Source organism: Paraburkholderia sp., from assembly GCF_035656215.1.
In the GTDB taxonomy this organism is placed as follows: Bacteria; Pseudomonadota; Gammaproteobacteria; order Burkholderiales; family Burkholderiaceae; genus Paraburkholderia.
In genome coordinates this window covers 1-41,681 of sequence record NZ_DASRSY010000355.1, presented here as the reverse complement: position 1 = coordinate 41,681, position 41,681 = coordinate 1, and the positions used below count along the sequence as shown (strand labels likewise).

43 protein-coding genes and 1 pseudogene are annotated in these 41,681 nt (G+C 62.4%); 22 read left to right on the top strand and 22 right to left on the bottom strand.

The window, feature by feature from the left end:
• The 4 genes from VFE81_RS20940 to VFE81_RS20925 form a co-directional block, all read left to right on the top strand.
• Positions 1-504, top strand: a 504-nt coding sequence (locus VFE81_RS20940; protein ID WP_325046427.1) for a methionine ABC transporter permease, incomplete at its 5' end; no start/stop codon positions are given.
• Between the two features lie 41 nt (positions 505-545).
• On the top strand, positions 546-695 hold the full coding sequence (locus tag VFE81_RS20935) for a hypothetical protein (RefSeq protein WP_325046426.1): 150 nt from the start codon (positions 546-548) through the stop codon (positions 693-695).
• Positions 696-1,898, top strand: coding sequence for an acyl-CoA dehydrogenase family protein (locus VFE81_RS20930; protein ID WP_325046425.1), 1,203 nt, complete (start codon positions 696-698; stop codon positions 1,896-1,898).
• Between the two features lie 60 nt (positions 1,899-1,958).
• Positions 1,959-3,287: an Nramp family divalent metal transporter gene (locus VFE81_RS20925; protein WP_325046424.1), complete on the top strand. Its 1,329-nt coding sequence runs from the start codon at positions 1,959-1,961 to the stop codon at positions 3,285-3,287.
• A gap of 196 nt (positions 3,288-3,483) precedes the next feature.
• Here the strand turns inward: VFE81_RS20925 and flhC are convergent, their stop codons facing one another.
• The 7 genes from flhC to VFE81_RS20890 all read right to left on the bottom strand — a co-directional run bounded on the left by flhC (position 3,484) and on the right by VFE81_RS20890 (position 8,636).
• Positions 3,484-4,053, bottom strand: coding sequence for a flagellar transcriptional regulator FlhC (flhC, locus tag VFE81_RS20920; protein WP_325046423.1), 570 nt, complete (start codon positions 4,051-4,053; stop codon positions 3,484-3,486).
• 14 nt (positions 4,054-4,067) lie between these two features.
• Positions 4,068-4,388, bottom strand: coding sequence for a flagellar transcriptional regulator FlhD (flhD, locus tag VFE81_RS20915; RefSeq protein ID WP_325046422.1), 321 nt, complete (start codon positions 4,386-4,388; stop codon positions 4,068-4,070).
• Between the two features lie 520 nt (positions 4,389-4,908).
• On the bottom strand, positions 4,909-6,132 hold the full coding sequence (locus tag VFE81_RS20910; RefSeq protein WP_325046421.1) for a YeeE/YedE family protein: 1,224 nt from the start codon (positions 6,130-6,132) through the stop codon (positions 4,909-4,911).
• A gap of 150 nt (positions 6,133-6,282) precedes the next feature.
• A complete protein-coding gene (locus tag VFE81_RS20905) occupies positions 6,283-6,813 on the bottom strand; it encodes a GNAT family protein (RefSeq protein WP_325046420.1) in 531 nt (176 codons plus the stop codon).
• Between the two features lie 104 nt (positions 6,814-6,917).
• Positions 6,918-7,799, bottom strand: coding sequence for a helix-turn-helix transcriptional regulator (locus VFE81_RS20900; RefSeq protein ID WP_325046419.1), 882 nt, complete (start codon positions 7,797-7,799; stop codon positions 6,918-6,920).
• Positions 7,800-7,965: 166 nt separating this feature from the next.
• On the bottom strand, positions 7,966-8,268 hold the full coding sequence (locus tag VFE81_RS20895) for an addiction module antidote protein (RefSeq protein ID WP_325046418.1): 303 nt from the start codon (positions 8,266-8,268) through the stop codon (positions 7,966-7,968).
• The gene (locus VFE81_RS20890; protein WP_325046417.1) at positions 8,265-8,636 is read right to left on the bottom strand and encodes a type II toxin-antitoxin system RelE/ParE family toxin; all 372 of its coding nucleotides are present in this window, start codon (positions 8,634-8,636) and stop codon (positions 8,265-8,267) included. The genes VFE81_RS20895 and VFE81_RS20890 overlap by 4 nt, the downstream gene beginning before the upstream one ends.
• A 292-nt stretch (positions 8,637-8,928) precedes the next feature.
• On the opposite strand from VFE81_RS20890, the gene VFE81_RS20885 reads away from it, so the two are divergent.
• From VFE81_RS20885 to VFE81_RS20860, 6 genes are all read left to right on the top strand, one after another.
• Complete coding sequence (locus VFE81_RS20885) at positions 8,929-9,297, top strand: nuclear transport factor 2 family protein (protein WP_325046416.1); 369 nt, start codon at positions 8,929-8,931, stop codon at positions 9,295-9,297.
• Positions 9,298-9,327: 30 nt separating this feature from the next.
• Positions 9,328-9,717 (top strand): hypothetical protein, encoded by a 390-nt coding sequence (locus tag VFE81_RS20880; protein WP_325046415.1) that lies wholly within the window; start codon positions 9,328-9,330, stop codon positions 9,715-9,717.
• A complete protein-coding gene (locus VFE81_RS20875) occupies positions 9,711-10,175 on the top strand; it encodes an RbsD/FucU family protein (RefSeq protein ID WP_325046414.1) in 465 nt (154 codons plus the stop codon). The genes VFE81_RS20880 and VFE81_RS20875 overlap by 7 nt, the downstream gene beginning before the upstream one ends.
• A 23-nt stretch (positions 10,176-10,198) precedes the next feature.
• Positions 10,199-10,606, top strand: a complete 408-nt coding sequence (locus VFE81_RS20870) for a VOC family protein (protein ID WP_325046413.1) — start codon at positions 10,199-10,201, stop codon at positions 10,604-10,606.
• Positions 10,607-10,815: 209 nt separating this feature from the next.
• A complete protein-coding gene (locus tag VFE81_RS20865; protein ID WP_325046412.1) occupies positions 10,816-11,247 on the top strand; it encodes a DoxX family protein in 432 nt (143 codons plus the stop codon).
• Positions 11,248-11,311: 64 nt separating this feature from the next.
• A complete protein-coding gene (locus VFE81_RS20860; RefSeq protein ID WP_325046411.1) occupies positions 11,312-11,584 on the top strand; it encodes a hypothetical protein in 273 nt (90 codons plus the stop codon).
• A gap of 124 nt (positions 11,585-11,708) precedes the next feature.
• Here VFE81_RS20860 and VFE81_RS20855 read toward each other — a convergent pair whose 3' ends face one another.
• Together VFE81_RS20855 and VFE81_RS20850 are read right to left on the bottom strand one after the other, a co-directional pair.
• Positions 11,709-13,283, bottom strand: a complete 1,575-nt coding sequence (locus VFE81_RS20855) for an MFS transporter (RefSeq protein ID WP_325046410.1) — start codon at positions 13,281-13,283, stop codon at positions 11,709-11,711.
• A 143-nt stretch (positions 13,284-13,426) separates the two neighbouring features.
• Positions 13,427-14,728 (bottom strand): MFS transporter, encoded by a 1,302-nt coding sequence (locus VFE81_RS20850; protein ID WP_325046409.1) that lies wholly within the window; start codon positions 14,726-14,728, stop codon positions 13,427-13,429.
• Positions 14,729-15,136: 408 nt separating this feature from the next.
• On the opposite strand from VFE81_RS20850, the gene VFE81_RS20845 reads away from it, so the two are divergent.
• Positions 15,137-15,856 (top strand): response regulator transcription factor, encoded by a 720-nt coding sequence (locus VFE81_RS20845; protein ID WP_325046429.1) that lies wholly within the window; start codon positions 15,137-15,139, stop codon positions 15,854-15,856.
• A gap of 12 nt (positions 15,857-15,868) precedes the next feature.
• On the opposite strand, the gene VFE81_RS20840 is transcribed toward VFE81_RS20845, so the two are convergent.
• Entirely contained in the window at positions 15,869-16,774 is a 906-nt protein-coding gene (locus VFE81_RS20840) for a dihydrodipicolinate synthase family protein (protein WP_325046408.1), read from the bottom strand.
• A 346-nt stretch (positions 16,775-17,120) separates the two neighbouring features.
• On the opposite strand from VFE81_RS20840, the gene VFE81_RS20835 reads away from it, so the two are divergent.
• The 6 genes and pseudogenes from VFE81_RS20835 to VFE81_RS20810 all read left to right on the top strand — a co-directional run bounded on the left by VFE81_RS20835 (position 17,121) and on the right by VFE81_RS20810 (position 22,192).
• Positions 17,121-18,077, top strand: coding sequence for a 4-hydroxyproline epimerase (locus VFE81_RS20835; RefSeq protein ID WP_325046407.1), 957 nt, complete (start codon positions 17,121-17,123; stop codon positions 18,075-18,077).
• Entirely contained in the window at positions 18,074-19,201 is a 1,128-nt protein-coding gene (locus tag VFE81_RS20830) for an FAD-binding oxidoreductase (RefSeq protein WP_325046406.1), read from the top strand. Before VFE81_RS20835 ends, VFE81_RS20830 begins: the two co-directional genes overlap by 4 nt.
• Positions 19,194-19,445 (top strand): annotated as a pseudogene (locus VFE81_RS20825) ((2Fe-2S)-binding protein); the annotation flags it as partial. The gene VFE81_RS20830 and the pseudogene VFE81_RS20825, both read left to right, overlap by 8 nt.
• Positions 19,446-19,558: 113 nt before the next feature.
• Complete coding sequence (locus VFE81_RS20820) at positions 19,559-20,851, top strand: FAD-dependent oxidoreductase (protein WP_325046405.1); 1,293 nt, start codon at positions 19,559-19,561, stop codon at positions 20,849-20,851.
• Between the two features lie 230 nt (positions 20,852-21,081).
• Complete coding sequence (locus tag VFE81_RS20815; protein ID WP_325046404.1) at positions 21,082-21,849, top strand: AraC family transcriptional regulator; 768 nt, start codon at positions 21,082-21,084, stop codon at positions 21,847-21,849.
• A 13-nt stretch (positions 21,850-21,862) separates the two neighbouring features.
• Entirely contained in the window at positions 21,863-22,192 is a 330-nt protein-coding gene (locus tag VFE81_RS20810) for a hypothetical protein (RefSeq protein WP_007177862.1), read from the top strand.
• Positions 22,193-22,211: 19 nt separating this feature from the next.
• Here VFE81_RS20810 and VFE81_RS20805 read toward each other — a convergent pair whose 3' ends face one another.
• From VFE81_RS20805 to VFE81_RS20795, 3 genes are all read right to left on the bottom strand, one after another.
• Complete coding sequence (locus tag VFE81_RS20805) at positions 22,212-22,472, bottom strand: hypothetical protein (RefSeq protein ID WP_325046403.1); 261 nt, start codon at positions 22,470-22,472, stop codon at positions 22,212-22,214.
• Between the two features lie 155 nt (positions 22,473-22,627).
• Complete coding sequence (locus VFE81_RS20800; RefSeq protein ID WP_325046402.1) at positions 22,628-22,960, bottom strand: hypothetical protein; 333 nt, start codon at positions 22,958-22,960, stop codon at positions 22,628-22,630.
• A gap of 198 nt (positions 22,961-23,158) precedes the next feature.
• The gene (locus tag VFE81_RS20795; protein WP_325046401.1) at positions 23,159-25,042 is read right to left on the bottom strand and encodes a bifunctional sugar phosphate isomerase/epimerase/4-hydroxyphenylpyruvate dioxygenase family protein; all 1,884 of its coding nucleotides are present in this window, start codon (positions 25,040-25,042) and stop codon (positions 23,159-23,161) included.
• 320 nt (positions 25,043-25,362) lie between these two features.
• On the opposite strand from VFE81_RS20795, the gene aroQ reads away from it, so the two are divergent.
• The 3 genes from aroQ to VFE81_RS20780 are packed head-to-tail and all read left to right on the top strand — an operon-like array spanning position 25,363 to position 28,168.
• Positions 25,363-25,818 carry a type II 3-dehydroquinate dehydratase gene (aroQ, locus tag VFE81_RS20790; protein ID WP_325046400.1) on the top strand — a complete coding sequence of 152 codons (456 nt, stop codon included), beginning with the start codon at positions 25,363-25,365 and terminating at the stop codon, positions 25,816-25,818.
• Entirely contained in the window at positions 25,815-26,741 is a 927-nt protein-coding gene (locus VFE81_RS20785; protein WP_325046399.1) for a shikimate dehydrogenase, read from the top strand. Before aroQ ends, VFE81_RS20785 begins: the two co-directional genes overlap by 4 nt.
• 47 nt (positions 26,742-26,788) lie before the next feature.
• On the top strand, positions 26,789-28,168 hold the full coding sequence (locus VFE81_RS20780) for an MFS transporter (protein WP_325046398.1): 1,380 nt from the start codon (positions 26,789-26,791) through the stop codon (positions 28,166-28,168).
• Between the two features lie 86 nt (positions 28,169-28,254).
• On the opposite strand, the gene VFE81_RS20775 is transcribed toward VFE81_RS20780, so the two are convergent.
• The 5 genes from VFE81_RS20775 to VFE81_RS20755 form a co-directional block, all read right to left on the bottom strand.
• Positions 28,255-28,950, bottom strand: a complete 696-nt coding sequence (locus tag VFE81_RS20775) for a TetR family transcriptional regulator (protein ID WP_325046397.1) — start codon at positions 28,948-28,950, stop codon at positions 28,255-28,257.
• Positions 28,951-29,071: 121 nt separating this feature from the next.
• Positions 29,072-30,403 carry an FAD-binding oxidoreductase gene (locus VFE81_RS20770; RefSeq protein WP_325046396.1) on the bottom strand — a complete coding sequence of 444 codons (1,332 nt, stop codon included), beginning with the start codon at positions 30,401-30,403 and terminating at the stop codon, positions 29,072-29,074.
• Between the two features lie 131 nt (positions 30,404-30,534).
• A complete protein-coding gene (locus VFE81_RS20765; RefSeq protein WP_325046395.1) occupies positions 30,535-31,317 on the bottom strand; it encodes an anti-sigma factor in 783 nt (260 codons plus the stop codon).
• A complete protein-coding gene (locus VFE81_RS20760) occupies positions 31,317-31,886 on the bottom strand; it encodes an RNA polymerase sigma factor (protein ID WP_325046394.1) in 570 nt (189 codons plus the stop codon). The genes VFE81_RS20765 and VFE81_RS20760 overlap by 1 nt, the downstream gene beginning before the upstream one ends.
• A gap of 497 nt (positions 31,887-32,383) precedes the next feature.
• Positions 32,384-33,316: a dihydrodipicolinate synthase family protein gene (locus VFE81_RS20755; protein WP_325046393.1), complete on the bottom strand. Its 933-nt coding sequence runs from the start codon at positions 33,314-33,316 to the stop codon at positions 32,384-32,386.
• Positions 33,317-33,463: 147 nt separating this feature from the next.
• Here VFE81_RS20755 and VFE81_RS20750 point away from each other — a divergent pair, with 147 nt between their 5' ends.
• Both VFE81_RS20750 and VFE81_RS20745 read left to right on the top strand, forming a co-directional pair.
• Positions 33,464-34,456: a LysR family transcriptional regulator gene (locus VFE81_RS20750; RefSeq protein ID WP_325046392.1), complete on the top strand. Its 993-nt coding sequence runs from the start codon at positions 33,464-33,466 to the stop codon at positions 34,454-34,456.
• Positions 34,457-34,652: 196 nt separating this feature from the next.
• Entirely contained in the window at positions 34,653-37,733 is a 3,081-nt protein-coding gene (locus tag VFE81_RS20745) for a transglycosylase domain-containing protein (protein WP_325046391.1), read from the top strand.
• A 124-nt stretch (positions 37,734-37,857) separates the two neighbouring features.
• Here the strand turns inward: VFE81_RS20745 and VFE81_RS20740 are convergent, their stop codons facing one another.
• From VFE81_RS20740 to VFE81_RS20725, 4 genes are all read right to left on the bottom strand, one after another.
• Positions 37,858-39,084, bottom strand: a complete 1,227-nt coding sequence (locus VFE81_RS20740) for an ROK family transcriptional regulator (RefSeq protein ID WP_325046428.1) — start codon at positions 39,082-39,084, stop codon at positions 37,858-37,860.
• Positions 39,085-39,114: 30 nt separating this feature from the next.
• Positions 39,115-39,912 carry an ATP-binding cassette domain-containing protein gene (locus VFE81_RS20735; RefSeq protein ID WP_325046390.1) on the bottom strand — a complete coding sequence of 266 codons (798 nt, stop codon included), beginning with the start codon at positions 39,910-39,912 and terminating at the stop codon, positions 39,115-39,117.
• Positions 39,913-39,947: 35 nt separating this feature from the next.
• Positions 39,948-40,934: an ABC transporter permease gene (locus tag VFE81_RS20730; protein ID WP_325046389.1), complete on the bottom strand. Its 987-nt coding sequence runs from the start codon at positions 40,932-40,934 to the stop codon at positions 39,948-39,950.
• A gap of 195 nt (positions 40,935-41,129) precedes the next feature.
• A partial coding sequence (locus VFE81_RS20725) for a substrate-binding domain-containing protein (RefSeq protein WP_325046388.1) occupies positions 41,130-41,681 on the bottom strand: 552 nt, incomplete at its 5' end.

The window sequence follows — 41,681 nt, the reverse complement described above, 5'->3', positions numbered from 1 at the left end:
GTGAACAGCACGCTCGGCGCGCTCGTCAATGCGTTCCGCTCCACGCCGTTCATCATTTTGCTAGTCGCGCTGCTGCCGCTCACGCGTTTGCTGATCGGCACGACGATCGGTGTATGGGCGGCGATCGTGCCGCTCAGTATCGCGGCGATTCCCTTTTTTGCACGCGTGGCCGAAGTGAGCTTGCGCGAAGTGGACCGCGGTTTGATCGAAGCCGCTCAGGCAATGGGCGCGCAGCGCCGGCATATCATCTGGCATGTGCTTTTACCTGAGGCGCTGCCGGGCATTCTTGGCGGCTTCACGATTACCGTAGTGGCGATGATCGGCTCCTCGGCAATGGCGGGCGCGGTCGGCGCCGGCGGGCTCGGCGATCTGGCGATTCGCTACGGCTATCAGCGTTTCGATACCACCGTGATGGTGACGGTGATCGTGTTGCTGATCGTGATCGTGACGGTGGTGCAGTTCGTCGGCGACCGTTTCGTGAGACGGCTTGCGCAACGTGCATGATCGTCGCCATTCGAGCGCTATTTGCATGACGAATACGGCATATGTCCCACGTTTTCAGCGCTGATATCACCGTCTATCATGCTATTTACGACGCTGGACGCAGCGCGACTCCCACTCACCTGATCGAACGCGAGCTGGCCGCGCTGACAAGCCGCGTGCCGCTCGCCAAACCTCTTCACGTGGGACATTGAATGAACGAACCTCGTCATCCCGAGGCACTGCAACCGCTGCAAACCGGCGTTGCGCCTGTGGTGCGCGATCTGACCGGCTTGCTCGATGCGTTGCGTGCCAGCGCGGCTCAACGCGATCGCGACGGCGGCCACGCCGCACAGGAAAAACAATGGATCGCCGACGCGGGTCTGCTTACGCTCGCCGTGCCGCGTGAATTCGGCGGTCTCGGCGCGCGCTGGCCTGAGATCTACGATACGATCCGCAAGATCGCGCGAGTCGACAGTGCGCTCGCGCATCTGCTGGGCTTCACGTGTCTGCAGGTGGTCAGCGTCAATGTGTGGGGCAACCCGCAACAACGTGCCCTCTATCTGAGCGGCACAGTGGAAGGGCGTTGGTGGTGGGGTAATGCGGTCAATCCGCTCGATACGCGACTCGTTGCGAGCGCGACCAGCGACGGCGGCTATCGTCTCGATGGGCAGAAAGGATTTTGTTCGGGCACGCGCGGCTCGCACATGATGACGGTGTCTGGGCACGATCCGTCCACCGGCAAAGCGGTGTTTGCCGTGGTGCCGACCACGCGCGAGGGCATTACCGTTCACGAAGACTGGAATCCGATCGGTCAGCGGCAAACCGACAGCGGCAGCGTCTCCTTCGTGCGAGTCCTGGTCGAGCCGCATGAGGTGCTGGAGCGGGCCGACACGTCATATGCGAGTTTGCGCACGCTGATTTCGCAGCAGGTGCTGACTAACCTGTTCGTCGGCATCGCGCAGGGCGCGCTCGAAGAAGCACGCGCGTACGTCACACAGCACGGCAAACCGTGGATCTCTTCCGGCGTCGATAAAGCCACTGACGATCCCTACCTGATCCAGCGTTTTGGCGAGATGCGTCTGCAGGCGGTGAGCGCGGAAGCGCTGGCAACGCGTGCCGCGTACGCACTCGAAGACGCGTGGCAACGGGGCACGGCTTTGGACGCCGAAACCCGTGCGCACGTGGCGCTCGCCACCTCGGAGGCGAAAATCGTCGCGCATCGCGCCGCGCTCGACGTCAGCGAAAAACTGTTCGACGCCTGCGGTGCGCGCGCCACGCATGCGCCGCTCGCACTCGACCGCTTCTGGCGCAATGCTCGCGTGCATACGCTGCACGATCCGCTCGACTATCGCGTGCGCGACGTCGGCCGTTACGCGTTGAGCGGAACATTGCCGGAGGTTTCTTTGTACACTTGAGGCGGTTCGCGGCGGCCTGCACGAGGCGTCGCTGTTTATCCCCTTCAAGAGACCACCGGATTGCAGTTCAAATTACCGACCACCGCAACTGCGCCGTTTTGCCCATCCGAGGTGCAAGGCACGGTCGCCATCACGCAAGGCGCGCCGTTCTGGAAAAAAATCCTGCAATTCGCAGGACCTGGCCTGCTGATTTCGATCGGCTACATGGACCCTGGCAACTGGGCCACCGATATCGAAGCGGGTTCGCGTTACGGCTACAGCCTGCTGTTCGTCGTGATGCTGTCGAGTCTTGCCGCGATGGCGCTGCAATGCCTGAGCATGCGCCTCGGCATCGCCACCGGGCGGGACCTCGCTGAATTGTCGCGACTGCGTTATTCACCGGGTGTCGCGCGCTTTCAGTGGTTGCTCGCCGAGTTGTCGATCGTGGCCTGCGATCTGGCCGAAGTGCTCGGCGGCGCGCTGGCCTTCCATCTGCTCTTCAAATGCTCGTTGACCACTGGCGTGTTGTTGACCGCGTTCGACACGCTGATCGTGCTCGGCCTGAAGGGCAAGAATTTCCGCGATCTCGAAGCGATCATGCTCGGGTTGATCGTGACCATCGGCGTCGGTTACATCATCGAGTTGGCGCTGGTGAAGCCGCATTGGCCGTCAGTCGCGCAAGGGCTGATTCCGTCATGGCAGGCACTGAGCAGCCGCGAGCCGATGTATCTGGCGATCGGCATTCTCGGTGCGACCGTGATGCCGCATAACCTCTATCTGCATTCCTCGATCGTGCAGACGCGCGCGGTCAAGCGCGATCCGGCCAGCATCAGGTCGGCGATCGGCATGTCGCGTATCGATACGATCGTCGCGCTGATCATCGCGCTGCTGATCAATATGGCGATCCTGATTCTCGCGGCCGCCGCGTTTCATGCGACCGGCCACAATCAGGTCACCGAAATCGAAGACGCTTACAAGTTGCTGGCGCCGATTGTCGGCACGGGTTTCGCGGCGGTGCTGTTCGCGATCACGCTACTGGCGTCGGGGCAAAGCTCAACCTTCACCGGCACGGTGGCGGGGCAGGTCATCATGGAAGGCTTCCTGAAGCTGAAAATTCCGTGCTGGCAGCGGCGCTTCATTACGCGGGCACTCGCCTTGATTCCGGCGCTGATCGGCGTGCAGATGATGGGTAACGGCGCAGTCGGCAAACTGCTGGTCGCAAGCCAGGTCGTGCTGAGCCTGCAGCTGCCGTTCGCGCTTTATCCGCTGATCCGCATGACCGACGATCGTTCGTTGATGGGTGAATTCGCCAACAGGCTGCCGACACGGCTCCTCGCCTGGTCGCTGTTCGTGGTGATCAGTGCGGCGAACCTCTGGCTGGTGGTGCAGACGGTGGGGCTGGTGGATTGAAGAGGCGGCAGGAGGTGGCGGGGTAGCGCCGGGTGCCGTGTTCCCGTGACCCATGCTGCGTGCCAAGTTCCCAGTTTTCAGGGCGAGGACGAGGGCGAGAGCGAAAGCCATAAAAAAGGTCCGCGCGATGACGGACCTTTTAATGGGCGCTTCGGTTCGAATCAGGCTGGACCGGCCTTCATCGAGTCAACTCAACTCAGGCGGCTTGTGCAATTTGCGCTGCTTCGAGCGCTTCCTGGCGAGCGGCGGCCGCCTTCTTGGTCTTGCCGGCACGCGACGGCGGCTGGCAGGCGCCACACACTACGTTATGTTGCAGGTCGTGCTTGTGCGCGACGAACTTACCGGTGCAACGGCAGCATTTGGTCTGTTGCAGGATGTTGGCGTCGAAGAACCGCACCAGCGTCCACGCACGCGTCAAATCCAGCACCGGTTCGGTTTCGCTGTGCTGGCAATGTTCCAGATACAGCCGATACCCTTTGGTCAGCGCATCCAGATGCGAGCAACGCGCTTCATTCTTCAGGAACAGATACGTGTTGTAGAACAACGACGCGTGAATGTTCGCCAGCCACGTCATGTACCAGTCCGCCGAGAACGGCAGCATGCCCTTGGGCGGCGACACACCTTTGACCTCGCGGTACAGGCGGATCATGCGGTCGCGCGAAAGCGCCAACTCACTTTCGAGCACCTGCATGCGCGCGCCGAGTTCGATCAGCGCGATGGCACGGAATACTTCTTGTGCGTCTTCCGTCAGGCTACGCTTGAGCATCGCGGTCACCTCAATTAAGCAAACTGCTCAGCAGGCTGGCCTGCAAGCAGGATCGCCGCGTGAGTCGGTGCAACTGTTGCGTGCTTCGTCGTTTGCGTCAACGCCGACAACATCGAGTGGTCGTTGAAGCGGAAGAAGCATAAAAGCTGATCGGAAGCGGCCAGCTTGACGATCTGCGCGAGCGACAGCCCGGCAAGCAAATCAGCCAGTTCCGACGACAGTCCCAGTCGGAACTGGCCGACCGGTTTGTCCTCACGCAACATACGTTGTGCGAGCATGATGTAAGACAAGTTGATCTCGCGGATTGAATCCAGCGTCTCGCTGCTACGGTCCATTTTCTGTGTTTCCGAAGCCCCGAATTACTATGTCGGCATTTTTTGCCGTTATGTCTTTTGTGCCTCGCCGGAAACGATACCTCCGGCTACATGTCACCACCTGATACAGATAGCGACCTTTTGATACATCGCGTTACATTTCGTAACAGCTTGTGACGAATTGTATGAAGGGTAAAATAAGAAAGCAATCCCTTCTCGAAAAAATATCTCAAAAAGATGCATCAAATTTCGGTAACTATTTCACCGTCCTGTAATAGACGACGCTTTGCAGGTTTTTGACGAGTCAGGAATTTGCTCTGATCCATTAAAACCCTTGCGTGGTGGGCTTCTTTGTTATTTGTCTGAGCAAAGCCACGCGCCCGGTCGAGAACCGGAAAATCAGGTCTGAATCGGAAAGGAAATAGAAAGCGAAGCCATTTAAAAGTAATAAATACCGTTCATTGGCGTTGCTATGGGGACAAATCAGAGGCGTAACAAATTGGTGCGGCCCCAGTTACAAATGAGGCCGCATTTGTAACTTCTAGCAACCGTTTGCGCGGATCCGTTCGACTTCGAGGCCGAACGCCGGGCGCAGGCGGGTGCCCAGCACGTTGCCGGCGAAGGCGGCGACCAGCCACAGCCAGCCGTGCAAGCTGCCTGACACGATGCCGCTGAAATAGGCGCCGATATTACAGCCATAGGCCAGACGGGCTCCGTAGCCAAGCATCAGGCCGCCGACCACCGCCGCGATCAGTGAGCGGGCCGGCACCTTCCAGACCGGCGCGTAACGGCCGGCGAGCGCGGCGGCCGTCATGGCGCCGAGGATGATCCCGATGTCCATCACCGTGGTGACGTCATGTGTAACAGGGGCGGCCAGCGCGCCAGCGTTGGCATGAGCGGCCCAATACGGCCAATTGGCCACATCGATACCCAACGCGGCAAATAGCTTGGCGCCCCACAGCGCGAACGCCGACGTCACACCCCATGGGCGGCCGGACAGCGCTAGCGTCGCGAAATTGAGCAAGGCCAGAGCGATGGCGCCGACGAACAGCGGCCACGGGCCATGCAGCCACGGCGACGCGTGCTGCGCGCGCAACGGCTCGTCGACCAGCCGGCCATGGCGGTGCCGCTCGACCAGGACGGTGAGCGCCGCGATCGCAGCGAAAATGACCAGGTTCAGCGCGATGGCCCAGCCCGCACCGAACGTGGTCACCATCGAAAGCGGTTTAAGAGACGGCAGTGCGGTCCAGAACGGCATGTGCGCGGTGGCGACAACCGATCCGATGACGAACGCCATCAGCGTGACGATCATGCGTGTGCTGCCGCCTCCCACGGTGTATAGCGTGCCAGAGGCGCAGCCGCCGCCCAGCTGCATGCCGACGCCGAACATGAAGGCCCCGACCAGCACGGACGTGCCTGCCGGCGCGACCAGGCCGACCACGGGCCGGCCGAACAGCGTGCCGGCGGCGAGCACCGGAAAGAACAACAAGACGCCGAGCGCCAGCATCAGCATTTGTGCGCGCAGACCGGCGCCGCGGCCATCGGCGATAAAGACCCGCCACGCGGAGGTAAAGCCGAATGCCGCGTGATAGAGCGACATTCCCAGCAGTGCCCCGACCATGTAGAGCGCCGCCTGACGGCCGCTGACGGTCTGCGTCAGATAGACGGTGCCCAGCGCGATTAGGACAAGCGCGGCACCTAGCGGTTTCGGATTGATGTCGAAACGGCGTGGCACGCGTGGAAGCGAAGTAGAGAGATCTGACATGGTGTTTGACTGACGAACGGCAAATCGAAGCTAGCCCGAGGGGCGGATGAGCCGTTTCGGGGTTGGTGCAGCGGAAAGGTGATTGAAAAAGATAGCACGGATCGCGTGCTGAAGCAGGGCGGCCGAAGGTGATGCGGTGCCCGACAGCTGTTACATGAAGCGCGCCATCAGATCGGCGTCGTGAAATACCCCGCCGACGTTCAGTGCTCCGACCTCGCAGCCATATTTGCGAAAGCCAAGCGATTCATAGAGTCTGCGCGCGGCCTCGTTCTGGCTACTCACCATCAACTGGATTTGCCGTAGCCCTTCTATCTGTGCCGCTCGCGCCAGCAATTCACTAAGCAACGCACGCCCGACTCCGCGGCCTGCAGCTTCCGGCGCGACATACATACCGATGACGGCGGCCTTGTGCTGTTCCTTGTCTCGCTGGCTGCGCAGTAATCCGACCACGCCGATCAACGGAGTATCGGCCGATGCGTAAGCACCGAGCAAAAAGTCGCCTTCGGCCGCGCGCGCGCCCTGCAACATCGTGTCATGTTGCGGCGCGCCCTTGGCCACTGCTTCCTCGTAGCTTTGACCGAACGACTCCGGATGTGCCTTCAGTCCACGCAGGCGAAGCTGAAAGTAGGCGTCGCGGTCGGCCGGCCCGAGTTGGCGGACCAGCGGGGCGTTGTTGATCAAGTGCGTCTCTCCGTGTGGTTTGAATGGTGCGGCAGCGGTAACAACCCAGTGTTCGACGCGGCTCGGTTTCTGCAGTTCTGCAATTCTTCGGGCCTGCTATGGCTTCACGGCGTCAGCCCCTTGGTTTTCGCCGCGTTGGCTTTCGGCAAACTTTCGGCAAACTCGCGCAATGCCGCTGCGGTTTGTTGATCGGCAGGAAAGAACGCTTCAATGGCAAGTTCCGACAGTGTCACGTCCACCGGCGTGCCGAATACCGTAGTCGTGCTGAAGAACGACAGCTCGCCAATCGGTGTGCGCAACCGCAGCGGCACGGCAACCTGATGACTCGCGGTGTCGTCGTGGTCGGTCACTTCCGCGCCGGGCGGAGCAGGATACGCGGCTAGCTCGTCGCGCAATGCGCTCAGTGTGTCGTCACCGCTCACGTCGATTTGCCGCTGGAGGCGGGACAGCGCGTGCGCACGCCACGCATGCCAATTGACGATCGACGCTGCGATGCCTTCCGGATGCAAGCTCAGTCGCATTGCATTGACCGGCGGTTTCAGCAGTTCCGGGCTTGCGCCTGCCAGCAGCGGCGCAAGCGCATTGTTCGCTGCAACGATGGTCCAGTGACGGTCGATCGCGAGTGCTGGATACGGCTCGTGGCCTTTGAGCACCAACTCGACTGCCTCGCGCGCGGCGGCCAGCTGCGGGTCCGTCAAAGGACGTTCGCGGAACAGCGGCGCATAACCCGCCGCGATCAGCAGCGCATTGCGCGCACGCAGTGGCACGTCGAGCCGCTCGGCGAGGTGCATGACCATTTCCCGGCTGGGCACGGCACGACCTGATTCGACGAAGCTCAGATGCCGCGTGGAAATATCGGCTTCGGCGGCGAGCAGCAATTGGCTCATTCTTCGCCGCTGCCGCCATTCGCGCAGCAGATCGCCGACCGTGCGGCATGCCGTCGGTATGTTCGACGGGATGGTTTGCGCAAGAGAGAGTGTGTTCATGCTGCCGATGATAGCCAAAGCGCGTTAGCGATCCATTACCTGGCAGGTAATGGAATACCCGGGAATACCCGTGAATATCCCGGAATACCCGAGAAAGCGTAGGAGCAGCTGCGAATACGCAGCGCATTCAGGGCGTTGCCTCAAGCGACAACACGACAGGCGCAAATCAGGCGGCCGCCACACCTTCCGGCACGGCGTTGAGCTTGACGCCCAGCGCGCGCAGCAGTTTGAACACCGTATCCATGCGCGGTTTGGAGCCGGGGGCGAGGGTTTTGTAGAGGCTTTCACGCCCGAGTCCGGCGTCGGCCGCTACCTTTGCGATGCCGCGTGCTTTTGCGATGTCGGCGATTGCGGCGAGGAGGAGGTCGGCGTCGCCTTCTTCCAGCGCTGCGTTGAGATATTCAGCGATCATCTCCTCGCTATCGAGGTAGTGCGATGCGTCGAACCGCGCGGTTTTGACTTTGCTCATGACAGTTCCTTTCTGATTGCTGCCCACATTGATTTGGCATGCCTGATGTCGGCCGGCTGCGTGGATTTATCGCCACCGCAGAGCAGCAGATACACCACACACCCTTCGCGCGCGAAGTAGACCCGATAGCCGGGACCGCAATCGATGCGCATCTCGGACACACCGTCTTCCAGCAGCTTTACGTCGCCGAAATGACCTCGCTCTGCACGCCGGACCCGCACCAGGATTTTTGCCCTTGCTTTTAAGTCCGCAAGGCCGGCAAGCCAGTTGTCGAATGTTTCGGTGCGGTTGACCGTGTACACAGGTGGTGAACCGATTTGCTGATGATTGTATCCTTGTGGATACGGTCTTGCAAGTGAAAAAACCATATTAAAAAAGCGGCTCGTGTCCGCACCCGTTCAGTCCGTCACATACCGCGTGCCAACGCTGCGCGGCCCCATTTGCGCCATGAGGTTAGCGGCTGACGCAGCTCGTGACGATTCAGCCGAATGGCCAATCCGGCGGGCAAAAAGGCACGCTTCTGTACTGCAGTGCATCCGGATGCTTACCTCCCACGTAATCGACGCGCGGCGCTCAAGCCGCCAATCTTCACTCCGAGCCCGCCGCATACAACGTGTCTGCCACGCGTAGTGCTCAGTCATGCCAATCAAGGAGTTCGAGATGAATGCACATACCGATCTGATCGACCGTTATTTCGATGCATGGAATGAAACCGATGCAGCGCGCCGCGGCGACCTGATCGCCGCGACGTGGGCCACCGACGCCGACTATCGCGATCCGCTGCTGGCAGGCGCGGGCCATGACGGCATCGACGCGATGATCCGCGCTGTGCATGAACGCTTCCCGCATCACACGTTTCACCGCACGACGGAGGTCGACGGCTTCGCGAACCGGCTGCGTTTTTCGTGGGAACTCACCACGCCGGCCGGCGAGGCGATCGTCAAGGGATCCGACTTTGGCGTGCTCGACCCACACGGTCGCCTGCAGGCGGTGACGGGCTTCCTCGACCAGGTGCCTGCCGCCGCCTGACCCCCCCATAGGTTTTTCACGGAGACGATCATGCACGAGTCCGTTGCCGCCACGGCTCCTGGTACTGTCCTCACGTTCGCGCGCCTGTCGGGTGCCGTCGACGCGCTCTCCAGCGCGATCGCCGGCTTCGCTCTGCTGGCCGGCCCGCGCGCGTTCACCTTCACCGCGCTGCTGGCCTGGCGCGAGCCGGTATTGGGTGGTGCGGGTCTCGTGCTGCTCGCGTTGGTCGGATGGCTGCGGTGGCAGTGTCGTCAGAATGCCGCTCGCCGCGTCGCGCAGAAAAGCGGATTGACGACGGGCCGCCGGCAACGGACCGTGCACCGTGGTCTTGCTACAATCGATCGCGATGCGCTACGAGGACAATCTGTCCAAACCCGGGCGGCTAGCCGCCAGTCGGACCTCAAGGAGACACCGTGCTGAAGAATCTGGACCCGCTGCTGAATGCCGATCTGCTGCATGCGCTACGCTCGATGGGACATGGCGACGAACTGGTGCTTTGCGACGCCAACTTCCCGGGCGCTTCCGTCGCACAGGAGACGGTGTTGGGCAAGCTGCTCCGCCTCGATGGCGTGAACGCACCGCGTGCAATTCGCGCGATCCTGTCGGTCATGCCGCTGGATACATTCATCGAGCATCCTGCATCGCGGATGGAAGTGGTGGGCGAGCCCAATACGATTCCGGCTGTTCAGCGCGAAGCGCAGATCGAGATCAATGCGGCAGAGGGGCGCGAGGTGCCGTTTGCTTCGGTTGAACGTTTCGCGTTCTATGAGCGGGCGCGCAAGGCCTATTGCGTGATCGCTACCGGTGAAGCGCGCGGTTACGGCTGCTTCGTGTTGACAAAGGGTGTCTTGCTCGCGCCGGATGCGCCGCAGCAATAACGCCTTACTACGGCGACGAAACCATGAGCTTCTCGATAGACAGTCTCGATCATCTCGTTCTGAATGTTGCCGACGTGGAAGCCAGCGCGGCCTGGTACGCTCGAATGCTCGGCATGCGGCGCACCGAGTTCGAGTCGCGCACCGGCACGCGCGTGGCGATGACCTACGGCAATCAGAAGATCAACTTGCGTCCGGCGGAGGCCGACACGGTCGCGTGGTTCATCGGGCGCGAGCCGGTGCCGGGCAGCGCCGATCTATGCTTTGTCACCACCACGAGTCCCACCGAGGTCAAAGCGCATTGGCTCGCCGAGGGTGTCGAAATAGAGGCCGGCCCGGTTGAGCGCGACGGCGCGCGCGGCAAGATGACGTCGGTGTATTGCCGCGATCCGGACGGCAATCTGATCGAGGTCGCGACGTATCCCCACGCTTGAGCACGGCGGCGATACCGGCCGTGCCGTGCAAAATCGGGCACTCGCCGAGCGCTCGGACACCTTTTCCCTTCCCTTGAGACGGCGCGAATTGCGTCAGTTCACACTGGCCCGCTTGGAAAAGGCGGGCAATGCACATATTCTCAGATGCAAAGCAGGGAACTGCGGCGGCCTGGGCGGGTCTGCTGCTTATTCATTTACAGGAGCCCCCCATGACGCGTCCCGTCGATTCCGGCGTCATCCTCATCGCGCGTATCGCCCTTGCCGTGCTGTTTTTGTGGGGAGGTGTGATGAAATTGCTGGGCTATGCGGGCTTCGTCGGCTATCTGCATTCGAAGGGGGTGCCGTTCGTACAGGTCGCCGCACCGATTGCAACAGCGGTCGAGGCACTCGGCGGTCTGCTGCTGATCGTCGGCTTCAAGATCCGCCCGCTCGCGCTCATCATGGCCGTCTACACCGTGGCAACTGCGGTCCTGGGCCACGATTTCTGGAACGTGACCGATCCCGCTTTGCAACGCGATATGGTGATCCACTTCTGGAAGAACATCGGTATCGCCGGCGGTTTCCTGCTGTTGTTCGTGACCGGAGCGGGCCGTATCAGTATCGACGGCGCGCGCTCGCCTCGCAGCGGGCTGAATCTCTGATCACGCAGTTGAGGTAGTCTGTGTCGGTCGCTTTTGATTCTGGCTGTAATCAAGGGAGCAAATAATGATTCAAAGTTTTGAGCAAACCATTGGTGGCAAGGTCATGCAGTTGTGCGCAAGTCTCGGCGAAGGGCCGACACCGCATCGCGTCATCATCAGCCTTGCCGATTCGGCGAAAACATTGGTGATTCTGGATGCCTCCGGCCTCATCGGCACGATCAAGGCGGAAATCGAACAGCCGGAAAAGCTGATTGCCGACGCGATCACCAAGGCGCAAAACGAAGGGCTGATCGAGCGCGCGATCGACACCGGCACGATTCAGGAAGCGCCGCTGTAAGCCGTGCGGGGGTAGAGCGAGTTGTATCGCGCCTGCTAGCAGCGTGTTAGCGTCAAAAAGAGGACCCCCGCGGAGTGCAAGCATCGCGGGGGTTTTTTTCTCGCTGGCCAAAGCGCTGAGACGATTAGCGCGATTCAGTAACCTGTTTGGACCCGGTCTTGTGCGGCTTCGAGGCCGACGCGTGAGGCTCCGGATGGACAAGGCAGCCCATTACGCCACCGACCACCAGCAGACCGACCGAGATGGCCGTCGCGGCCTGCATGCCCGAGACGATCTGCGTGGCGGCAGCGCCGCTCGCCAACGCGCCGAAGGCGGCTACACCTACTGCGCCGCCTGCTTGCCGTGCGGTATTCAGCACGGCGGAAGCAGTGCCCGCGCGCTGTGCTTCGACGGAGGCCAGCACGGCGGTTGTCATCGCCGGGACCGCAAGGCCCATTCCTGAGGGAATCAGCAGGAACGGCAGCAGCAAGCCGACGAGCGGCGTAGATGCCTCGACGAAATGCAGCAGGCCATAGCCGAGTCCCGCGGTGATTGCGCCGGCGATCATCGGCACACGTACGCCGAAGCGCCCGACCACCCAGCCGCTCGCCACGTTCGAGAGCAGAAATCCGCCCGTCAGCGGCAGGAAGGCGAGACCCGCCTGCAGCGGGGTATAGCCGCGTACGCGCTGCAAATACAGGCTCAGCACGAACACCATGCCGTAGTACGTCAGATTCACGCACGTGCCGAACAGCACTGCCGCATTGAAGGTGCGTTTTTTGAATAGCGAGAGCGGTAGCATCGGTGCCGCGACGCGCGATTCCACGGCGATAAAGGCGCCCGTTGCGATAAGCGAGAGGATGAACCCGCCGGCTACCAGCGGATGGCCCAGCCCCAGCGGCCGCAATTCGATCACTGCGGCGACGAAGGCGGTGAGCGCGACGATCGCAAGGGCCTGACCGCTTAGATCGATACCACGCGGGATTGTCTTGGCGTTATCCGATGCTATAGCTTTAGTCGCCGCCACCGCCGCAGTCCCCGCCCCAGTGCCGGTCCTCATCGCCGTTTCCGTCCCAGTCGTGGTTGGAGTGGGGGTCGTAGTCGCGGCCGCTCCTTGCGCGCTTTTTTGCACCGATTCAGGCCGTGGCACCCACACCAACGTCGCCAGGAAACCGGCTGCGCAAATCGGCAGATTGACGAGAAAGATGCTGCGCCAGCCGAATGCCGCAATCAGCAGACCGCCGACCACCGGTCCAGCCGCGATCGAAACCGCGCCCGCGGCGGTCCACAGCCCGACTGCGCGCGCCCGGAGCTTCGGATCGTGGCCGTATGACTGGTTCAGCAGCGCCAACGAGTTCGGCAGCATGGCGGCGGCGCCGATGCCTTGCACCGCGCGCGCCGCGACCAGCATGGTGGCATCGAGCGCCAATCCGCAGGCGAGCGACGCGAGCGCAAACAGCACAATGCCGGCCGCGTACATGCGCCGTGTGCCAAGCCGGTCGCCGAGCGCGCCCGCCGAAAGCATCAGCACGGCGAAGGCGAGTGTGTACGCGTCGACGACCCATTGCAGCCCCGCGACATTCGCATGCAGGTCCGCACCGATCTTAGGCAGCGCGATGTTGACGATAGTCACGTCGAGTTGCGTGACGACGAAGCCAACGCTGACAGTCGCGAGAATGCGGCCGAGGGCGGGCGAGGAGGGCCTGTTGGGAGAGTTCATGCCTTACATCGTAGGCCCGATGCAGCGCACCATGTTTCGGCATGGCGTGAAGTGTCGATGTCGCCGAAACAGCCAGAAAGGCGGGGTATCGAGCCGATGGAAACAACGGCGCACCACGTGCGCGCCGTTGTGAAACCAGCGAATCAGCGCGTTTGCGTCGCGTCTTTAATAAACAGCGTAGTCAATGCCCCGAGAATGCAGATTGCGCCGACATACAGGGGCGCCGCCATCGGGTTCGACTTCATCATCAGCGAAACGGCGATGGGCGTGAGGCCGCCGAACACCGCGTAGGCAACGTTATACGAAAACGAGATGCCCGAGAATCGCACGACGGGCGGGAACGCCTTGACCAGCACGAACGGAATCGCGCCGATCACGCCGACGAAAAGCCCGGCCACGGCGTACAGCGGCACCAGCGCCGACGTATCGACGGCGAGCTGCTGGAACATCACGTAGTACGTCACGGCCAATGCCAGGCCACCGACGAAAATCGTGCGTCCCGCGCCAATCCGGCCAGCAATCGAACCTGCCATCACGCAACCGATGGTCAGGCACAGCGTCGCCACGCAGTTCGCCAGCAATGCAGTGGCCGGCGCGATATGAAACTGCTTCTGCAGCAGCGTCGGCGTCATCAGAATCACTACGACGATCGCGGCCGACAGCATCCACGTCAGCAGCATGGACACGATCACGGCGCGGCCATGGTCGCGCAACACGGCCTTGAGCGGTACTTCCGCGGCGATTGCCTTGCGTTGCTTGAGTTCGGCGAACACCGGCGTCTCATGCAGCCAGCGGCGCAGATAAACCGAGAACATGCCGAACACGCCGCCCACCAGGAACGGGATGCGCCATGCGTAGGCGGAAATTTCCGCGGGCGCGAAGTTGCGATTCACCGCTGATGCGATCAGCGAACCGAGCAGGATGCCCGCCGTGAGGCCGGCCGTCAGCGTGCCGCACGCATAGCCGACGTGTCGCTGCGGCACGTGTTCCGAGACGAACACCCATGCACCCGGCACTTCCCCGCCAACCGCCGCGCCTTGCATCACGCGGAACAGCAGCAGCAATACCGGGGCCATCACGCCGATGCTGGCGTAGGTGGGCAGCAGACCCATCATCAGCGTCGGCACCGACATCAGCAGCACGCTCAGCGTGAACATGCGCTTGCGGCCGAACAGGTCGCCGAAGTGCGCCATGATGATGCCGCCGAGCGGTCGTGCCAGATAGCCCGCCGCGAAGATGCCGAAGGTCTGCACCTGACGCAGCCAGTCCGGCATCGCGGCGGGGAAGAACAACTGGCCGAGCGCTGGCGCAAAGAATACGAAGATGATGAAGTCGTAAAACTCCAGCGCCCCGCCGAGCGCGGCGAGGCCGAGCGTCTGGTAATCGCTTCGCCCAAGAGAACGTGGGGTGACAGCCTGCGCTCCACCCAGATTTGTCGCTTGCATTGCTTGTGTCTTGTCTTGAATTGGGAGCCACACGTAGCGCGTGGAAATACGGCGGTCGTCAGGCGAGAAGTGTGGCAAGCGCTGGGTAGAGCACGGGACACCGGCGTGCCGGTCCGGGTAGGGCAAGCACGATGACGACTGGGGCCGGGCCGGGATTTTACAGGATGAAAGCCGCGCGTTTCGGGAAGTACTTAATTGGATTGGAAAAAGTTCCCTGAGACGTGCCTTTTCAACGGCGTGCAGGACCGCAAGGGCTGCACGTCGTGCGAGCCGCAGCGGTCGAGTGTAGGAATGGTGTGCGCACCTGTCGGAGTGGGGCGATTGGTACGCAAATTAGGATTGTTCCTATGGGATGGCCAGGGCGTCCCTCTGAGAATCGCGTCCAAGTTATCAGTTAAGAGTTATCCCATGCGCATTGCCATCCTTCAGCGTGACCCCCTCATGCGTCAGTCGATCGAAAAGATCCTGATGAGCGCCAGCCACACCTGTATGGCCTACGACGACGGTTTGACCATGTCGAAAGCGCTTGCCCGTTCCACGGTGGATCTACTGGTACTGGACTGGCACGGCACGCGCCTGTCCGGCGCCGAAGTCCTGCGATCGGTGCGCGCCGTCGGCGGCGACCGGCTGCCGGTCGTGTTCGCGTCGACGGAAACGTCGGAGGAGAGCGTGGTACGCGCCTTTGCCAGCGGGGCGGACGACTATGTTTCGCTGCCGTTGCGGCCGGGCGAGTTCCGCGAGCGCATCGCCGCGTTGCTGCGCCGCGCCTATCCGGATCGTTTCAGCGCCGCGAGCTTCGATGTCGGCCCCTACCATTTCGATCCGCATCGCCAGCTCGTCATGCTGCGCGGCCAGCCGGTACAACTGTCGGGTACGCAATACCGGCTGGCGTCGCTGTTCTTTTCCAATATCGGCCGCGTCATGTCGCGCGACCATATCTTCGCGATGGTGTGGGGCCGTGAGTTCCGCGAGTTCACCCGCACGATCGACAGCCATGTGTCGCGCCTGCGACTATTGCTCGAGATCGAGCCGCAAAACGACTTCCGGCTGCAACCCGTTTATAAGAGCGGCTATCGCCTGCTGCATCTGCGGCAAGGCGAAGCAGGTGCGGAAAAGCAGGCGGCCTGAACTTGCCGCAACTCAAACCTGCTGCAGCGCCGGTCGGGTTTCAATCGCCTGGCGGATCAAGGCTTCCACCGATTCGCGTTCATCTCCGGCCAACGGCAGACGCGGCGGCCGCACCGGCTCCGTACCCAGCCCGACGATCGTTTCGGCCAGCTTGATGTTCTGCACCAGCTTCGACGAGACGTCGAGCGCGAGCAGGGGCGCGAACCAGCGATAGATCGCTCGCGCTTCTTCAAGACGGCCCGCCTTCAGCAACTTGTAAATCACGACCGTCTCGCGCGGAAACGCGCACACGAGACCGGCCACCCAGCCATGCGCGCCCATCAATATCGCTTCCATTGCCAGGTTGTCGACGCCGCACAGAATCGCGAAGCGGTCGCCGACCACGTTGATCAGATCGGTCACGCGCCGTACATCGCCGCATGACTCCTTGATCGCGACGATCTTCTTTTCGTCGGCGATTTCCGCGAACATCTCGGGCGTCATGTCGACGCCATAGGCCAGCGGATTGTTATAAATCATCAGCGGCAGTGCGCTCGCGTCGGCGACACTGCGAAAGTGATGCAACGTTTCGCGCCGGTCCGACAGATAACGCAGCCCGGGCAGTACCATGAAACCGGCCGCACCACGCTGGCCGCCGGCTTCGGCCTGGCGGCATGCGTCGAGCGTGCTGTTCTCGGCGATGGTCAGCAAAACCGGCACGCGTGCGCGTGAGGCCTCGACAGCGACGTCGAGCACTTGCAGCTTCTCGTCCAGCGAGAGCGTTGACGCTTCGCCGAGCGATCCGCACACGATGATGCCGTCCACGCCTGCCTCGATCTGCGCCTCGATATTCTTACCGGTCCATTCGCGGTCTATGCTGAAATCCGCGTGGAATTTGGTGGTAACCGCGGGTAATACGCCTTCCCAGATATGCGCCACGACTGCTCTCCTGATTGTGATGAGTCGAAGCGCAGTGTAAGCAGGGAAAATGCCGCCGTCTTGCGCGATTCGCGCGTGGTGAATGACGATTTCAGCATAGTGGATATGCTGGTAAGCCCAGCGAGCTTGAGTAGGTCGACTATTTCAGGACAGGACGCAAAGGCGGTGAAGTTATCTTGAGAGGGTCTTACGTGCGCTACTGAGTCCGGTAGCCGTTCACCGTTCAAGTGTGGACCTTCCCCGGTTTTCAAAGTCGGCGCGTGAATAAAGGGGCGTCAATATTGTGCTGAAATCGTCACAATCCGCGCATAAGCACACCAAGACTCCGGCGCCCGGCTTTCCTACCATGTGCATCATGAAAACCTTAGACATCATCGACTCGCACACCGGCGGTGAACCGACCCGTCTGGTGGCGTCGGGTGGTCCGGCGCTTGGCGGCGGCACGCTGGCGCAGCGTCTCGACGTGTTTCGCACGCATTTCGACGACTGGCGCGCCGCCATAGTCACGGAACCGCGCGGCTCGGACGTGGTGGTCGGCGGACTGCTGTGCGAGCCGGACGATCCCGCGTGCGCGGCCGGCGTGATCTTCTTCAACAACGTCGGCTATCTCGGCATGTGCGGGCACGGCACGATCGGTCTCGTCGTCTCGCTCGCGCACATGGGGCGGATCGGGCCGGGGCGTCATCGGATCGAGACGCCGGTCGGCGTCGTCGAAGCAACACTCAACGAGGACGGCAGTGTGGCCGTGCGCAACGTGCCGGCCTATCGCTACCGGCAAGGCGTGCAGGTGGACGTGCCGGGCTACGGCATGTTGAGTGGCGACATCGCGTGGGGTGGTAACTGGTTCTTTCTCGTCGCCGGCCACGGGCGCGCGCTGGAGGCAGCGTGTATCGCCGAGCTGACCACGTTCAGTGCGGCAATCCGCGACGCGCTGATCGCGCAGTGCATCACCGGCGCGGACGGCGCCTTGATCGACCACATCGAACTCTTTGGACCCGGCTCGCGCGACGGTATCGACAGCCGCAGCTTCGTCCTTTGTCCCGGCAACGCGTACGATCGCTCGCCGTGCGGTACCGGTACGAGCGCGAAAATCGCCTGCCTCGCCGCTGACGGCAAGCTGGCCGAAGGCGCCGTGTGGCAGCAGGAGAGCATCATCGGCAGCGTGTTCGAGGCGAGCTATCGTCACGCCGGCGACGGTGTTTCGGTGATTCCGACCATCACCGGCCACGCGCACATTATGGCCGAAGGGCGTTTGTGTTTCGACGAGCGCGACCCGTTCGCGTGGGGCATCCGCACGGCATGACAGCGGACGCGTTGATCATCGGGGCCGGCATTGTCGGCGCGGCTTGCGCGGCGGAGCTGGCCGCGCTCGGCATGCGGGTCGAGGTACTCGACGCACAAGGCATCGGCGGTGGCGCGACGGCGGCGGGCATGGGTCACATCGTCGTGATGAACGACTCGCCCGCGGAATTCGCGTTGAGCCGCTATTCGCGCGACTTGTGGCTGGCGCTCGCGCCGCAACTGCGCACGCGCGACGCGTTCGCGCGCTGCGGCACGCTATGGGTCGCCGCCGACGATGAGGAATGGCAAGCCGCCCGCACCATGCATGCCGCGTTCGAAGCACAGGGCGTCTCCGCACAACTACTCGACGCGGCTGCGTTGCGAACGTGCGAGCCGGCGCTAGCGTCGTCGATGGCGGGCGGCTTGCGGATCGAGCACGACAGCGTCGTGTATGCGCCTACCGTTGCTGAGTGGCTGCTGACGCAATCCTCAGGAGTCGCGAATATTCGTGTTCGGCTCGGCACACGGGTTACTGCAATCAGCGCGGACGGCGTGACGCTGTCCGACGGCGAACGCATCGGCGCCGCGCATGTGATCGTCGCCAATGGTCTGGGCGCTCAGCAACTACTGCGCTCGCTGCCGTTGCAGCCGAAGAAAGGGCATCTGCTGATCACTGACCGTTACCCCGAACTCATTCGCCATCAACTGCTCGAACTGGGCTACATCAAGAGCGCGCATCACGCGGTCGGCACCTCGGTGGCATTCAATGCGCAGCCGCGGCCTACAGGCCAGTTGTTGATTGGCTCGTCGCGGCAGTTCGATACGACCGATCCCGCCGTCGACATGCCGGTGCTCGCTCAGATGTTGCAGCGCGCGGCGCACTATCTGCCGGTGCTGCCGACGCTCAATGGCATCCGCGCGTGGACCGGCTTTCGTGCGGCGTCACCCGATGGTTTGCCGTTGATCGGTCCGGCCGGCGATTTTTCACCCGGCGTGTGGCTCGCGGTCGGACACGAAGGCCTCGGCGTGACGACCTCGCTCGCAACTGCAAAGTTGCTCGCCGCGCAAATCACCGGGAGCGCTGCGCCGATTCCGGTCGAGCCATACTTGCCGGGCCGTTTTGCAAAGGAGGTGGCCCATGATTAGCGCCAATGCAGGACACCTTCACTTGACGATCGACGGTAGAAGCGTCGCGGTCGAGGCGGGTACGACCGTGGCCGCGGCACTCGTCATTGCGGGTGTGATCGGTACGCGGACTTCGGTGAGCGGCCAGCCGCGCGCAGCACTGTGCGGGATGGGCGTGTGCCAGGAATGCCGCGTCACGATCGACGGCCGGGCTCACGCGTTGGCGTGCCAGGCGCTTTGCCGCGAAGGGCAAGTGGTTTGCACCGCTGCCGGGACTAATGCGGCCAACGTATCCAAAGTATTCAACGGGACTAACGCGTCCAACGTATCCAACGGGACCAACGGGACCGCCACCACAATTACCGCCCCAGGCCCGCGATGAATCTGCACTGCGATATCGTCGTAGTGGGCGCCGGTCCGGCCGGGTTGAACGCCGCGCAGGCAGCGGCGCGCGAGGGCGCCACGGTCGTGCTGCTCGACGACAATCCGCGCGCTGGTGGTCAAATCTGGCGGCAAGGTCCTGGCCACGCGCCGCAAGCGCCGCTGCAAGGCCTGCTCGCTGCCTTGAAGACGCGAACCAATATCACCCTTATGCCGTCGACTCGCGTGATTGCGCCTATGGGTCGACGTGGTTTGCTGCTTGAGTCGGCTGAGCACGGTGGCTTGTCGATCACGTACGACAAGTTGATCCTCGCGACCGGTGCGCGCGAGCGTCTATTGCCATTCACCGGCTGGACGCTACCCGGCGTGACCGGTGCAGGCGCATTGCAGGCGCTCATCAAAGGCGGCATGCCGGTGCGCGGCGAACGGATCGTGATTGCAGGCAGTGGTCCTTTGCTGATCGCCGCGCTCGCCACCGCGCGTGCTGCCGGGGCGCAGGTGGTGGCGGTCGTGGAGCAGGCGTCGGCGCTCAAGGTTGCCCGATTCGGAATCTCTCTGTTGGGCGAGCCGGCGAAGTTGCGGCAAGCCGTTGCCATGACGCGCGGTTTCGCGGGAGTACGTTACTGGACCAGCAGCATCGTCCAGCAAGCGGATGGCGATAGCCGCGTCGAGCGCGTGACGATCCAGCGCGGTCAACAAGTGTCGACGCTCGACTGCGACCGCATCGCGTGCGGCTACGGACTCGTGCCGAACATCACGCTTGCGCAGGCGCTCGGCTGTGCGATCACCGAAGCGGGCGAAATCGTCGTCGACGGTGAGCAGCGGACTTCGGTCGATGGCGTGCTGGCAGCAGGTGAGTGCACGGGTGTCGGCGGCGCCGAACTGGCGGGTGTGGAAGGCGAGATCGCGGGCCTTTTCGCGAGTGGCGACGCGGTAGGCCGCACCTCGGCAAGCACCGCGCTGGATTCGCAACGAGCGCGATGGCGGCGCTTCGGTCGGCGCGTCGAAACGGCCTTTGCGTTGCAAGCCGCCGCGCGCACGCCGCCTGGCGATGCCACGCTGCTCTGCCGTTGCGAAGACGTCAGCATCGGTGAGGTGCGCGTCTATCCGGATTGGCGCGAGGCGAAGCTCCATACCCGCTGCGGGATGGGCGCATGCCAGGGGCGAATCTGCGGCGCCGCGGCTGGCCTGTATTTCGGCTGGGACGCTGCGATGCCGCGCCCGCCGTTCAGTCCAGCGCAAATCGGCACATTGATGGCAGCGAGCGCCGAGCAGCCGCCGGCTGAATGACACCGGTATCGATACGTCTGGTGGATATTGTCGGTGGCTGCTCGGCCCTATAATCGACCGTAAGCGCTCGCCCGAGTAATTGCGCAGGTGAGGCACCGACACCAGCACGGCAAATGCACCGGCAAATGTCGAGTAAAGGCACCGGCAAATGCACGGGCGAGTGCACCGGCAAAGCACAGACCCACCAACCAACGCATAACCGCAACCGCACCGACCACGGAACCCGCACGATGAACACGCTGGCTCATCCGCTCGAACCGGACGACGCAACGCTATCCAGCATGCTGTCGCATTTCACGCTGCTCGAGCCCGTGTTCGACGCGATGCCGGACGTCGTGTTCTTCGTCAAGGACGCGCACGCCCGCTACGCGTTGGTCAATCGCACGCTGGCTTCGCGCTGTGGCTTCAAGGAAAAGACCGCGTTGCTCGGCAAGACCGCCGAGGACGTCTTCCCGCGCCGCTTCGGCCGCATCTATACCGCACAGGACGAAGCGATCATCAACGTCGGCAGCCAGATGATCGACCAGCTGGAGCTGCACCTGTATCCCGGTCGCCAGCCGGGTTGGTGCCTGACCTGCAAGCAGCCGTTGCGCGATCCGGCGGGCAAGGTGGTCGGTCTCGCCGGCATCTCCCGCGACCTGAAAGCGGACGAAAGCAGTCATCCCGCTTACAGCCGGTTGGCCGCCGTGGTGCAGTCCATCCAGGAAAACTACGTACAGCCGCTCAATCTGAAACAGCTTGCCGCAATGGCGGATATGTCGGTGGCGCAACTGGAGCGCTACTTTCACAAAGTGTTTCATTTGACACCGCGCCAGGTGTTGCTGAAAACGCGACTGGACGCTGCCACCGCGCTGCTGGTTTCGCACGACAAGGTCACCGACGTCGCCGCGCTTTGCGGCTACACCGACCACAGCGCCTTTACGCGCCAGTTCAAGGCGACCGTCGGCGTCACGCCGACCGAGTACCGGATGTTGCTGCACGGAACCTCGCGAAGCTGAGCCGCCAGCACACATGGCTCGTCGCAAGCATCATTACTACGTCTACGTCGTCGCACTGGACGACAAGGTCTGGAACGAGGCGCGCTTTCGTCGCGCGAATCCGGATTACCGGTTCGACAAGCCTTGCGTGTATGTGGGAATGACGGGACTGGACCCGGATCTGAGATTCGACCGGCACAAGGCCGGCATTCAGGCAAATCGCTATGTACGCGATTACGGCCTGCGTCTCGTGCCCGAGTTGTATGAAGTGTTCAATCCAATGCCTTACCGCGGCGCACAGGATATGGAAGTGGAATTGGCGATTGGACTACGCGAAGCGGGATACGGCGTCTGGCAGGCGTAACTAAAATGTAAAACTCGCCTTATTTCACGCCAAGGCCACGCAGCACTGCATTGCCTTCGGGCGTCAGACGGATATGCGAGGCGCCTGCATCGCCGGAGACCGTTTCGATCAGGCCGGCTTCGTGAAGCTGCGGAATCTCGGGTTTCGCGGACGCGTCGATCGGCGCGTGCAACAACAGCAGCAGCGTCGCCAGTTCGTGATGGCTCAGCAGGCGGCGCAGAATCGTGGGCCGCTTCGCCGGTGTCGGCGTGTCGTTCGTGTTGTGATCGGGCTGGTTCATGGAGCGCACCTTGTGCGGGATAGTGTCGGGTGGATCATGCGGATGAAGTCTTAAACGATTCTTAAGACTCATTGTCCTGTAACACCGTGACACGAAGATGGCACCGGAACAAGTTGCCGACCGTTACATCTGGCCGATTGTTACCCTTGCTTACTTCACGGCGCGCAGGTTTTGCTCGCCGATTCAATCCATAAATTGCCCACGTGGCGCTTGCCCGCGTAGAAGCGGTAAGTAGTCGCGCCGTTGTCGCCGCGCACCTTGACGATATTCGAATCGCCGAAGTCGAGCATCTGGCCTTGCGGGATTGCCGTGGACTTGAACGCCGCATTGTGGCTGGTGGCCACTTGCGTCAGGCAGGCGACTACATCGTTGACCGAGCGCTGCGTGGTGGTATCGGTGACCGGCTCTCCGGCATCCGGATTCTTCTGGAAGTACGCGCAAGCGCTGAGAAGCAGGGGAACTGACAGGACTACGGCAAACTTGTTCATATCTCTCCTGGCGTTTCATTCGGCTGACGGTGCGCGCGGCGCCCGCATGGGGCGGAGTGCGCGCAGTACCGGACTGCGGATCAACCGCCATTATATCGGGGCGGCGCGCCCGCTTGAGCCGATGCAGCATGGGCCGTGCCCGATTCGCGTGGATTAGCCCACTGCCCACGGCCCACTGCCGCAATGCAGTCCGATCGCCTACTTGCGGCGCTGGGCCTGCGCTGCGAGCCGCACAGCCGCATTGGCCGCACCATAGCCGTCGTAACCACCGCGCCGTTCGACAATCTCCATGAAAAAGCGCTGATCCAGTTGTTCGGTGTAAGCGTGGAAAAACTCGCCACCGCGTTCATCCCGGTCGTACAGGATGTTGTAAGCGCGTAGCGCCTCGAGCGTCTCGTCCGGCAGCGCATAGCGGGCGGCGAGGTCGTCGTAGTAATTGCGCGGGATGCGCAGCACCGGCAAACCATCGGCGACGAATTCAGGAATTGCACTGAAGATGTCGCCGGTGCTGAACGCGACGTGGTTCAGGCCCGAGCCGTGGTAGGTGTGCAATGCCTCGGCCACGGCCGTGTGATGGTCCACCGACGCGTTCAGCACGATACGCACCGAACCATCACGACTGCGCAGCGCGCGGCTGCGCACCAGCCCGTACGGGTCGGGCACCAGCACGCCCGGCTCGGCCTGGAAGCCGAACGCGGTCCGCAGAAACAGGACCCACGTATCCAGCGAAGGCGCCGGCACCGACAGGCAGACGTGGTCGATGCGCGTGAGCGGCCCGACTTCGGTCGGACCGTTGACGTCGGTGAGCACGAAATCGGCTTCGAACAGCGTGGGCTGGTCCGGCGTTTCGTCGACGAAATAGTTCAGGCTGCCGTCGGGTGCCTGCACGGCCGGCAGCACGCGTTCGTTCGGGCCGATCTGGCCGGAGAATGGTGCGTAGCCGAACCCGGCGGCGCGCTCGAACGCCAGATTGGCGTCGTCGACGCGAAACGCCGACGCGCACAGCGACAAACCATGCTGCTGGAAGAAGGCGTTGGCGAAGGAATCCGGCTCGGCGTTCAGCACGATCGAAGCCGCGCCGTGCTGAAACAGCGTCACATCTTTCGAGCGATGCTGGCCGGCCTGACGAAAGCGCAGCTTGCCGAGCCAGTCGACGAGTTGCGCGCGGGTGGTGTGGTCGACCGCGAACTCGAGAAACTGATAGCCAACGTGCGCGGGCGCGGCGGGCGACTGATAGAGCTCGCCGACCGGCTGCCGGGTGGATTCAAGCAGGGCACGAGTCTGTTCTTCCAGGAACAACAGCGAGCGATGACCGTCCGCTGCGGTGATGGTGGTCGGTGCGGCGCGAAAGCCGTCGTTGAAAATTTCGAGCGAAAGCGGCCCTGTGTAGCCGGTTTTCACGACCTGCGCGGTGAAGCCTGCCAGATCGAAATCGCCCTGGCCCGGGAAGCAGCGGTAGTGGCGGCTCCATTCGAGCACGTCCATGGCGAGTTTCGGCGCATCGGCGATTTGCACGAAGGCGATGCGTTCGCCAGGAATATCGGCGATCGCGTCCACCGTATCGTTTAGCGACAGCGTGTGAAAGCTGTCGAGCACGAGCCCAAGATTCGGGTGATTCACCGCGTTGACGAGCTTCCACGCATGGCGGTAGGTCTTCACGTGCTTGCCCCACGCGAGCGCCTCATAACCGGCGATTACGCCGGCCGCTTCGGCCGCGCGGGCCAATGCGCCCAGTTGGTCGGTCATCAGCGAATCGTCGCCGATGGTGTCGGGCGAGACATTGCTGCACACCAGAATCCGGTCCGTACCCAATTCGTGCATCACGTCGAACTTGCGCTTCGCTCGATCCAGATTGCGTTCGAGGCGCTCAGGGCTGACCCCGTCGAAATCGCGAAACGGCTGGAACAGCATGATCTTCAGCCCGAGATCCTCGGCGATGCGCCGCACGTCGGCGGGGGAGCCGTCGAAATACAGCAGATCGTTCTCGAAGATTTCGACGCCTTCGAAGCCCGCCGCCTGAATTGCGGTCAGCTTCTCGACGAGGGTCCCGCTGATCGACACGGTGGCAATCGAACGTTGCATGAACGGCTCCTGCAAAAACAATGAAACGGCTGTTGGGACTGCGCGAAGCGGCCGTTGTGGCGCGTCCGTATGTCTTGAGATTCGCTATGCTGTAATGCGCAAAATGGTCTAGCTGGTTACCTGCAATGAGAAACACACAGGCTATAAATACCCACACTAACCGAAATTTCCGACAGTTTATACAAACTAACTAGATGGTACAAATTCGTATAAACCCCGAATGACGATTGCGATCAATGCGCGCACACTGCGATCACGTTGTAGAGCCACGGCGCATGCTGTGGCCCGCTTTATGCATTATTTTTGCAGGGGTGGTCGTCATGAGTTTTGCATCAGTACTGGTCCTCAACGGACCGAATCTCAACCTGCTCGGCACGCGTGAGCCAGCCATCTACGGCTCGGAAACGCTGGACGACGTCGCGAAACTTTGCAGCGATGCGGGTGAGCGGCTGGGTCTGTCGGTCGGCTTCTGCCAATCGAACGCCGAGCATCAACTCATCGACTGGCTGCATGCGGCTCGGTCCAAGGTCGACGGCATCGTGATCAATCCGGCGGCTTACACGCATACCTCGGTGGCGATTGCCGACGCGCTCACCGCGATCGAAAAGCCTGTCATCGAGGTACATATTTCGAATGTGCATCGCCGTGAAGCGTTCCGGCATCACTCATACGTGTCGGCGGTGGCCGAGGCGATCATCATCGGTTGCGGTACGCAAGGCTATGTGCTCGCTTTGGAGCGGATGGCGACCATCCTTAAGAATAGGGTGGCTAAATGAACACCCAGGCGAACACACAAACGAGCACCAAATCGTTTCTCGTCGGTCTGATCGGTTCGGGAATCGGCGGATCGCTCAGCCCCGCGATGCATGAGGAAGAGGGCAGCAAGCTCGGCTTGCACTATGTGTATCGGCGCATCGATCTGGAAGCGTTGAAGCTCGACGTCACGGCGCTCTCCGATTTGCTCGTCGCCGCCGAACGCATGGGCTACAACGGACTGAACATCACGTATCCGTGCAAGCAGGCCGTGATTCCGCTGCTCGACGAACTCTCCGACGACGCGCTTGCACTCGGCGCGGTCAACACGGTCCTGTTCAAGGACGGCAAACGTATCGGCCACAACACCGATTGGTCCGGTTTCGCTCGCGCGTTTCAACGCGGCTTGCCGGACGTTTCACTGGAGCGCGTCGTGCAACTGGGCGCGGGTGGCGCGGGTGCAGCAGTCGCGCATGCCGCGCTGACCATGGGCGCGCAAACGCTCACGCTTTTCGATGTGGACGCCGCGCGCGCCGCATCGCTCGCCGCGGAATTGCAGAAGCGTTTCCCTGCATCGACCGTCAGTGCCGGCAACTCGCTGGCCGAATCGCTCGCCGCCGCGAACGGCCTGATTCACGCGACGCCCACCGGTATGGCGAAATTGCCGGGCTTGCCGTTGCCGGTCGAATTGCTGCCCCGCGGTTTGTGGGTATCGGACATTGTCTATTTCCCGATCCGCACTGCGCTGCTGCAGGCCGCCGAAGCGCTCGGCTGCCGCACGTTGAGCGGCGGCGGCATGGCGGTGTATCAGGCGGTCGACGCGATGCGTATCTTCACGGGCCTGGAACCCGACGCCGAGCGCGTTTACACGCATTTCCAGTCCTTGTTGCAACGCCCCGAAGGAAGTCCTCCTGGGGGACGCCAGGCCGGTAGCAGTAGCACATAAGCCGTATACAACCGGCACACAAACCAGTCCGAGGAGACAGAGACGACATGCCGCAACCTATTCACTCCACACCCACCGACGCGACACGCCAGACGAATGCCACAGCGAGCACCGCGCGCCGCTCGAAAGCCCGCTATCAGATCCTCGGGCTACTGGCCGTCGGCACGATGATCAACTATCTGGACCGCACGGTGCTCGGCATCGCGGCGCCGCAGTTGACCAGGGAACTCGGCATCAACGCCGCACTGATGGGGCTGCTGTTCTCCGTGTTCTCATGGAGCTACGTGGCTTCGCAAATTCCGGGCGGCCTTTTTCTCGATCGCTTTGGCAGCAAGCTCACGTATTTCCTGTCGATGACATTCTGGTCGCTGTGCACGCTGGCGCAAGGGCTCGTGCATGGCATCGGCGCGTTGTTCGTGTTCCGGCTCGGCCTCGGCGTGTCGGAAGCGCCGTGCTTTCCGACCAATAGCCGCGTGGTGGCCACGTGGTTTCCTCAGAGCGAACGCGCGATGGCGACCGGCACGTACACGGTTGGCGAATATATCGGTCTCGCGTTTTTCAGCCCGTTTCTGTTCATGTTGATGGGCGCGTTCGGCTGGCGTTCGCTGTTCTACGTAGTAGGCGGCGTGGGCCTGGTGTTCGGCGTGATCTGGTGGATGTTCTATCGCGAGCCGCACGATCACCCGTCCGTCAATCAGGCGGAGCTCGACTATATCGAAGCAGGCGGTGGTCTGACACATCGGAAGAAGGACGCGGATTCTTCCGGCGCAGCGGCTGCAGCGGCTGCAGCTGGAAAAAGCGGCTTCGAATGGCGCACTATCGGACGCCTGCTCAAGCATCGCCAGCTCACGGGAATCTGCCTCGGCCAGTTCGCCGGCAACTCGACGCTGGTGTTCTTCCTCACTTGGTTCCCCACGTATCTCGCCACCGAACGCCATATGGCATGGCTGAAGATCGGTTTCTTCGCGATCATGCCGTTCATTGCCGCATCGATCGGTGTGATGTTCGGCGGCATCTTCTCCGATTGGCTGCTGCGTCGCGGCAAGTCGGCGAATGTGGCGCGCAAGCTGCCGATCATCGCCGGCCTGCTGCTTGCGTCGACGATCATTCTCGCCAACTATGTCGAGAGCAACGTGGTGGTGATCGCGATTCTGTCGGTGGCGTTTTTCGCGCAGGGGATGGCGGCGCTGGGCTGGACGCTGGTGTCGGACATTGCGCCCGAAGGCCTGCTCGGCGTGACCGGCGGCATCTTCAACTTTGCCGCCAATCTGGCCGGCATCGTCACGCCGCTGGTGGTGGGCTTCATCGTTGCGGCAACCGGCTCGTTTGTCGGTGCGCTGGTGTTCATCGGTGCGATCGCATTGATTGGCGCGCTGTCGTACATCTTTATCGTCGGCGATATCAAGCGGATCGTGCTGGTGGATTGAGCGGCACGGCTTGATCGAATAGCCTGAGCAAAAAAAGCGGGACTTGGGCTTTGGCCCAAGTCCCGCTTTTTCGTGTCCGCGTTGCTTCAGTCTTCCTTGCGCACGAAACGCAGCACGGCGTCGACGATCATCGCGCGATGGCGTGCACGCAGGCGCGGGTGCGACGGATCGCGGCCGAACGCCGTACCGAAGGTGTGGCGATTGCCGATGCGGTGAAAGCACAACGAGCTGATCATCAAGTGCAGGTCGATCGCATCGACGTCGCTGCGGAACAGTCCCGCCGCGATACCGCGCGAGAGCAGATCTTCGATCGTATGGATGACGGTGACGTTGCGGCCTTTGAAGGACTTCACCTGCTCGACGTATTTCGCGCCGTGAATGTTCTCGATCGTCACGAGACGTACGAAATCGCGCTGACGGTCGTGATAGTCGAACGTGAACTCGACCAGCGCGCGCATGCCCTCGATCGGATCGAGTTCGCTGACGTGCAGATCCTGTTCGAGCGCGCGAATGTCGCCGTACACTTTTTCCAGCACGGCCTGGTACAACCCTTCCTTGCTGCCGAAGTAGTAGTACAGCATGCGCTTGGTGGTGTTCGTGCGCTCCGCGATCGCGTCGACGCGCGCGCCGGTCAATCCCATCGCGGAGAACTCCTGCGTCGCGACGTCGAGGATGTTGCGCTTCGTCTGTTCGGGATCGTACTTGCGTCTTGCGTCGCTACGCGGAGCGTTGGACGCGATGCCGTTGGTATCAGGCTCGGCGGCCTTGCTTCCCTTTTTCATTGTGTATTCGAGCGGCAGTGACGGCGCATTCTAGCATGGTAAAACCGGCCTCCGGAGTGGGTCCCGGGCATAAGCAGCGGCGTATCGAGCCGCGTATTGAATAGCGTCACGGCGAATGGCGTCAAGGCGTCGACCGGGTCGCGGGGCGCCGGGCGGCGAGTGCGTCGCGCGTCTGCATGGCGGTGTAGGTGAGTTGCGCGGCCGCGAGACCGAGCGCGCCGTAGGCGGGCGTCAGACCGAAGGCCGCGAACGCGTCGGGCACCGGCCGCTCGCCCGAGATGGCCGCCGCCAGCAATTCGCCGGACACGGTGGTGGGCGCCATGCCGTGGCCGCCGAAGCCGACCGCGTACCAGACGCCGTCCGCGCTGCGGCCGATTTGCGGCATCTTGTGCCGCGCGTAGCTCATCAGGCCGCCCCAGGCGTATTCGATACGGACGTCGTGCAACTGTGGATAGACCTTCAGCAGATCGCGCCGCAACAGCCGCGCGATGACGTCGGGAGCGCGGTCGCGAACCGAGATGCGGCCGCCCCACAGGATGCGTGTGTCGGGCAGTGGGCGGTAGTAGTCGAAGGCAAAGCGGGTGTCGTAGACGGCGGCGCGCGTGTCCATCGCGTCTTTAAGGCGTGCGCCGAGCGGTTCGGTGGCCATCACGTAGGTGGCGATCGGCAGGACCGCGCGCTCGACCCGTGCATAGACGTTGCGCGCATAGCCGCCGCCGGCCATCACAACGTGGCGTGCTTCGAGCGCGCCGTGCGGCGTATGCACCACGAAACCGGCGCCTTCGCGTTGGGCGCCTTCGCGCCGGGCGCCGCCGCGCTGCAAGCGCACGACGGGCGACTTCTCGTGAATCTGCACACCCGCGTTGGCTGCGGCGCCAGCGACACCGAGCACATATTTCAGCGGATGAAAGTGAAACGCGTTGCGCTCGAACAGGCCGCCGTGATAACGGCTCGTCTTCAGTTGGGAAGCGAGCTCCGCGGCCGCCACGGGTTCCCACTCGACGCCGAACGAATCCCGCATTAAACGCCGCTGCGTGTCGAGCCTTGCCGGTTCGTCGAACCAGTTGGCGAGGATCACACCGGCGTCGGTCACGTCGCAATCGATGCGGTAGCGCCGGATACGCTTACGCATCAGATCGACGGCGTCGGTTGTCAGTGCATAGAGTTCGCGCGCGCGGGCCGGCCCGAGGGTTTTCAGCAGATCCGCGCAATCGAGGCTATAGCCGCCGAACACGAAGCCGCCATTGCGCCCGGAGGCGCCGAAGCCGACCTGCTCGGCTTCGAGCACGGCGACGTCGGCGACGCCGCGTTCGGCGAGTCCCAACGCCGTGGACAAACCCGCGAGGCCTGCACCAATGACGCAGACGTTGACGCTTCGACGGCCGGTTAGCGGCGCGTAAGCGGGTGAGTGCCCGGCAGAGCGGGTGACGGTGGCTTCGTAAAAGCTTTGCATCGAGTTAGGGTAGCGGGAATGCTGCGCTCACGTCCAGCCATCGCGCAATGATCGCGCCAGGGATGCGGAAAAACAGAGGCCGGCATCCGCAAAAAGCGCATGCCGGCCTTGCCCGCTGATACCGAACCGGTTCAGGACACCGGCAGCAGCTTGCCGCTGAACACCACCGGACCGCTAGGCGCATTGTGATCGGGCGAGCCGCCCGGCGCTTCGATCGAGACCGCCAGCGCCTCATAGCTCTCCGGCTTCTGCACCCCGGCCGCCACCCTGCCGCTGGCGCTGTCAGGCAGCATGCCGAGCGAGACCGGATGGCCGTTCGCCGGAATGCCCCACAGCTCCATCGCCCGGCCCGCCGGCAAGTTGACCTTGCCGAGCGGATGCAGCGTCAGGGTGGAGCGGGCTTCGTCCCAGGCGACCAGCATGACCGGATGCGCTTCCTTATTGTTCAGCACGGCCACATGCGAAACGGCCGTTTCCGGCTGCTGCGCGACGGTCGGCGCCGTGGCAGGCGTCACACCGGCAGGCAACAGCGAGCGTACCGCGACCACGACGGCGACGGCGGCCAGTCCCGTGACGCCGAGTGCCCAGCCACGCCAGAACGCGAGGTTCTCGAAGATGCTGCCGGACGGACGCGCGGGCTTTTCGACCACGGTGCGCGGTCGTGCCGCCTCACGCGCTGCGGTGAGGCCGAGACGCCGCTCGATGGCATCCCACACGGCGGCCGGCGGCATGCGCGGCTCCGCGAGTTCAGCCAGCGGCGAGATGCGCCGCTGCCACTCTTCGACGGCCTGACGAATGACCGTATCGTGGTCCGCGTAGCGCTCGAAGCGGCGCCGGGCGCCCCCGCGCAAAGTACCGAGCACGTACTCGGCGGCCAGCATATCGACCAGCTGAGGATAGCGATGGAGATTCATCACTCGCCTCCCAGGCAGGTTTTCAGCTTGGCAAGGCCGCGCCGGATCCAGGATTTGATGGTGCCGAGCGGCACGGTCAGAACTTCTGCGATCTCGCTATGGCTTTGATCGCGCAGGTAGGCGAGCGCAACCGCCTGACGCTGCGCCGGTTCCAGCTGCTGCATGCAGCCGGCTAGCAAACGTGCCTGCAGGCTGACCGCGGTCAACGCTTCGGGATCCGGATCGCCGGTTGCCACAAGATCGTCCAACGCATCGCTCCATTCTGTTTCCTGTGGATTGACCCGCCGCAGGTGATCGAGAGCACGGTTCCGGACGATTGCCGACATCCACGTCATGGGGGCGGACAGTGCCCGGCGATAGTCGCCAGCAAAGCGCCAGATATTGACGAAGCTGTCCTGCAATACTTCTTCGGCCCACTCGTGCCTGCTCAATATACGGAGCGCGAGGCCAAACAGTTTCGGGGCGGCGAGATCATATAGCTCGCGCAGTGCCGTGGCATCTTCTTTGGCAATGCGTTCGAGCAACCCGGCGAGGGTTTCCGGCGTCATTTCTCGAGGATTGGCAGTCATGGAAAGTGGTGTGGTGAGCTTGCGGGCCTATGTTACTCACTTTCTTCCCGGTCTTATATGTGGTTTTCCCCCGGTGGGCTGCATCCGCCGAGCTTATGGCCGCGTATATGGTTGCAGGGCCTGGGTGCGTCCGGGCGTTGCGTCATCGCGGAGCGGAGCTGGGTCGAGTCGTGACGGGCGCGGCACTAACAGTGCATTAGCGGGTGCATTAACGGGCAACTTGAACACGGGGTGCGTGTGCAGGGAGGCGTAGGGCCGTTGCACAAGCCTGAGGAGCGGCGGGCAACGGAGTCACGCGACGCGGGATGGATAGTGCGGCGCGGGCGCGTTCGATGGTGAAGGGCGGCGGGCTCATTCCAGATGAGGTTCCGGGCCGTTGTCGGTTGAGTGGTTTGGTCGACAGCGGCCAGGAGCGGAATGGGTTCGCTTGCCCGTTTGCCTTTTCGTTTGCTTTTTTTGGGGCGTTTCTGATTACTTTCGGCAGCTTTGGATTGACCTTAGCCGCCCCAGCGCAACACCAGTGGATCGAGCCGCCGCGCAACCGTCAGCAAGCCTGCACGCGTGGCTGGATGCATCGGCGGTAATGGATGGCGCACCGCGTCCGAGCGAATCACGCCGCCTTCTTTCATTAAAGCCTTGCACGACGCGAGGCCGCCCTGGCGGTTTTCGTAGTTGATGAGCGGTAGCCACTGCTGATAATGGCCGGCGGCTGCTTCCGTGTCGCCTGCCGCATAGGCGTCGACGATCAACCGGATGCCGTCCGCGTAACCGCCGCCGGTCATCGAACCGGTTGCGCCCGCATCGAGATCGGCCATCAGCGTGATCGCTTCTTCGCCATCCCACGGACCCACCACAGCGTCGCCGCCTAGCTCGATCAGTTCGCGCAACTTGTTCGCCGCTTGCGGCACTTCGATCTTGAAGTACGAAACGTTCTGCAGTTCACGCGCCATACGCGCGAGAAACGGTGCCGACAGCGCCGTGCCGCTGACCGGTGCGTCCTGGATCATGATTGGAATCCCGATTGCATCGGACACGGTGCGATAGAACTCGTAAATACCGCGCTCGCCGATGCGGATCGTCACACCGTGATACGGCGGCATGATCATCACCATCGCGGCGCCTGCTGCTTGCGCGCTGCGGCTGCGTTCAGCGCACAGGTGTGAGCTGAAATGCGTGGTCGTGACGATCACCGGAACGCGGCCGGCGACGTGTTCGATTACCAGGTGCGTCAGCGTGTTGCGCTCGTCGCCGGACAGCGCGAATTGCTCGGAGAAGTTCGCCAGAATGCACAGGCCGTTCGAACCCGCGTCGATCATGAAATCGATGCAGCGTTTCTGGCCTTCCAGGTCGAGACGGCCGGCCTCGTCGAAGATGGTCGGCGCGACGGGGAACACGCCGCGCATTGGAGCAGGGTTGTGTGTCTGGATCATGGTGATGGGTGTTGTACCGAGGTGGTCAGGCGTGGGTTTTTGAATGTCTCCGCCGTTGACTATACGGCGGTGTGCGTGGCGGGTATATTGAATTGTTTCCATCTTGTGATCGCTTTTGCGACTCACCCCGCAGATGCCCGGCAATCCATGAAAGACACCCTGAACGTCCTGCTGTCGAGACTGCGCATGAAGCAGTTGCAATTGCTGATCGCACTCGACGACCACACGTCGCTTCACAAAGCCGCCGGCGTGATGTCGATGACGCAATCGGCCGCCAGCAAGGCGTTACAGGAGCTGGAGTCGATGTTCGAGGCGCCGCTCTTCGAGCGCTCGAAGAGCGGCATGATTCCGAACCAGCTCGGCCACTGCGTGATCCGCTACGCGCGGCTCGTGGCGACGGACCTGACCGCGCTGTGCCAGGACGTCGCCGAGATACGTTCGGGGCGCGGTGGGCGTCTCGCGATCGGCGCGATCATGGGTGCGATTCCCGAATGCGTCGTTCCGGCGCTGAACGATCTGCATGCCGGGCAGCCGGGTTTGTCGATTGAAGTGGTGGAAGACACGAGCGCACGCATGCTGCTGCAACTCGACCAGGGCCGGCTCGATCTGGTGATCGGGCGTGCGGCAGTTGCCGCCGATCCGTCGAAATATCACTATCGTCCGCTTGGGGACGAGCCGTTATCCGTGGTGGTGGGTTATGGCCATCCGCCATTGCCCAGGAAGGAAGTGAAACTGCGTGATCTGGCCGGCCACCGTTGGGTGATGTATCCGTCGCATATGCCGTTGCACGCGTTGCTTGAACGGGAGATGGATCTGGCGGGTCTCGAGATGCCAGACAACCCGATCTCGACCGCCTCCACCTTCGTGACGATGGCGCTTCTGCAAAGTAGTGCCGATCTGGTTTCGCTCTTGCCGACCGCGATCGCGGAGTTGTTCGTGCGGCAGAAAATGTTGCGCTTCGTGCCAGTCACGTTGAAGTCGCCTTCGCAAACTTTCGGCATTGTGACGCGCAAAGGCGGCGTGCTGTCGCCGTCGGCTGAGCAATTCATCGAGTTGCTGCGTGGACAGACGGTAGGGCAGGCGGTGGCGCCATTGCGGAATCAGGTGATGAAAAAGCAAAAAACACAAAAAACCGTCTGAAACCACGATTTTTCGACTGACGAAAGACGTCCAATATCTCACGCCAGTCGGCGCTCCGCCATGCCTTGCGATTGCGGTGTTGCGGCGACGACACTCTCGGGTAAATCCGAACCGATTGCACGCTCGCGTTCCGCGCTACACTTGATTGAAGGTGCGCTGGAATCAAGAGCATGGCGCACGCTCGGGGAGAGCAGCCATGAATCGGCCACTGATTCGGTTACCGCTTCGCACGACGGGCACGGCGCCCGTCAGGAAGTGGCTCAAATGGGGTCTGGCAGCGGCATTTCTGCTCGCGCTGGCTTTGGCGGCCCGTTTTGTTCAGATCGAGATAGAAACCTCGCGATTGCAGGCGCGCTATCTCTCCGAACTCACGCGCGATGTGGGTTTCTCCGTCGCCGATGGTCCAAGTCATTCCATCCGATTCCCTCAGACAGATAAGGGCCCCTACGACAGCCGCCTCGGCTACGCGTTGCTGCCTTCGTTCCAGCAGCGATTGCTTCAACGTGGGTTTGAAATCAGCGCACAGTCGCATGATTCCGAACGCATGCTGTCGCTGGTGGATGACGGTCTATTCATTCCCTACGCAGAAAAAGATCAGGCGGGGCTGCAACTTTTCGACGGCACCGGCGCGCCGCTCTTTGGCGCCCAGTTTCCGGGCCGCATTTATAACAGCTTCGATTCAATCCCGCCGCTTGTCGTCAATTCGCTGCTGTTTATCGAGGACCGCTATCTGCTCGATCCGGATCAGCCGAACCGCAATCCGGCGATCGACTGGGGACGCTTTAGCCGCGCGCTAGTCGATCAGGGCGCGCGTGTATTCAACCGGCATCAGTCGACGCCGGGCGGCAGCACGCTCGCTACCCAGATCGAAAAATTCCGCCACTCCGCTGGCGGGCGCACTGCAACGCCACCGGAGAAATTGCGGCAAATCGCATCGGCTTCGGTACGTGCTTATCTGAACGGCCCGCAGACCATGCCCGCGCGCGAGCAGATCGTCGTCCACTATCTCAACTCGGTGCCGCTTGCTGCGCAACCGGGCATCGGCGAAATCAACGGGATTGGCGATGGTCTGGCCGCCTGGTACGGCCGCGATTTCAACGACGTCAACCGCATTCTCAAAGCGCCGTCGACTCAAGACAATCTCGCGGAGCAGGGCGTGGCGTTCCGCCAGGTGCTCTCGCTGATGATCGCGCAACGTGCGCCGTCCTATTTCCTGCATCACGGCTATGCTGAACTTGAACGTCTGACGGATAGCTATTTACGGCTACTGGCGAACGGTGGTGTCATCACGATTGCGCTGCGCGATGCCGCGCTATCCGCGCAAGTAAATCTACGCCACGCACCGAACACTACGCAGAACGAGGACTCGTTCGTGTCGCGCAAGGCCGTGACGTCGATGCGCTCGCATCTGTTGGCGGCGCTCGGCATTCCGAGTTTCTATGAACTCGACCGGCTCGATTTGCAGGCAAAGGGCACGCTGAACAACACCGCGCAGCAGGCCGTGAGTGAACGCCTCGCCGCCGCTGCGACGCGCGATGGCGCGAAAGCCGCGGGGCTTGTCGGCTTTGAAATGCTGCGCGCCTCCGACGATCCGTCGAGAATCGCCTATAGCTTCACGCTGTTCGAACGGCGTGACGGCGCAAACCTCGTGCGCGTGCAAACCGATAGCGTTAACCAGCCATTCGACATTAACTCCGGCGCGCGGCTTAATCTCGGTTCGACCGCGAAAATGCGGACCGTGGTGACGTATCTGCAGATCGTGTCCGACCTGCATGCGCGTTATGCGCCGCGGAGCACAGCAGAACTGAAGGCGGTGAAGCCCGATCCGAACGATCAACTCACGCGCTGGGCGCTCGATTATCTGACGCATACCTCGGATCGCTCGCTACAAGCCATGCTCGACGCGGCCGTGGAACGCAAATACTCGGCGAGCCCAGGCGAAACGTTTTACACGGGCGGCGGCGCGCAGACCTTCAACAACTTCGACTCTGACGACAACAGCCGCATTCTCACCGTGCACCGTGCGTTCCAGCATTCGGTGAATCTGGTGTTCGTGCGGCTGATGCGCGACATCGTCCACTACGAGATGGTGCAGACCACCGGACCTTCGTCGCAATGGTTGGGCGATTCGGCAATCCGCAAGATGTATCTCACGCGGTTCGCCGATCAGGAAAGCCGCGTCTACATGAATCGTTTCTACACGAAGTACCACGGCAAAACGCCCGATCAGGCGTTGACCCTTCTGCTGCTCGGTGTGCGTAAATCGCCCCCGAAAGTGGCGACAGTGTTGCGCAGCGTCGCACCGGATGAGTCGAATGCGTGGTTCAACGCGAAGATGCGTGCCGCGTTGAAGAACACGCCGGCTGCCTCCATGCTGGACGATGAGGATCTGGCCAACCTGTACGACAAATACGCGATCGACCGCTTCAATCTGAACGATCGCGGCTATATTTCGAGCGTGCATCCGCTGGAACTGTGGACGCTTAACTATCTGCGCGCCCATCCCGATGCAACGCTCGACCAGATACAGAACGCGAGCCGCGACGTACGGCTGTCGACTTATTCGTGGCTCTTCAAGACCCGCTATCACGCCACCCAGGATCGCCGCATCAAGCGGATGGTCGAACTGCGCGCGTACGATGCGATCGGCAAATCGTGGCAGGCACTCGGCTATCCGTTCGCCACGCTCACACCGTCGTACGCGGCGGCGATTGGCGCGTCCGGCGACCGGCCGGCTGCGCTCGCGCAATTGATTGGCGTGATTGCCAACGGCGGCAATAAGGTGCCGACCGAAAGCCTCACGCAACTCGATTTCGCGAAAGATACGCCGTACGAAACACATTTCCAGCGCGCGACGGTGGCGCCGCAGCAGCAGATATCACCGGAGATCGCCGGCGTTGTCAGAGTGCTGTTGCGTGATGTCGTGTTAGGCGGTACGGCTAAGCGTCTCGCCCAGGGCATGACGTTCCCGGATGGTCAGACACTTGAGATTTACGGCAAGACCGGCACCGGCGATCAGCGCTTCAATGTGTGGGCCAAAGGCGCGCGCCTGATCGAATCGCGCAAGGTGAACCGCAGCGCAACCTTCGTGTTTGTGATGGGAGACCGCTTCTACGGCACGCTGACCGCCTACGTGCATGAACCGTATGCGGCCCGATACGATTTCACGAGTGCGCTGTCGGTGCAGTTGCTGAAGTCGCTGGCACCCGCGTTGCAGCCGTTGCTGGAAAATCCGCCGGCCAAAACTGCTTCTGTCGCGAAGGTGGCTGCACAATGAGCGGCGGGTTAGCCGGTTAGCCACCGGCAATGACCGCATGAAGGCCGTGCAAGACCTGACCTGAGGGGCGAAAGTGCGCTCGCTGCGGACCCGCGCGAAACAGGAAACAGATGCGTCTTGACGCCTAATATCCCGCGTCCGTCGCAGGCTTAAGGAATAGCTCGTGCATGGGCGCGAAATGCGCGTACAGCGGCAGAATCGCGCCGCCCATCGCCCGCGCATCGGCGCCGATGGTGCCTTCCAGTAGTTGCGGACGCACCATGCCTTCCCATTCAAAGCGATCGAGCACGCGCTCGGTTCGGCGGATGATTTCGCGAACCAGTTGCCGGTCGAACTCTCCGTCGATCACCACCGCTTCCAGGTCGAGCAAGGCAGCCGCATTGGTCAACGCATTGGCGATCGCAGGGCAAGCGGTGTCGAGCCATTGTTCAGTCTGCCGCCACAGTTCAGGCGACAACGCGCGATGGTCATGCGCAGCGGCGGGCGGTGCGCCCGCATCGCTCAATAGCTGTTCCAGAACGAAGCCCGATGCGGCATGCAGCAGTTGCCGCGCCGGCTGGCTCGCATTGCCATCTTTCAACGGAATTGAGCCGACCGCTCCCGCGTTGCCATGCGGTCCGCCATGCAAACGGCCGTCAATCACGAGGCCGCCGCCGATAAACGTGCCGACGAACAGATACAGAAAATTGTGGATCCCGCGGCCTTGGCCCATCACGAGTTCGGCCGCGCAGGCCGCGGTGGTGTCTTTGGCGAACTCGACGGGCAAGCCCGTCATCGTCGCGATGCGACTGCGCAAGTCGATCTCGTGCCACGCTTCCAGCGCTTCCGGCGGCGCGCCGAGAAAGTCACGCCAGCCACCGAGCCACAACGGCGCTGCGACGCCTACGCCCACCACCTTGTTCGCCTTCGCGCCGAGCGTCTGATTCACGCGTGCCAGTCTGCTTTCGAGCGCGGGGAACAGTGTGTGCGGATCGGGATAGGCATACTCGAATACGTCACGGCATACGACGTGGCCCGCGAAATCCATCGCCAGCACGTCGAGACTGCGACGTCCCACCTTGATGCCGATGGTGTATGCGCCATCCGCACGTAGCGCGATCGGTACCGATGGTTGGCCAATGCGACCACGCACGCGCGCCTGCTTCTCGAGCAGACCGTCGTCGATCAGACGGTCGACGATCATCGACACCGTCTGCATCGACAGACGGGTGAGACGGCCCACATCGGCTTTCGGCAGCGGCCCATGCAAGCGGATCGTCTGCAGGACGATTCGTTCGTTGAACTGCCGCATGCCGACCTGATTCGAGCCGACCGTGCGTTTGACGGGAGAGGGGGTGCCAGTGGTGTCCATCGTCGCGTGGCCCTCAGCGGGATGCATGCATCATGCAATCGCCTTGACGTCCGCTTCCTTCGCGCCCGTCATGATCGCCACGGCCTCCGACATGTGGATGTCTTTGGTGTTCACCACCGCGGCACGCCGGCCGAGTCGCTGGATATGAATGCGATCCGCGACTTCGAATACGTGCGGCATGTTGTGGCTGATCAGGATCACCGGCAGGCCGCGCTCGCGCACGCGGCGGATCAGTTCGAGCACCATGTTGCCTTCTTTCACGCCGAGTGCGGCGGTGGGTTCGTCGAGAATCACCACATGCCGTGCGAACGCCGCGCTGCGCGCGACAGCCACGCCTTGACGCTGGCCGCCTGAGAGCGTTTCGACCGCCTGGCGCATCGAACGGATGCCGATCTGCAAATCCTTCATGTGCGCGGTCGCTTCCTCGAGCATGCGGCGCTTGTCGATCATCTTGAAGATCGAACCGCGCCAGCCCGGCTTGACGAGCTCACGGGCGAGAAACAGGTTTTCGGCGATGCTCATGGCGGGCGCCACGGCAAGTTCCTGATACACGGTTTCGATGCCCTGAGCGCGCGCATCCAAAGGGCTGCGGAATTTGACCGGCTTGCCGTCAAGCAGGATTTCGCCCTCATCGGGTACGGTGGCGCCCGAAAGCGCCTTGATCAACGACGACTTGCCCGCGCCGTTATCGCCGATCACGGCGAGAATCTCGCCGGGCAGCACTTCGAAATCGCAACCGTCCAGTGCGGTGACGTTGCCATAGCGTTTGACGAGACCGCGAGCCTGCAGAACGGGCATCACGGGAGAAGCGGAAGTAGGTGTCGACATGAAGGACCCCATGCAAGTTGGTTGCGGCTGCGTGCTCAGCCGCGACGATGGGAAAGTTTGTCCGCGGCCACTGCGAGAATCACGAGCATGCCGGTGATCAACACCTGGTAGACCGAAGAGACGCCGATCAGCGTCAAACCATTGCGAAACACGCCGACAATCAGCGCGCCGAGCAGCGTGCCGGTAATCGAGCCGCGTCCGCCGAACAGACTCGTGCCGCCCAGCACCACGGCAGTAATGCTGTCGAGATTCTCGGTTTGCCCTGCCTGCGGATCGCCAACGCCGGTACGCGACACGGACAACAGCGCGGCGATGCCGTAGATCGCACCGGCCAGCGAATACACGGTAAGCAGGATCTTTTGCGACGAGAGGCCCATCAGGCGAGCCGCTTCGGGGTTATTGCCGAGCGCGTACAGATGCCGGCCGGGCACGGTGTCGCGCAAGACGAACCACGTCGCCACGTACATCAGCAATGTGAGCACGGTGCCGTAGGTGACGTCGGCGGGGCCGAGTTTGAACGTGTTGCCGAGGAACATGATCGCGTCCGGCAGGTTCGAGACGCTCTCCGCGTTCGAATAGATCTGCGTGAGCGCGAACGCGATGTTCAGCGTACCCAGCGTGACGATAAAGGCGGGCAGTTTGATCCGCGTGATCAGCACACCGTTGAGCGCACCGAACAGCGCGCTCGCGGCGATACCGCACAGAATCGCGAGAACGGGCGGCACGCCGAGCGTGACCGCGAATTTGGTCATGATGATCGAGCCGAACGCCATCACCATCCCGCACGACAGATCGATCCCGCCTGTCAGCACGATCAGCGTCTGGCCGATGGCGATGACGGCGACCACCATCGTCTGTTGCAGGATCAGCGAGAGATTCTGGAACGACAGGAACCGGTTGCTCTGCGAAATGAAGAAGCCGCAGGCTAGCAGCAGAGCGATCAGCGGTCCGATTTCAGCGAGCGACGGCAAGCGTTCGGTGAAGGGGCGCGAGTGGCCGGCGGGCGCGGAAGGAGTCGACATGATAGGTGTCCTCGATACATGAACGTGGCGTGCAGGCCATGCGGTGAATGCGGGGGCCGGCCATCCGGCGGCCGGCGATCCGGGGGCCGGCCATCCGGGGGCCGGCCATCCGGCGGCCGGCGATCAGAGTGGCCGGCCATCAGTAGCTGGCGATCCATCGGCGGCCCAACGGAGCGGGCCGCCCTTCGGTGCCCGTTACTTGTTACCCCAGCAGTTGTCGAGGCCGAACTTCGTATCCTTGCTGTCGACGCCTGACATCGGCTTGTCGGTGATCAACGTCACGCCCGTGTCCTGATAGCCGGAGACCTTCTTGCCGGTCTTCGCATACTCGACACCCGCTGTCACGCCGAGCGCGGCCATCTTCAACGGATACTGCTGCGAGGTCGCGGCAATCGCGCCGGCCTTCACATTGCGCACGCCTTCGCAGCCACCGTCGATGGAAACGATCATCACGCTCTTATCCTTGCCCGCCGCTTTGAGCGCGCGATACGCACCCGCTGCGGCCGGTTCGTTGATCGTGTAGACCACGTTGATATCCGGCGATTTCTGCAGGCAGTTTTCCATCGCCGTCTGGCCCTTCGCCTGATCGCCGCGCGTGTCCTGGCTGCAGACGATCGCCGGATCGCCTTCCTTCACGCCGAAGCCCTCCAGAAAGCCGTTATGACGCAGCACGCCGACCGACACGCCAGGTGCGAGATCGAGCGTGGCGATCTTCGCGGGCTTGCCGTTCATGGCGGCCTTCGCGTA

Excerpts from the sequence above, each read along its gene's own strand:
- VFE81_RS20870 (WP_325046413.1), top strand. The coding sequence starts at position 10,199 with ATGAGCTTCTCGATAGACAGTCTCGATCATCTCGTTCTGAATGTTGCC.
- VFE81_RS20820 (WP_325046405.1), top strand. The coding sequence starts at position 19,559 with ATGAATCTGCACTGCGATATCGTCGTAGTGGGCGCCGGTCCGGCCGGG.
- VFE81_RS20795 (WP_325046401.1), bottom strand. The coding sequence starts at position 25,042 with ATGCAACGTTCGATTGCCACCGTGTCGATCAGCGGGACCCTCGTCGAG.
- VFE81_RS20760 (WP_325046394.1), bottom strand. The coding sequence starts at position 31,886 with ATGACTGCCAATCCTCGAGAAATGACGCCGGAAACCCTCGCCGGGTTG.
- VFE81_RS20800 (WP_325046402.1), bottom strand. The coding sequence starts at position 22,960 with ATGAACAAGTTTGCCGTAGTCCTGTCAGTTCCCCTGCTTCTCAGCGCT.
- VFE81_RS20810 (WP_007177862.1), top strand. The coding sequence starts at position 21,863 with ATGGCTCGTCGCAAGCATCATTACTACGTCTACGTCGTCGCACTGGAC.
- VFE81_RS20880 (WP_325046415.1), top strand. The coding sequence starts at position 9,328 with ATGCACGAGTCCGTTGCCGCCACGGCTCCTGGTACTGTCCTCACGTTC.
- flhC (WP_325046423.1), bottom strand. The coding sequence starts at position 4,053 with ATGCTCAAGCGTAGCCTGACGGAAGACGCACAAGAAGTATTCCGTGCC.
- VFE81_RS20765 (WP_325046395.1), bottom strand. The coding sequence starts at position 31,317 with ATGAATCTCCATCGCTATCCTCAGCTGGTCGATATGCTGGCCGCCGAG.
- VFE81_RS20835 (WP_325046407.1), top strand. The coding sequence starts at position 17,121 with ATGTGCATCATGAAAACCTTAGACATCATCGACTCGCACACCGGCGGT.
- VFE81_RS20855 (WP_325046410.1), bottom strand. The coding sequence starts at position 13,283 with ATGAACTCTCCCAACAGGCCCTCCTCGCCCGCCCTCGGCCGCATTCTC.
- VFE81_RS20890 (WP_325046417.1), bottom strand. The coding sequence starts at position 8,636 with ATGGTTTTTTCACTTGCAAGACCGTATCCACAAGGATACAATCATCAG.
- VFE81_RS20780 (WP_325046398.1), top strand. The coding sequence starts at position 26,789 with ATGCCGCAACCTATTCACTCCACACCCACCGACGCGACACGCCAGACG.
- VFE81_RS20860 (WP_325046411.1), top strand. The coding sequence starts at position 11,312 with ATGATTCAAAGTTTTGAGCAAACCATTGGTGGCAAGGTCATGCAGTTG.
- VFE81_RS20735 (WP_325046390.1), bottom strand. The coding sequence starts at position 39,912 with ATGTCGACACCTACTTCCGCTTCTCCCGTGATGCCCGTTCTGCAGGCT.
- VFE81_RS20750 (WP_325046392.1), top strand. The coding sequence starts at position 33,464 with ATGAAAGACACCCTGAACGTCCTGCTGTCGAGACTGCGCATGAAGCAG.
- VFE81_RS20770 (WP_325046396.1), bottom strand. The coding sequence starts at position 30,403 with ATGCAAAGCTTTTACGAAGCCACCGTCACCCGCTCTGCCGGGCACTCA.
- aroQ (WP_325046400.1), top strand. The coding sequence starts at position 25,363 with ATGAGTTTTGCATCAGTACTGGTCCTCAACGGACCGAATCTCAACCTG.
- VFE81_RS20805 (WP_325046403.1), bottom strand. The coding sequence starts at position 22,472 with ATGAACCAGCCCGATCACAACACGAACGACACGCCGACACCGGCGAAG.
- VFE81_RS20755 (WP_325046393.1), bottom strand. The coding sequence starts at position 33,316 with ATGATCCAGACACACAACCCTGCTCCAATGCGCGGCGTGTTCCCCGTC.
- VFE81_RS20745 (WP_325046391.1), top strand. The coding sequence starts at position 34,653 with ATGAATCGGCCACTGATTCGGTTACCGCTTCGCACGACGGGCACGGCG.
- VFE81_RS20775 (WP_325046397.1), bottom strand. The coding sequence starts at position 28,950 with ATGAAAAAGGGAAGCAAGGCCGCCGAGCCTGATACCAACGGCATCGCG.
- VFE81_RS20850 (WP_325046409.1), bottom strand. The coding sequence starts at position 14,728 with ATGCAAGCGACAAATCTGGGTGGAGCGCAGGCTGTCACCCCACGTTCT.
- VFE81_RS20910 (WP_325046421.1), bottom strand. The coding sequence starts at position 6,132 with ATGTCAGATCTCTCTACTTCGCTTCCACGCGTGCCACGCCGTTTCGAC.
- VFE81_RS20830 (WP_325046406.1), top strand. The coding sequence starts at position 18,074 with ATGACAGCGGACGCGTTGATCATCGGGGCCGGCATTGTCGGCGCGGCT.
- VFE81_RS20900 (WP_325046419.1), bottom strand. The coding sequence starts at position 7,799 with ATGAACACACTCTCTCTTGCGCAAACCATCCCGTCGAACATACCGACG.
- VFE81_RS20815 (WP_325046404.1), top strand. The coding sequence starts at position 21,082 with ATGAACACGCTGGCTCATCCGCTCGAACCGGACGACGCAACGCTATCC.
- flhD (WP_325046422.1), bottom strand. The coding sequence starts at position 4,388 with ATGGACCGTAGCAGCGAGACGCTGGATTCAATCCGCGAGATCAACTTG.
- VFE81_RS20730 (WP_325046389.1), bottom strand. The coding sequence starts at position 40,934 with ATGTCGACTCCTTCCGCGCCCGCCGGCCACTCGCGCCCCTTCACCGAA.
- VFE81_RS20935 (WP_325046426.1), top strand. The coding sequence starts at position 546 with ATGTCCCACGTTTTCAGCGCTGATATCACCGTCTATCATGCTATTTAC.
- VFE81_RS20895 (WP_325046418.1), bottom strand. The coding sequence starts at position 8,268 with ATGAGCAAAGTCAAAACCGCGCGGTTCGACGCATCGCACTACCTCGAT.
- VFE81_RS20740 (WP_325046428.1), bottom strand. The coding sequence starts at position 39,084 with ATGGACACCACTGGCACCCCCTCTCCCGTCAAACGCACGGTCGGCTCG.
- VFE81_RS20865 (WP_325046412.1), top strand. The coding sequence starts at position 10,816 with ATGACGCGTCCCGTCGATTCCGGCGTCATCCTCATCGCGCGTATCGCC.
- VFE81_RS20845 (WP_325046429.1), top strand. The coding sequence starts at position 15,137 with ATGCGCATTGCCATCCTTCAGCGTGACCCCCTCATGCGTCAGTCGATC.
- VFE81_RS20930 (WP_325046425.1), top strand. The coding sequence starts at position 696 with ATGAACGAACCTCGTCATCCCGAGGCACTGCAACCGCTGCAAACCGGC.
- VFE81_RS20785 (WP_325046399.1), top strand. The coding sequence starts at position 25,815 with ATGAACACCCAGGCGAACACACAAACGAGCACCAAATCGTTTCTCGTC.
- VFE81_RS20885 (WP_325046416.1), top strand. The coding sequence starts at position 8,929 with ATGAATGCACATACCGATCTGATCGACCGTTATTTCGATGCATGGAAT.